Genomic DNA, 55,685 nt, shown 5'->3' with positions numbered 1-55,685 from the left:
AGATCATGGACCGACCGGCCGGTTTCCAGGGCCTCCTTGGCGATGGCGGCCGACGCCTCGTAGCCGATGATGGGGTTCAGGGCCGTCACGATGCCGATGCTGCCCAGCACGAGCTCCATGCACCGCTCCCGGTTGGCGGTGATGCCCCGGATGCACTTGCTCTCCAGCACCCGGCAGCCCCGCTGGAGCATCTCGAGCATGACGAACAGGTCGAAGGCGATGACCGGCTCCATGACGTTGAGCTGGAGCTGACCGGCCTCCGAGGCCAGGGTCACGGTCACGTCCATGCCGATGACCTTGAAGGCGATCTGGTTGACCACCTCGGGGATAACCGGATTGACCTTGCCCGGCATGATCGAAGAGCCCGGCTGCATCTTCGGGAGGTTGATCTCGTTGAACCCGGCCCGGGGGCCGGAGGAGAGCAGGCGCAGGTCGTTGCAGATCTTGGAGAGCTTGACCGCGATCCGCCGGAGCACACCGGAGAGCTGCACGTAGGCCCCGGTGTCCCAGGTGGCCTCGATCAGGTCGGCGGAGCTTTTCATGGGGAGGCTCGTGAGCTGGGCGAGATAATCGACGGCCAGGGCCCGGTAGCCGGACGGCGCGTTGATGCCCGTGCCGATGGCGGTCGCCCCCAGGTTCACCTCGTAGAACAGCTCCTTGACCGTCTTGAGGCGCTCCACATCCTCGGCGATGGTGGTGGCGAAGGCCCCGAACTCCTGGCCCAGGGTCATGGGGACCGCGTCCTGAAGCTGGGTGCGCCCCATCTTGAGAACATCGCTGAACTCCCCGGCCTTCTCCCGAAACGCCCCGGACAGGGAGGTCATGGCGTCCGTCAGCTTCGGGATGATGAGCAGCAGGGCCGTCCGGAAGGCCGTGGGATAGGCGTCGTTGGTGGACTGGGAACAGTTGATGTGGTTGTTGGGGTGGATGATGTCATACCGCCCCTTCTCGTGGCCCAGGATCTCCAGTGCCTTGTTGGCGATCACCTCGTTGGCGTTCATGTTGGTGGAGGTGCCGGCGCCGCCCTGGACGGCGTCCACCACGAACTGGCCGTCCAGCTCTCCGGCGATCACCGCGTCGCAGGCCTTGAGGATCGCATCGCCGATCTCCCCGGGCAGGACCCCCAGGTCCATGTTGGCCATGGCAGCGGCCTTTTTCACATATCCCAGGGCCTTCATCATCTTGGGCTCGATGGAGATCGGAATGTCCGTAATCCTGAAATTCTCGACGGCCCTGAGGGTCTGGACCCCGTAGTAAACGTCGTTGGGGATCTCCATCTCCCCCAAAAAATCATGTTCGATGCGCGTCTGTTTTTCTGCCATCCCGCCCTCCTTTGCAATAGAAATCCCGCGGGCTCAGGTCCGCCCGGCCAAGTCGCCGTCGGCGTCGTAGATTTCCCGCCTGTTTTCGAAATAGTCGACAAGATAGAGCAGGGACGCCTTTTCCAGGAGGTCCTCCTTCAAGGCGGCCAGTTTCGATCGGTCGAGGCCGAAGAGTCGAAAATAAACCTTGATGAATTTCTCATCGGTTGTCGGTTTGTGGGAGATCAGGACGTTGACGAGCTGCCCCTCATATTTCCCGAAAATCTCGACGAGATCCTGAATCACCCCGGGCCGGTTTTTCACCTTGAGGGCGAACTGGATTCCCCGGTTCGGCAGCCCGGTGAGGGAAATCAGCATCCTGAAAAGATCGCTTTTGGTGATGACCCCCAGGATCACCCCGTTCTCATCGACGACCGGCGCCCCGGAAATCTTGTGCTTCATGAGGATCTCCGCGGCCTCCTCGACGGTCATGACGGGGGCCAGGCTGATCACCTTCCGTGTCATGATGCTGCGCACCGTGATCTTGGAAAGCAGGTAGATGAGTTCATACATCTCGAGGGCCGTGGCATCGGATGCGGACGCCCGTTTGATGTCCCTGTCGGTGACGACGCCGGAGAGCTTCTCCTTATCGACCACCGGCAGCAGGTGAATATCGTTGGTTTTCATCAATTTGACGGCATCCGCCATGGAAGCGTCGATGTCGACGGTGATCAACCGCCGGCTCATCCAGTTTTTCACGAGCATGGTGCATCCTCCCTCGCTGATTTTTCCTTTTAACATAACAAATTTCGGCAAAAATGAACAAAAGAAAAAGTGATGCGTACCGACGGATGACGTCCCACTTGACTGAACGAGCCAATATGCTATTGGGGAAAAAGAGCATTTTCATCGTGCATGCGTATTCATCACCCCTGAGGTACGGTTCCATGACCCTGAAAACCTGCGTCACCCCCGGCGGAGGCTTTGCCGTCGGCATTCACGAGCCGGGCTTCCACGTCAGCAATTTCCGGGAGACCGACCCTGTAGCCGCCCTGGGCGCCTGCGACGACGGCACCGACGTCCGAAACATAGCCAATTTCCCGCCCGGAGACGTCACAGAACCTCACGCGGACGCCATCTTCGAGATCGCCAACCCGTTCCCGTTCCGGGGCGCCACCTTCATCATCAAACGGAGCGCCGACCGGCTGGCCGAAGACCCATGGGCCATATCGCTCCCGGAGAGGCCCGCCGTCTCCCTGTCCGAAGCCGTCCGGACATGGCTGGGCGAGGACATCTCCCCCGCGAGGCTCGACACTCTGTTCGGGATCCTGCCAAGCCCCGTGCTCCTGGCCCTTGCCGCAAACGGCACGGACCCCGGCGACCTGGTCCGGATCGCCCGGCACTGCTGTGAATTCGAAACGGACCCGGAGACAGGCCGGCCCACGGGCCTGCGCTATGAGCGGGACCCACAGGGAAAACCGTCGGCCAGGATCCTGGACCCTACCCTGCACGAGGTTCTGGCCAACAACATCCATCTGCCCGAGGACTATCGGGAGGTGATGGTCCTGCGTCCGGGGGCTCAGGGATCCAGCGAGATCGTCGGCGAGGTCCGGGCCGACGGCGGCAGAACCCACATCTTTGAGTATCTCCGCCGGAACAGCTACATCCCCTGGGGCCACTATGCCGCCAACATGGCCAACGACGCGGCTCGATACCGGGCCTGCGATCTCTCGCAAAAAGACATCGTCGGCATGCGGCACCTCTACTACCAGCGAACTTACGCCCGGGTGGCCGAAGAACTCGGCATCGCCGTGCCCGCCGGCCGAAAAACCATGTCGGTGGAGGATCTGGAGCGGTTGCGACGAGAGATTCTGGACGCCCTTTCCTCGCCGGAAAACCGCGAACGCCTGGACTTCACCGCCACCCTGTGGGGATGGAACTTCGGGTTCGACCTCTCGCCCAGCGGCTACCGGCTCCACGCCTCCCATCAGCAGGTCCACCAGCAGTACGCCATGATTCCGGGCGCCTTCTCCCGGGTGGAGACGACCGCTTCGGCGGGTGCGGGCGATGCCGGGGGCCGGCTTCCGGATACCTTCGCCTTCGGGGACCTGATCGCGGACTTCACCGCCCGCTTCAAGCACCGCCATCACATCGATTTTTTCTCGGCCTACCTCCGCGCCATCCAGAACAACCGAAGGCTGGACGGGCGGACAGACCGGCCGGAGAGCCTCATCGTCCACCAGGACGAGGCGGTGCTGCTTTTTGCGCCCAAAGCCCAGACATCCCCGTGGGAGCTCCAGTTGATGACCCGGCGGCCGGTGGGGCACATCCTGGAGGCCGACCCCGGGACGCGGGCCTCCCTCGACCGGGCCATGTGGATTGCCGTCACCGTGCTGGAACGGATGGGCGCGCGCATGATCACGACCTTCGAAGGGTCCAGGCGCTTCGACTCGGCCGATACCGATCAGCGGCTGCTCTATTGCTTTCTGCCCAAGCTCCCCTATTCCCCCGGCTCCTTCACCGAGGCGCAGCTCCGTTGGATCAACGGCCATTACCCCGAGGATTTCGCCGAGGCCTGCCGGCGCCGGGGGGCGGGCCTGGGCACCGGCGGATAGAGCGGCCTGGAATGGGCGCCGTTCCGGTCAGCGCGTCCCCCCTGGTTCGGGCGGAAACGGCTTTCAAATCCGGCGGGTTGCACGCTTTTCGTGTAGTGAAAAATGCTTGACACGGTATCCCGGGGTATAGTAAATGGTCAGACCATTAAGGCTTCACGGTTCCGCAAAAAGTCCGATATCCGCGTTATGCTTCATTCCCCGTCATTGCGGCGCACTTTAAGTACGCCTCATTCCTCGGGATTCGCAGGTCTTGACCTCGAACTTTTTGCGAGTTCATCAAAGGGTTGGGTGCACGCTTTCGGATTTCCAGGCTGGATGGCTCTCCCCCTCACCCCGCATCGCGGGCCCCGGCTGGCGGCAGTGATCCGGGAGACGGCGGGAAGCCCGGAGATCCCCCGCGGCCCCGGCGCGTCGCGCCCGATGACGGAGAAAAGGCCCGGGACCCACGGCCCCAGCGCTCAGGACAACCCAGGAAACCAGCGGGAATCATGGCACATCTAGAACTTCAGGATATCACCGTAAAGTTCGGCGGGTTGAAGGCGCTGTCGGAGTTGAGCTTCGATATCCGGTCCGGGGAGATCGTCGGTCTCATCGGCCCCAACGGCGCCGGAAAAACCACGGTTTTCAACGTATTGACGGGCGTATACAAGCCGGCCCGGGGAGACTTCCGGTTCGAGGGGGAAAGCCTCCTGGGCCGAAGCCCCCATGAAATCTTTTCCAGGGGCGTCGCCAGGACCTTTCAGAACATCCGCCTTTTCTCCAAGATGACGGCGGTGGAAAACGCCATGGTCGCCCGGCACTGCCGCTCCAAAAAGGGGGTGGTCGGCGCTGTTTTCAAAACCCGGTCCCAGCGGACGGAGGAGCGGGCCATCGAGGCGCGCGCCAAGGAGGCCCTGACATTCATGGGCGTGGACGCGTTCGCGGACACGGTTGCCGAAAACCTGCCTTACGGCCTGCAGCGCCGCCTGGAGATCGCGCGTGCCCTGGCATCGGACCCCAGGGTGCTGCTCCTGGACGAACCCGCCGCCGGCATGAACCCGTCCGAAAGCTCCGAATTGATGAAAGACATTGGAAGGATATCCGACCTGGGCATCGATGTGCTTCTGGTCGAGCATGATATGAAGGTTGTGATGGGGGTCTGCACCCGGATCGTCTGCGTTGATCGGGGCGTGAAGATCGCCGAGGGAAAGCCTGAAGAGATCCAGCGAAACCCCAAGGTGATTGAAGCTTATCTGGGTCAACCGGCCAAAGCATGACGGTTCCGTAAAAAGGCCGATATCTGCGTTACGCGTATCCCTTGTCACTGCGTCGTACTATAAGTACGCCTCATTCCTCGGGATTCGCAAGCCTTGATCTCGGCCTTTTTACGGAACCGTCAAAGCGTGAACGTCAAACATTCTCACTAAGGAGGGCAATGCAAATGAAGAAAAGATTCTTGAAGGCAGTGGTACTGGGATGTGTCCTGGTCCCGTTCATCCTGGGCGGCGCCGCTGCAAAAACCCTGAAGATCGGCTCCCTGAGCCCCCTGACCGGCCCCTATGCCTCGGACGGCACGGACATCAAGAACGGCGCGCTCACGGCCATCGAGGTCTTCGCGAAGGAAGGCGGCATCCCCGGCTACGACAAGATCGAGCTCTTTCCCCAGGATACGGCCTGTGACCCCAAGCAGGCGGTGGCCGCGGCCAACAAGCTGATCAATCTGGAGGTCGTGGGCGTGATCGGCGCCTACTGCTCCTCCTCCACCATCCCCGCCTCGGAAGCCCTCGCGGAGGAGAACATCCCCATGCTGACCCCCGCCTCGACCAACGAGATGGTGACCGACCGGGGCCTTCCTTACATGTTCCGCCTCTGCGGACGGGATGACGACCAGGCCCCCGCCTCGGCCAAATTCATGAAGGAATCCCTGGGCGCAAAGACCATTTTCATCATCGACGACAAGACCACCTACAGCCAGGGGCTGGCTGACGGCGTCGAAAAAGCCTGCAAACAGGTCGGCATCGAGGTGCTGGGCCACGACCACGTCAACCAGGGCGACAAGGATTTTTCGGCGGTGCTGACCAAGGCCAAAGCCATCAACGCCGACATCCTCTACATGTCCCTTCAGGGATACTCCCCCGGCGCGCTCATGGCGATCCAGGCCAAGCGCCTGGGCGTCACCTCCCAGATCGTGACTCAGGACGCCATGTATCAGCCGAAATTCATGGAGGTGGCCAAGGAAGCCGCCGAAGGCATCTATCTGACCTATGGTTTCACGGATCCCAACACCCCGGAATACAAGGCCTTCGAACAGATGTACGTCCCCAAATACGGCCCCATCGCCGCCTACGCCACCTATAGCTATGACGCGACCACTGTGCTGCTCAAGGCCATCAAGGCCGCCGGCAACACCGACCCCGCCAAGCTCAAGGCCGAGATCATGAAAATGGATTTCCAGGGCGCATCCAAGCACATCAAGTTCAAGGAGAACGGCGACTCCGGATCCACCTACATCGCCTTTAAAATCGAGAACGGCAAGTTCGTGCCTTACTGGGACCCCGCAATAGGGCTGATCAAGTAAACGGCGCTTCCATGCGGCCGCCCTGTGCTTAACCGGCGGGGCGGCCGCCGGTCTCCTGTTCACCCCGAATCGCGTCTGAAAAGCGGGCCTATGGATTACTTCATTCAGCAACTGATCAACGGTCTCACCCTGGGGGGATTGTACGCCCTGATCGCTCTCGGGTACACCATGGTTTACGGCGTGATCCAGCTGATCAATTTCGCCCACGGCGAGTTCTTCGCCGCGGGCGGGTATGTCGGCGTCATCCTTCTCAGCTACTTCACCGGCCGGGGGTTTCTGGAAACCCACCCCATCCTCTGCCTCATTGCCGCTTTCGCCCTCACCATGGGCTACTGCGCCTTTCTCGCCATCGGCGTCGAGAAGGTGGCCTACAAGCCCCTCCGCCGTCAGCCGAGGCTCGCGGTGCTCCTTTCGGCCCTCGGCATGTCCATCTTTTTAAGCAACGCGCTGATGCTCACCCAGGGCGTCTACGACAAGGCCTACCCCAGCGAACTGTTCCAGGGCGGCTTCACCCTGGGCACGATTACCATCAGCTACCTCCGGGTCATGATCCTCTCCATGACGGTGGTGCTGCTGATCGGTCTCAATCTTCTGGTATTCCGGACCAAAATCGGCATCGCCATGCGGGCCACGGCCCAGGACAAGGTCATGTCCTCCCTGGTCTCCATCAGCAGCAACCGGATCATCTCCCTGACCTTCGCCATCGGCGCGGGGCTGGCGGCCGCGGCGGGGATCATGGTGGGCCTCTATTACGGTTCCGTCCGCTACGACATGGGGTTTCTTCCGGGAATCAAGGCCTTTGCCGCCGCGGTGCTGGGGGGCATTGGCAACATCACGGGCGCCATGCTGGGCGGACTCGTCATCGGGATGGTGGAAATCTTCGGGGCGGGCTATATCTCCGGCCAGTACAAGGACGTCTTCGCCTTCATCATCCTGATTGCCGTGCTCTACTACAAGCCAACGGGGATCATGGGCGAGAATATCGATGATACACGAGTTTAAAAAAATCTGGAAAAACTATACCATCGGCCTGCTGTGGCTGCTGGGGCTGCTGTGGCCGCTGCTGGGCATTCATCCGGACGGGACCCTCTCCTTCAGTACGACGCTTACCGCCTGGCTGTATATCGCCGCGGCGTCCGTCGCCTGCCTGCTCGTCTATATTCTGAAAAAGGGCAACGCGCTGAGACCCATAGGCGGGGTGTTCCCTGAGGCCTTCAAGCAGGCCTCCCGGCTGCTCGCGGCCGTCCCCGTCCCGGTCTGGCTCGCCGCGCTCCTGGGTTTGGCCTTCCTCTATCCCTTCTTCACGGGCCGATATGCCCAGGATGTGGCCACCAATGTCATGATCTACATCTGCCTGGGGCTCGGGCTCAACGTGGTGGTGGGGCTTGCAGGCATGCTCGATCTCGGCTACATCGCCTTTTACGGCGTGGGCGCATACACCTACGCCCTCCTCAACCTCCACTACGGCATGTCGTTCTGGGTCTGCCTCCCCATTGCCGCGGCCCTGGCCTGCATCGCCGGGTGCATCATCGGCTACCCGACCCTGAGGATGCGGGGCGACTACCTGGCCATCGTGACCCTGGGCTTCGGCGAGATCGTCCGGATCATCCTCAACAACTGGATGACCCTCACCAACGGACCCAACGGCCTTATGGGCATCCATCCGCCCGAGATCTACCTTCCGGACTTCGAATCCGGGTTCAGCTTCGTGCTCTTTCCCATCAAGAAGCTCCACTACCTTTACTACATCGCCCTCATCCTGGCCGTCCTCACCATCGTCGCCGTCAGGCGCCTCAACCATTCGCGGATCGGAAGGGCCTGGGAATCGATCCGCGAGGACGAGACCGCGGCAGAACTCATGGGGGTCAACACCTTTCGGCTCAAACTGCTGGCCTACGCCATGGGCGCCCTCTTCGCCGGACTTGCCGGGGCCTTTTTCTGCGCCCGCATGCGGTTCGTCAGCCCGGAAAGCTTCACATTCATCGAGTCCGCCATGGTCCTCAGCATGGTCGTCCTGGGAGGGATGGGGTCCATTCCCGGCATCATCCTGGGCGCGGCGGCCCTGATCGTCCTGCCCGAGGTCTTCCGTGAGTTTGAAACCTACCGCATGCTGGCCTTCGGCCTGGCCATGGTGGTGATGATGCTCTTCCGGCCCTCCGGCTTGATCCCGGCCAAACGGATGGGGACGCGATCCGAAGAGAGGGAGGGATAAGCCCCGTGGAACCGATTCTGGAGCTGAAAAACGTCCATACGAGCTACGGCCGGATTCAGGCCCTCAAGGGGATCTCCATCCAGGTCTTCCCCGGGGAGATCGTCGCCATGATCGGCGCCAACGGCGCCGGCAAATCGACCACCCTCATGGCGACCAGCGGCGTCCTGCCCATCGACAGCGGAGAGATCTTTTACAAGGGACGGGCCATCCACGGCACGCCCCCGGAAAAGCTGCCGCCCATGGGCCTCTGCCAGGTGCCCGAGGGCAGGCGGATCTTCCCGCGCCTCACGGTCGACGAGAACCTGGCGCTCGGGGCCTTTTACCGACGAGACCGGACGGAAATCGAAGCCGATTTTGAAACGGTCTACGGCCTGTTCCCCATCCTCAAGGACCGGCGCAGGCAGCACGGCGGAACCCTCTCGGGCGGAGAGCAGCAGATGCTGGCCATCGGGAGGGCGCTGATGAGCCGGCCCCAGGTGCTCCTCTTAGACGAACCCTCCCTGGGGCTGGCGCCCCTCATCGTCCAGAAGATCTTCGACATCATCAACGACATCAACACGACCCGGGGCACCACGATTCTCCTGGTGGAGCAGAACGCCAACCTGGCCCTTCAGACCGCCCGGCGGGGCTACGTGCTGGAAACCGGACGGATCATCATGGAAGACCGGGCCGATGCCCTGATGCACAACCCCGAGATCCGGAAGGCCTATCTGGGGGAATAGAAGAAAGGGGGACGGCATGGAAGACAAGCGATTCAAAGCGATTTGGGTGGAAGAGGTCGAACCGAACCGGTTTGCACGGACCATTACCGACCGCGCTATAAGCGATCTGCCCGAGGGCGAGGTGCTGGTGCGGGTCAGGTATTCGTCCCTCAACTACAAGGACGCCCTTTCCGCCGCCGGAAACCGGGGGGTCACCCGCAGATATCCCCATACGCCGGGGATCGATGCGGCCGGCATCGTCGAAGAGAGCGGCGCCGGGGCCATCAGGGCCGGCGACGAGGTCATCGTCACCAGCTACGACCTCGGCATGAACACCTCCGGCGGCTTCGGTCAGTATATCCGGGTGCCGGCCGCCTGGGTGGTCCCGCTGCCGTCCGGCCTCAGCCTGAGAGAAAGCATGATTTATGGAACCGCCGGGTTCACGGCAGGCCTCTCCCTTCTTCACCTCACCCATACCACCCCGAAGGACCGGGGGGAAATCCTGGTGACCGGCGCCACGGGCGGCGTCGGGAGCCTGGCGGTGGCGATGCTGGCCGGGCTGGGCTACACGGTTGTGGCCGCCACCGGGAAAACCGACGAGGCAAGCTTCCTGAAAGGGATCGGCGCCCGGGAGGTCCTCTCCAGGGAGGCGGTGCTGGACACCAGCGGAAAACCCCTGCTCAAGGGGAGGTGGGCCGGGGTGGTCGATACGGTCGGCGGGGAGATCCTGGCCACGGCCATCAAGTCGACGAACCTGAACGGCACCGTGACCTGCTGCGGAAACGTCGCCTCTCCGGACCTGCCCATCACCGTGTTCCCGTTTATCCTGAGGGGCGTGAAGCTGATCGGGATCGACTCCCAGAACTGCCCCATGGACACCCGCGTCCGGGTGTGGGAGCGGCTGGCGGGGGAGTGGAAACCGGGCGGTCTCGACGGGCTGGCCAGGGAAATCTCCCTTGCCGACCTGGATGCCGACATCGAGTGCATCCTTCAGGGCCGGCAGAAAGGCCGGGTCATCATCAATCTGGACGCCTGACGCCGCCCAGCCGGAAGGCATAGAAAAAGCGGCCGCGGGCCGGACAGCGGTCGCTTTGCTTTCAAAACGGCATCGAACGGGGGTGCGGTCAAAAGGCTACATCAGGACACGTCTTTCTTGTCCTCGATTTTCTCTTTTTCATCCTTCCCGGATTCAGATGTGGCGGATTTAAAATTGCGGATGGCCTTCCCCATCCCGGCGCCGATCTCGGGCAGCTTGCCCGCACCGAATATGATCAGGATAATCACCAGGATAACAATTAGTTCCGGCATGCCAATTCCAAACATAGATCACTCCTCCTATTCAAAAGGCCCCACCTGTTTCAGCTCCTCCAGAAGCCGCCTAAATTCCTTCGACCGCAGAAAGGTGTCGATCGTCCCGCGGTATTCAATCCACCGTTTCCAGATGTCAAACCATTGCCGGTTTCTCCAGTAGCACATCTTGTCGCCTCTTCCCTGGAGCCGTTCGATGTAGTCGACGTATTCCTCGGCACAGCTTTCACAGAAAAGATAGGGCACCCTCGGATCACGCTCCCGGTGCAGGGACGCCTCATCGAGTTCATGATGGCACTTTTCACAGGTGAGAATCCCCTTGGCTTCCTGAAGCACGCTTCTGACGGCCTGAAGCTTGCGCAGCCTGTCGGCGGCCATCTTTTTTTCCCGGGTCTCCTGCACCCTGTTCTTCAGAGAGATGATATCCGCCATGTCGACCTCAACCGCTGGTATGGACTTCAGGACAAGGATATTGGCTGCATTCCCGTGTGCAGGGCCTTGACCCGGGCGTCTTCCCCGCCAAAATCAGCATCCGTTGGTCTCAAGCCATCATGGCCGAAACGGCCATGTTTTCCTTAATATATAAAACATACCACCGCGATGGGTCAGTGTCAAATAATCTATTCTTGTCAAAATTCCGCCTGAATGGTAATGATTGTGGGTTTTACGGAAAGATCGCGGGTCAGACCTCTCGATCCGAGACAACCGTTACAGAAAGGCGACAACACGCATGGAAGAGACATTCCGGCCGGGAGGGCTCCCGGTGCTCATCGGCAGCCTCCCTCTGGACGATCACGAGGAGGCGGCCCGGCTGGTCTTCAGCCACACCCCTGACATTCCCCTGTGGGTCCAGCTCCCGACCTACCCGGAGGAAGGAATGATCGCCCAGTTCATGCCGGGGCTTCCGGGGCTTTCGACGGTGGGCGGAAGGCGGTGCATCGATACCTCTGCGGAGGATTTTTCGGCGTCCCTGGCCGAATTTTACGAGGACTACCTGGCTGTGGCGGAAGGCGGCGCCGACCTCGACGGGACCCGGTTCGCCTTCGCGCCGGACACGGCCCGGGGCTTTTACGTCTTTCTTTCGCATGTGGCGGCCCTGGGTACGCCGCCGGCCGCTTTGAAAGGCCAGGTGACGGGCCCCGTCACCTTCACCACCGCCGTCAAGGACCAGGCCGGCCGGGCCGTGTTCTACGACGAACAGCTCCGGGACGCGGCCGTCAAGCTGCTGGCCCTGAACGCCCGGTGGCAGGTCCGGCGGATGGCCCGCTTCGGCCGCCCCGTCATCCTGTTCATCGATGAGCCGGCCCTGGCGGGGTTCGGGTCGTCGGAATTCATCAGCATTTCCAAGGCCGACGTGACCGGCGCCGTAGGCGAGGTGGCCGACGCCGTCCATGCCGAGGGCGGCATGGCCGGCATACACATCTGCGCCAACACCGAATGGGACCTGATCATGGATACGGCGGTGGACATCGTCAATTTCGACGCCTACAGCTATTTCGACCGCTTCATTCTCTATGAAAAGGCGGTCCGTCGGTTCATCGAGGAGGGGCGGATCATCGCCTGGGGGATCGTCCCCACCAGCGACGCCGTCGCCTCCGAAACCGTAGATTCCCTGGTATCGCGATGGGAAGCCCAGGCCAGGCAGGTCCAGGCACTGGGGTTCGATCGGAGCCGCATCCTCGCGCAGACGCTCATCACACCGAGCTGCGGCACCGGTTCCCTGAGCCGGGATCATGCCGTCCGCGTCCTCGAGCTGACCCGGGCGGTTTCCAGAAGACTGAGAGGAGAGTGAGGGGATTGATGACAGAGACCGGACCACAGTTCAGCGGCGCCAACCGCTACATTTTGGATGACGAACTGGCGAGCATCGTCAACATCTCCATGGCCTTAGAGATGCCCCTCCTGCTGAAGGGGGAGCCGGGCACGGGCAAAACCATGCTCGCCCACGCCATCGCGGAGAGCCTCGACATGCCGCTCATCGTTCTGAACGTCAAATCGAGCATGAAGCTGGTGAGCGCGCTTTACCAGTACGACACCCTCACGCGGCTCAACGACAGCCGCTTCGGCGACTCCCGCCGGGACGTCAGCAACATCGAGGAATATATTTCCATGGGCAAGATCGGCCAGGCCTTCACGGCCGAGCGGCGGACGGTCCTCCTCATCGACGAGATCGACAAGGCCGACACCGATTTCCAGGACGACATGCTGGACGTCCTGGACCAGATGGCCTTCGACATCATCGAAATCGACAAAACCGTCCAGACCCGCCACCGGCCCGTTATCATCATCACCTCCAACGCCAAGAAGGACCTCTCCGACCCGTTCCTGGGCCGGTGCAATTTTCACCACATCGCCTTCCCGGACCCCAAAATGATGCGCAAGATCATCGCGGTCCATTTCCCCGGCATCGAGGAAAACCTCATGGAAGGCGCCATCACCGCTTTTTACGGCCTGAGGGAGCTGGACGCCGTGGAGAAGAAGCCGGCCACCCGGGAACTCATCAACTGGATCCGGGCCCTCCGGGCCGACCCGGATTTCACGCCGAAAAAGCTCCAGAAGGGGGAGGTCCCCTACCTGGGCGTGCTCTTCAAGAAGAGCGGGGACTACCAGCGGGCGCTCAATTTCACGAGCCGCCGGAAGCTTTTCTAAGGCGCCCATGTTCGTCGACTTCTTCTACCTGCTCAAAAGCTCGGGGGTCCCCGTCAGCCCCACGGCCTTCCTGACGCTTCACAAGGCCCTCGCCGGCGGAATGATCCACTCCCTGAACGAGTTCTACACGGCCGCCCGGGCGATCCTGGTCAAGAGCGAGCGGTATTTCGACATCTTCGACCAGGTCTTCGCCCACCACTTTGCGGGCGCCGATCTCCCCGACGCCGGCGGCTTCGAGCTCGACGACATGGCCCGCCTCCTCCTCGAGCAGTGGCTGAAAAACCCACGGGAGCTGGCCAGGGCCCTGGGCGAGGAGGAATCCACCCTCGCCGGGATGTCGCCCGACGAGCTGATCCAGTATTTCAAAGAGCGCCTCAAGGAGCAGACCGAAGCCCACCACGGCGGAAGCAAATGGATCGGGACCGGCGGCACCTCCCCGGTGGGCCATTCCGGATACCACCCCGGCGGGATGCGGGTGGGCGGGGTCTCCCGAAACCGGTCCGCCGTCAAGGTGGCCATGGACCGCCGCTACCGGGACTACTCCCTGGAGGGCCCCCTGACCCAGGCCATGATGGGCGAGGCCCTGAAGCGGCTCCGGAACCTGGTGCCCGCCGGCCCCAAAGACCAGGTCAACGTGGACGAGACCATCTACCAGACCATGAAGAACGCGGGCGAGATCGAGATCGTCTTCGAGCAGAGCCTGAAGGACCGCCTCAAGATCATTCTCGCCATCGACAACGGCGGGTGGTCCATGGACCCTTACATCCCGGTGGTCCAGACGCTTTTCAATTATGCCCGGGCCCAGTTCAAGGAGCTGACAACCTATTTTTTCCACAACACGATCTACGACAATGTCTGGGCGGATGCGGCCCGCTACAAAAAGGCCCAGCGGGTTTCGGAGTTCGCGCGGTTCGACCCGGAAACCCGCCTCATCGTCGTGGGGGATGCGAGCATGGCCCCCTACGAGCTCATGACGGCGGACGGATCGATCCACCTGGAGGAGCGGAGCGGCAGGCCCAGCATCGAACAGCTCCGGTTCCTGACGGAGACCTTCCCCCGGTCGGCGTGGCTCAATCCCGTGCCGGAGCGGATGTGGGGATACACCCGCACCATCACCATGATCGGGCAGATCTTCCCAATGTTCGAACTGTCCATTGACGGCCTGGAGAAGGCCGTGGCGCATTTATCGGGAAAATGAAGAATATGATTGTGATCACCGGCGGCGCGGGATTCATCGGAAGCGCCATTGCCTGTCAGCTCAACCGCCGGGGGATCGACGACCTGTTGATCGTCGACCACCTGGGGGAATCGGAAAAATGGAAGAACCTGGTACCCCTGAGGTATCTCGACTACCTCGACCGGGGCGATTTCATCGAGAGGCTCGAAAAAAACGCCTTCGGTGGCGACATCCGGGCCATCTTCCACCTGGGGGCCTGCTCCGCCACCACCGAGCGGAACGCCGATTTTCTCATGGAAAACAACTACCGGTACACCGCCCGGATCGCCCGGTGGCAGGTCGGCCGGCGCGACTGCCGCTTCATCTACGCCTCCAGCGCGGCCACTTACGGCGCCGGGGAACACGGCTACAGGGACGACGCAGCGGCCCTCCACCATCTGCGGCCCCTCAACATGTACGGGTATTCGAAGCACCTCTTCGACCTCCTGGCCCGCCGGGAGGGCTGGCTGGACCACATGGCGGGCCTCAAGTACTTCAACGTCTACGGCCCCAACGAATACCACAAGGGGGAGATGCGGAGCGTCGTCAACAAGGCCTATCCCGGCGTCCGGGACGAGGGCAGAATCCGGCTCTTCAAATCCCACCGGAGCGACTACGGAGACGGCGAACAGCTTCGCGACTTCATCTATGTGGCCGACGCCGTCGCCATGACCCTCTTCTTTCTCGATCACCCCGAGGTCAACGGCCTCTTCAATATCGGCACGGGAACGGCCCGGTCCTGGAACGACGTGGCCCGGGCCCTCTTTTCGGCAGCGGGAAAGCCCTTGAATATCGAGTATGTCCCCATGCCCGAAGCCCTCAGGGGAAAATACCAGTATTACACCTGCGCCGACACGTCCCGGCTTCGGGATGCCGGCTGCGCCCATGTCTGCATGCCCCTCGAGGAGGCCATCCGGGAATACGTCCGGAAATATCTTGCGGCCGGCGGCCACCTGGAGCCGGACGCCGACAGGGGCATAAGCCCGTAAACACCCTCACGCCAATGGTCATCCCATGAACATCTCAAAGGAGGTCGTATGAGCCGTCTAATGAGAAATACCCTGGGGTTTTCGATGGGCATCCTGATGCTGTTCAGCCTGCTCGCCCAGACCGCGGGGGCCGCATCCCCGGCCGCAATGAAGGCCGTCAAGGACGCCCGGAACAGCGCCGACGCCGCGTCGGAAGATCCCCTGAAAGACCTGAGCGACACGGAAATCGACGCCCTTCTCGGCCGGCTGATCGAAGCCAAGATCCAAAAGACCGTCGATCAAAAAGCGCCTCCCGTTCCGGAGACGGCCGAAGCGCCGGCCCCGAAACGCCGCGTTCTTGTCAAGATCTTCCGTCAGGCGGAAGGCGTCATGTCCTCCCTCAATACCCGTCTCGACGCCTTCCTGAGCGGCACCCTGGCGTCGCCGGACGAATTGCCGCGGCTGGCCCACCGCCTCACCGGGGGCCGGGGTGTTTCGGCCATTTTGATGATGAGCATGGGGGTCCTCCTCCTGATATTCTCGGGCGCGGTTGCCGAATGGCTCTTCCACCGCTGGACGGCCGGCATGCGGCAGACCCTGGCGAACGCCCCGCCTTCGGGCCATGTCCGAAAGGCATGGCGGATCATGCTTAACCTTTCTCTCGAAATCGCAGGCGCCCTGATCTTTATCCTGTCGACCTTCCTGGTATATATCCTGTTCTATGAAAAGACGGGCACTACCCGTTTGTTCACCGTCGTCTACCTTCTCGGCGCCTATTACGTGCGGCTGATCATCCTCATCCTGGTCTTCATCCTTTCCCCGAAAAATCCCATCCTCCGGTTTTTTCCCGTGAGCGACGCGGGCGCCCGGTACCTCTTCCGATGGACGGTCTTCATCGCCGTCACGGCCATCTTCCTGGGCGTCACCAGCAGCCTGTTCGAACTGGTCGATCCAGGCGCCCATGTCCATCTCATTCTTTACAACCTGGCGGGGCTGTCGGTGGTCGTCCTGGCGGCCGTCATGGTGATCCGGCGCCGCGAACCGATCGCCGCCGCCATTCGGGAAAATTACTTTTCTGCGGAGGAGGAACCGAGCGCGCTCCAGGAAAGGCTTGTGAAGCACTGGTACATCCCGGTCCTTTTCTTTCTGGTCTGCATCGCCCTCTTCTGGGAGATCGGCATGCTGAGCGGCGCCGAAAACCTGGTCAACCGGCTGATCCTGAGCTTCCTCAGCGTCCCGGTTTTCCTGCTCCTCAATTACGGGTGTCAGAGGCTCTTCCGCATCGCCTTCGTTCGGGTCGCCAGCACCATCGACCTCAGCGAGCCCCCGGGGGAGACGGAAGAGGGCGAGCCCCGAAAAGACCTGCCGGCCGTTGATTTTCCGTCCGAGGAGTCCCTGGCCATCGGGCGATACATTCCCCTGATCCGGAAGGGGTTCCACGTGCTTCTGGTCGCCCTGTTCCTGTTCCTCATGCTTCGTCTGTGGGGAATCGACTGGCCCTTCGGCCGGGAGGTGACAAGATCGCTGTTCAGCAGTCTGCTGATCCTTCTTCTGGGATATGGTACCTGGGAGTTCGCCAAGGCCTGGATCGACCGGAAGATCAAGGAGGAGATGCCGGCGGGTCACGATGAAATGGATGACGAGGGGGGCGCGGGAGGCTCCCGGAGCGGGACGCTCCTGCTGCTGCTCCGGAAATTCATCCTCATGGTGCTCGTCGTTTTTGTCGGGCTCACCATCCTGTCGTCCCTGGGGGTCAACATCGGGCCACTTATCGCCGGCGCCGGCATCTTCGGCCTGGCCATCGGATTCGGCGCCCAGACCCTGGTCAAGGACATCATTTCGGGCATCTTCTTCCTGATGGACGACGCCTTCCGCATCGGCGATTACGTCGAATCGGGCAGTATGAAGGGCACGGTGGAACAGATCTCCCTGAGGTCCATGCGGCTCCGGCACCCCCGGGGCATGATCAACACCATCCCCTTCGGCGACCTCAGTTCGGTCACCAATTTCAGCCGCGACTACATCATCACCAAGCTCAACTTCCAGGTCCGGTACGACACGGACGTGGACCAGGTGCGCAAGATCATCAAGAAAATCGACGAGGAGATTCGGAAGGATCCGGAAATCGGCAAGTCCCTGCTGAGCAAGATCAAGTCCCAGGGCGTGAAGTCCCTGGACGATTCCGCCATGGTCATGCGCGTGAAATTCAAGAGCATCCCGGGGGAACAGTTCATCATCCAAAGAGAGGTCTACCGGCTCCTCCAGGAAAAATTCCGGAAGGCCGGCATCGAATTCGCCCACCGAAACGTCACCGTCTATTTCCCGCCGGAGATGACCCAGGGAGGCGGTACGCCCGCTTCCGGGGGAAAATCGACGGCGCCCGGCGGGGTGGACCCGTATCTGGCCCAGGCCGCATCCGCAGCCGCCATGAAGGTGCTTCAGGACGAGGAGGAAGAACTGGCAAAATTAGCGGAGGAGGCGTCGAAAAAGAAAAAGTGATCCGCCCGGCGGGCTGCCTATTTGGCGACCAGCCCCGCAGGCCACATGGTGATCGGGGAAAAGAATGTGATCACCAGGAGATCCGCGATCAGAACCGCCAGAAACGGCAGCACCCGGCGGCTGACGGCCGTAAGGGAATCCCCCGAGATCGACCCGGAGACGATGAGGCAGATGCCCATGGGCGGCGTCAGCATGCCGATGGCCAGGTTGGTGACCACGATGGCCCCGAGTTGGATGATGTCGATCCCCATGGCGGGCAGCATCGACGTGATCATGGGTACGAGCAGGATCAGCGCCGCCGTGGTTTCCACGAAGGTACCGGCGACGAGCAGCACCGCGTTGACCAGGAGGAGCAGGAGCACCGGATCGGCCGTCACGGAGAGCAGGACCCCCGAAAGCCTTGCCGGAATGTCTTCGATGGCGGCGATCCAGCTGAAAACCGACGCCGTGGCGATGATGAACATCACGATGGACGCGGTGACGGAGCCGTCCCGGAAGATGGGAAAGAGGTCCTTCAGGGTGATCTTCCGGTAAACGGCCATGCCCACGAACAGGGCGTAGACCACGGCCACGGCGGCGGATTCCGTCGCGGTGAAGATGCCGAAGAGGATCCCCCCCAGGATGATCAAAGGCGCCCCCAGGGCCAGGAGTGCCCGCCGGAACGTCCGCCGGATCTCGGCCAAAGAGAACCGGCACGTGGCGCCGTAGCCCCGACGGCGTGAAATCACCGTGGAGACGGCGATCAGGGAAACGCCGATCAGCACCCCCGGCAGGATGCCCGCCGCAAATAGCTGGCTGATGGAGGCGCCGGTGAGGAACCCGAAGATGATCATGGGGATCGACGGCGGAATGATGACGCCGATGGCGCCGCCCGAGGCCTGGACCGCCGCCGCGAAATCGGATTCGTATCCGGATTTTTTCATGGCCGGGATCATGACCGCGCCCACGGCTGCCGCGTCGGCCGCCGCCGACCCCGAGATCCCCGCGAAAAACATGGCCGAAACCACGGTCACCGCAGCAAGCCCCCCGGGAAGCCACCCCACCAGGGCGTTGGCGAAATCGATGATCCGCCGGCTGATGCCCCCCGCCTCCATGATCACCCCCGCATACATGAAGAGCGGCACCGCCATGAGGTGGAAGGAATCCGTACCGCCGAACATGCGCTGGACCACCATCATCAAAGAAAAATTGCCCTGGAAGACGATGGCGACGATGGACGCCACCCCGATGGCCACGGCAATGGGCGCATTGAGGGCGAAGAGGAACACCAGCGACAGGAGGAGGAGTTCCGCGCTCATCCGGGGCCGCGTCCTTTCACATCCCGGGCAAGACGCACCAGGGCGTGGACCATGAGGATCGCGCCGCTCAGGGGAACGACGGCGAAGAGGATCCATTTGGGCAGGGAGAGGGCCGGGGAAATCTGGAGGCGGACAAAATAGGCGAACCGGCACCCATACCAGATCATGACGCCGAAAAGGAGCATGGATGCCGCGTGGACGATGACGGCGGCCGCTTTCCGCAACCGGGGCGGCATGCGGGCGTACAGAACGTCAACCCCCGGATGCATGCCCCGGCGATAGGCCGAGGATGCGCCCAGAAATGTCAGCCACACCAGAAGGTAGCGGGACAGCTCCTCCGACCAGTAAATGGAATGGTTTAAAACGTATCGCGAAAACACCTGGGCCGACACGATGGCGGCCATGCCAAAACCCATGACAAAGAGGGACCCCTCGACCCAGCGGTTCAGGCGCCGGCTGATCGTGTCGAGGACGTTCATGGCGGAATCATTTCGAATCAACGCCCCGTCACCGGGTGGCCTCAATCATCCTGGTCAAGAGGGATTTCACCTTGGGGTCCTGGTAGAGGTCCATCTCTTTCAGGCGATCCGTCCTTTCCCGGAAAGACGATATGTCCGGATTCTCCTCTACCTGCATCCCCTTCTCCTTGAGCATCCTGAGGCGTTCGGCATCCCCGGCGCGGTTGTCCGCCCGCTGGAAGACTGCGGCGTCCTTCATGGCGGTCTGCAGCAACGCCTGCATCTCAGGCTTCAGGGTATTCCACCAGGTGAGGGACGCCACGTCGATATGGGGCGAGTAGACATGGCGGGTCAGGGTCATATATTTCTGGATCTCGTAGAACCTGTAGACCTCCAGAACCCACAGGGGATTTTCCTGACCGTCGATGACCCGCTGCTCCAGTTCGGTATAGATGGGCCAGGGCATGGGGGTGGGATTGGCACCCATGGACTGCCAGATGGCGTTGTGGATGGCGGAGTCCATGACGCGGATCTTGAGCCCGTCCACATCGGAGGCGGCCTTGACCGGACGCTTGCTGTTGGTGAGATTTCGGAAGCCGTTCTCGGAGAAGCAAAGCCCCTTGAACCCGGAGGTCTCGAGGCCTGCCAGGATCTCCGCGCCCAGGGGACCGTCCAGGATCACATCGGCCAGGGCGTCGTCTCCAAACAGAAAAGGATAATCGATGACCCGGACGATGGGATCGAAGGTGTCGAAAACGCCGCTGGTGATCACGCCCATCTCCACCGTGCCCATCTGGATCTGCTGCAGGATCTCCGTCTCGTTCCCCAGGGCAGCGCTGTGGAAGATCTTGACCGTGACCTCGCCGGCCGTCCGCGCTTCAACCAGTTCCTTGAATTTTTCCGCGACGATGTTCTGGGCGGATCCTGGTTTGGTCACCACCCCCAGTTTGACGGTCATGGCGGCCATGGCCGGCATGGCCAGGAGCACCGCTGCGGTCATCGCAGCCCACACACCCCACCGTTTCATATTTTTCCTCCCTGTTCGCCGGCTTGATATGCCGTATTGGGGCTGTTCGTCCGGGTTCCGACCTTTCAGACCAGCTTCTTGGCGGCCGCAACGGCCGCATCATAATCCGGCTCACTGGCGATCTCGCCCACGGTCTGGACATAGCGGACCACGCCTTCCCGGTCCACGACAAAAACGGCCCTGGCCAGAAGCCGGATCCCCTTGATCAGGACGCCGTAGGCTTCGCCGAATTCCGCCGTCCAGTGGTCGGAGAGGGTCACGACACGGTCCACCCCGGCGGCCCCGCACCAGCGGCTCTGGGCAAAGGGGAGGTCCATGCTGACGGTGAGAATGGCCACGTCTTCTCCCAATGCCGCCGCCTCCTTGTTGAAACGGCGGGTCTCCATGTCGCAGACGGGGGTATCCAGGGAGGGCACCGAAGAGATCACGCAGACCTTCCCCCGGTAGGCGGAAAGCCTGACGGGGGACAGATTCGTGGCGGTCAGTTCGACGTCCGGGGCGGTGTCGCCCACCTGAATCTCCTTCCCCATCAGGGTTACGGGATTTCCCTTCATGGTCACGATACCGGTACGCTCTTTCATGTCACGCCTCTCTTTCTTTGGGGTTGGGTGCTTCTGCCAGCAGTTTTTTGACGAGGGCCGCCAGGGGGGGAGACAGGGGCTTCCAGCCCCCCTGAAGCGCGCCTTCCTCTCGCCAGGTGAACGTGGCTTCGTCGAAGCGTTCTTCGACGGGGTATCTTACCCGGTCGCCTTCGGGGGTCGCCGGATAGTGCTCGACCCAGACCATCCGCTCGGGATCGATGTTGAATTCCCGCACCACGTGGGTGGCGATGTGGCTGGCACAGCTTTTGACGGTCATCTGGTTCGGGGTCCACGACAGCTCGCGGGGGAGGTCCGACACGACGACAATGATGGGTTTCAGGTGGGCAAGCCCCTGCCGCTTTCCCTTGTCCAGATCAAAAATCTTCATCCGGCACTGGCCGCTGCCGAGCTTCAGCTTGCCCCCCCATCCTTCCCAGGAATACGTATCGTCGTAGATGAGCATCGTCTCTCCTAGAAAATATGAAGATATGAAAACCCTGTTGTTTATCCTGATCATCGACGGGACCCCGGCGGCGCACCGCGAAAAGCGCCGGCCTCGGGCCCTCTCGGGGAGGACGGGCATCGGGCGGAGCCGCCATGTCAAGCCCGTTTGAAAACCTTCATATAGCAACAAGAATCATAATGAGCCGCCGCTTGCCTGTCAAATTCAAATCCTCCCGCAGCCGGCCGGAGGCGCTATTCAAACAAGCCCGCGGGCGCTTCGCAGACATCGGGGAGCCCCTGTTTCATCTCCACGAAATGGGCGGCCGCCAATGCCGCCGTACACCCGTCCGCAGCCGCAATGACAATCTGCCGGGCATATTTCTCCCGGAGGTCTCCGATCACGAAGATGCCGGGAATCTGGGTTTCGCATTTGTCATCGGTGACCACATACCCGTCGGCATTTTTTTTGATGCCCGCAGGCACGATCCCGCCTTCGGGGTCGAACCCGATGAAGATAAACGCCCCGTCCAGATCCAGGGAACGCGCTTCCCCGGTCCGGATGTCTTTCAGGTCCGCGCCGCAGACGCCGGATGCATCGGCGTTGATCTTCGTCAGGACCGTATTCCAGAGGACCTCGATATTGCAATCGGCCTCGATCCGCTTCTGAAGGATCATGCTCGCCCGGAAGGCATCGCGCCGGTGGGCGATGTAAACTTTTTTGGCGATCTTGGCAAGATACAGGGCCTCTTCCGCCGCGGTGTCGCCGCCGCCCACGACAATGACGGTCTTGTTTCTGAAGAAAAAACCATCACAGACGGCGCAGTAGGAAACCCCTTTGCCGTAGTATTCGTCCTCACCGGGGATGCCCAGTTTGCGAGGCCTGCCCCCCGTTGCAAGGATCACGGAACGGGTTTGATAGACCTTCCCGGAGCCCAGTCGGACCAAATGGTGCTCAGGGCCGGGTTCGACCGCCGTCACCTCATCGGAGACCATTTCAAGCTCGCAGGCCTTTGCATGCTCGACGAATTTCATGGACAGCTCCGCCCCGCTGACCTGGATGAACCCCGGGTAGTTCTCCACCTCATCCGACATCGCCACCTGTCCGCCGGCTAAGCCCTTCTCGACAAGGACCGTCTTCAAGGCCGCGCGCATGGCGTAAATCCCGGCGGAGAGCCCCCCCGGACCACCGCCCACAATCACCAGATCATACTTGCCATTTTCCGACATGATATTCCTCTCCGTCCGACAACTCTTGGAAGACCATCAAGATGGACGACTCCATAGAAGGTCTGATCGCTCCGTTGCCGTGATTCATTTGTCAAAAGGTCCGCTGTAGATATCGCCCGTTCGATTCACCCTGACGGCGGTCATCGAAACCGCGGGGTTGGGGATCACCGCGATGCGATCTATATGAAACATTTTCTTCAGAATTTCAATATTCTTGTTTCCAAGCCCCCTCATCCGGGAAATATTCCGGGGATGCACCTGGATGACGACCGGCGAAGACCCTGCGGCTTCGTTCTCCAGAAGCTTCGACGCGCAGGAAAGGAATTGGCGCGAATAGACAAGGTGCCCGAACGCCGGGTGATAGGGGCCGGCCACCACCGTTCCTGCGTCATTGAGGGACTCGGAGGCCTGAAGCCCCATCCGGATCACCGGGATGCCCTTCCGGACAAAAAAGGCATGCAGGCGGGCGACGAGGGCTACCGCATCCTCGAGGGAGAGGGGGGCATACCGGCCCTGTCGGTGCCAGGCCGCGAGGAGGCTGTTTTTCAGCACGAGAGTGGGATAGATTCGGACAAAATCGGGGGAAAGATCCGCGATCTCCCGGGCTGTCCCACAGGTTTTTTCCGGGGTGTCCCCCGGGAGGCCGGCCATCATCTGGAGTCCGACGGAGAGCCCCCGGGATTTGAGCCGAAGAACCGCCGCCCGGGTATCCGCCGCCGTGTGGCCCCGCCGCGCTTCCGCCAGGACCCCGTCATCCATGGATTGGGCCCCGAGCTCCACGACGGCGACAGGGAACTCCGACAGCAGGTCGAGGCGGTCCGGGGTGATGGTGTCCGGCCGGGTCGAAAACCGGATGCCGTCCACGGCGCCCGAGCGGACGAAGCGGTCCGCCCCCGCGAGGAGACGCAGGATCTCCGCGGGTTCCAATCCCAGAAAATTGCCGCCGTAGAAGGAGACCTGAACCTCGCCGCGGCCCGGCCCCTTGAACTTCAGGAAGGCGTCGATCCGGGCACGAACCGCCTCCGATGGATATGGGCCGCCCCCTTGGCGGGTGATGTCCTCCTGGCTGCAGAAGACGCACCGGTGGGGACATCCTGCGTGTGGAATGAAAACAGGAATAATAAAAGGCTTTTGGATCCCGGCTGTCTTTGTGGCGGATGAGGTCAATGGAGCGGTTGATGATTCTCCAGCAATGTCAATGCCCGGCGCGCAGCATCCTGCTCGGCCGTCTTTTTGCTTTTGCCGGTCCCCTCGGCGTCCAGATCACACACGACGATTTTCACGACAAAGGTCTTGTCGTGGTCCGGACCGCTCTCTGCGATGACATGATAGGTCGGCATGCCCTTGTGGGCCGTCTGGACGATCTCCTGAAGGCGGCTCTTGTAGTCCACGGGCGACACGGGGGTGGCGGTGCCGGAAACCCGCTCGGCAAACCGGTCCCGGACGAAGCGCTGGGCCGCCTCGAACCCGCCGTCCAGGTAAATGGCCGCAATGACCGCCTCGAAGGCATCCGCCAGGATGGACCTCTTCTCCCGGCCGTGGCTCTGGATCTCCCCCCGGCCCAGCCGGAGGAACTCCCCGAGATCGATCTCCTTGGCCACGCTTGCCAGCTCCGATTCGTTGACAAGGTTGGCCCGCATTCGGGAAAGATCCCCTTCCGGCAATTCCAGATACCGTTCCATGAGCATATGCCCGACCACCAGGTTAAGCACCGCGTCCCCCAGGAATTCGAGCCGCTCGTTGTCTTTCATGGACGACGGCGCCGCATGGGTCTCCGGCTGTTCATTGACAAAGGAGCTGTGGCGGCAGGCCTCTTCAAGCAGATGCCTGTTTTTGAACCGGTAGGAGAGTTTTGACTCCAGCTTCGACAATTTCATCGTTTTCCAACCAACAGTCCGGGAGTGCAGACCTTCAGATAATGATGCAGGCAGGGCATGAGGAGCGCGTCGTTCCGGTCTTCCATCGGCCATCGGCGGCAATGCCAGGATCATTATCTGGAACTCTATCGTTCCGAAATTCCGCCGGCCGCGCCGCAGCGTTCGGCCAGCTTCTCGTAAACAAACTCGGGAACCGAAAACGTGCCGTCTCCGATTCCCAGCTCGATGCCGGGCTTGATGTCGCCGTGATAGTCGGTGCCTCCGGTCATGACGAGCCCGAAACGCTCCGCGGTGCTCCGGTAAAGGGCGGTCTGCTCCGGGGTGTGCTCCGGATAATAGACCTCGATGCCGCCCAGCCCCATGGCCGTCAATCCCCGGATCAGATCATCGAAGGACGGGCTGCCCGCGGGGCGCAGCAGGCCCGGATGGGCCAGCACGGCGACGCCGCCGGCATGGCGGATCAGATGGATCGCCCTTTCACAACTGATGCGATATTTGTCGACGTAGGCGGGCTTTCCGGCCCCGATGAACCGATCGAAGGCCTCGTCAAAGGTTTCCACGTACCCTTTGTTCATCATGCATCTGGCGATATGAGGCCGCCCGATCTGGCCGTCCCCCGCCTCTGCTGCGAGCTCCGCCATGGAGATGTCCATCCCCAGCTCCCGGAGCCGGGATATCATGCCGGGGTTTCTCTCCCTTCGGGCGGTTTGAAGCACGGCCAGGGCGTCCTCCAGCAGCGGGTCATCCAATCGTATCCCGTAGCCCAACACATGAAAACTGCCGCGGCAGGGGTAACCCGGCGGGGGTGCCGCGCTGATCTCAATCCCCGTGAAAAAGCGCATCGACGGCGGGACGCCGGCCGCCGCCACATCCCTTGCGCCGGCCACGGTGTCGTGATCGGTGATGGCGATCGCCTTCAACCCCAGCGCGACGGCCCGTCGGAGGATTTGAAGCGGGGGGAGGGTTCCATCCGAGGCGGTGGAGTGAACGTGAAGGTCTACCTTTGCATCGCGATTACAGTCCAAGGGACTTTTCCTTCGCCTCCTCCTTGGTCTTGCACGCAATGCACAGGGCGGTCACCGGTCTCGCCTGGAGGCGTTCAATGGCGATATCCTCTCCGCAGCTCTCACAGATCCCGAAGGAGCCGTCTTCAATCCGATCGAGGGCGTTCTTGATTTTCTTGATCAGTTTGTTTTCCCTGTCCCGAATGCGAAGCATGAAATTTCGATCCGACTCCAGGGACGCACGATCCGTCGGATCCGGAAAATTTTCCTTCTGATGCGTCATACCGGTCACGGTATTGTCTGCACGGTTCAACAGCTCCTGTAACCGCTGGGTTAAAAATGCCCTGAAATAATCAATATGTTCCTGTTTCATAGTGCGCCCCGCATCATGTTGTTGGGTCTTGGTTCTCTAATTGATTTTTTTTTAAATGAGGAGCATAAACATGAATGAAGTTATAGTAAAGCATAAAATTCACAGCGTTTCGAGACAGGGGGCCGGAAAAGGCCTGCCGGATGCGTACCGGCAGGCCCGCCCTGCGGACGGTAGAGCGGGCGTTCTGCGCCAAAAAGGCGGGCCGACGCGCTCCCCGCGAGGGGAATGCGTCGGCCCGGTCGTGCCTTCAGGCGGGATGAAACTCGCCTGCGAAACCTGCGGGGGGAATCAACTGCGCGCTTCGGTCAGGATCTGGTATCCCTTGAGGATTTCAAGCGCGCGCATCACCTGGTTGTCGCTCTGGAGACCCTTGACATCTATCGGCCCGTAGCGGGTATCCGACTTCCGGTCATCCGCGGGATCTTTTTCCTTTTTCTGTTTGTCGCCGGGTTCGGGCGCGGCCGGGGGGAACGGCTCAGCGCCCAGATGATTCTTGAGGTCCCGCTCCTTCAGCATCTGCTCGCTTTCGCCCCCCGCCTCTTCTTCGATCACCTGCGGCTTGACCTCGATGTCGGGTACGATGCCCTGGGCCTGGATGGATCGCCCGCTGGGGGTGTAGTACCGGGCGATGGTGAATTTAAGGCCGTACCCGTCCCGGAGGGATTCCACCGTTTGGACGGATCCCTTGCCAAAGGAGGTGGTCCCCAGAATCACCGCCCGGTGATGATCTTGAAGCGCACCGGCGACGATTTCGGAAGCACTGGCGCTGCCGCCGTTGATGAGGACGACGATGGGATACGCACGCTTCAGGCGGTTGGGTTTGGCATCGAATATCTTGGTATGTTTTTCGAGGCGGCCCTTGATTGAGACGATGTTTCCGGCGTCAAGAAAGACATCCGATACGTCGACGGCCTGATTGAGAAGCCCGCCGGGATTGTCGCGCAGATCCAGGACCAGCCCTTTCATGGGGGTTTTTCCCTGCTCCATGGCTTTCAGGGCGGCATTGAGGTCATCGGTGGTGTTTTCCTGGAAATTGGTGATGCGAATATAGCCGTATCCCGGCTGAAGGGCCATGTAACGGACGCTTTCGATTGGGATGATATCCCGGACCAGGGTGAAATCCATGGGATCGGTTTCACCTTCCCGAAAAACGGTGATCTCCACCGACTCGCCCTTGGGGCCGCGCATTTTTTTCACCGCCTCCCAGAGCATCATGTCCTTGGTCGATTCGCCGTCCACCTTGATGATGATGTCGCCGGCCTTGATCCCGGCTTTGTATGCCGGGGTCCCCTCAATGGGGGAGATCACCGTGAGGAACCCCTTCTGCATGGTGATCACGATGCCGATGCCGCCGAACTCCCCCCGCGTATCGATCTGCAGCTCCTCGAACGCCTCGGGCGGAAGCAACTGGGAATGCGGATCCAGGCTGCCGACCATTCCCTGGATGGCCTTTTGAATCAGATCCTTGCTGTCCACGGGATCAACATAATTCTTCTCGATCAGGTCGATGACATCTGAAAATATTTTGAGCCCCTTGTAGGTCTCTTCATCGCCGGCCGACAGCTCCTGGAGGTTTCCCGAAGCGAGCCATAAGACCATCAGGATGAAGATGGCAAGGCATCGTCTGACACACCGTTCTTTGTTTCGAGGCATTGATGAACTCCTTAAAAAAAAATGATTATCCTTTTTTCAACCATATCATGGGATCTACCGGTTTTCCATGATGACGAACCTCGAAATGGAGGCCGGGGCCGCCCATGGCACCGCTGTCGCCGACCGTTCCGATCACCTCGTCCTCGTGGACGCTGTCCCCCTTTTGCTTGAACAGCTCTTCCGCATGAGCGTAGAGGGTGTAGTAATGATCCTCGTGGTCGATGATGAGCATATTGCCGTACCCCTTGAACCAGCTCGAAAAAATGACGCGTCCCCGATAGACCGAGCGGATGGGCTCCCCTCTGTCTGACTGGATGTCAATTCCGCTCTGGAAATTCATGACGCCGGATGCCTGGTTTCGATGTCGACCGAAAGAATTTGTGATTTTACCCTTAACCGGCAGGTTAAGCAAGCCCTTTAAACGGCGGAATCCGCCATCAGCATTGGCTCTTTCCCCTGGCGCCGCTTCTTCCCGGGGTTCAATCCGAAAAGACTGAATCTCGCGATCCAGCGCAGCGGCCCGCTCCCTGAGGGAGGCCAGCGTCGCTTCCCTCACGGCCTTCTGATCCCGGATCCCGGCAAGCAGCGCCTCCCTTCGGCGTCTTTTGTCTTCCATGTCATCGATCTGCAGTCGATGGGCCTCCTCCGCAGCCGTCCGCTCCTGTCTCTGACGGGCCAGTTGCGCGCTCAATTCCGCGAGTTCCTCCCTGCGCCGGCGGTACTCCTCAAGGATGATCCGGTCGCTGTCGAGGACCCGCTCCAAGGCCTTTCTCCGCCCCAGAAAATCCGCAAGAGAGTCGGCGCTGGCGATCAGGTTCATCCGTCCCAGATTGTAAAGCTTGTACAGACCGACCATCCGCTTTGCGGCGTGGGCCTTTCGCTCCCGGACCGCCACCTGGACAACCTCGAACCGCGACAGAACGGCCGACATCTCCCCTTCGATGACCCGAAGCGCTTCTTCCGATGATGCGATCCTTTTCCGCGCCCGATCGATGGACAGGTCGATCTCGTCGAGGCTGTCCAGGGCCTGATGCTCCTTTTCGGCGAGTTTCCGGATGTCTTCCTGTTTCTTTTTCATTTCCCGCCGGGTTTCGCCATAGGTTTCCTTCAGGCGCTCAAGCGCCTGAGGCGGCTTGCCATCCTCGCGGGAAGCGCCGGCGCTTGCCGCGGCCAGGACAAGCACAAGCCCCGCGGCAAATGCGGCGGCCTTCCCGGCGGCGGTCAAGACCTTAAGAACTTTCTGAGAGAAATATAGCATCCCAACCATCCCACGAACATGCTTCCCGAAAGTATGGTCAAAATGATTTCAACCGGAAGAAACCGCATTTCAAAAAAAGCCGACGCCATGGTGGCGCTCATGTTGGCGGTCAGAAGGCGGTACAGCTCGAACAGCACGCCGATGCCCAGGACGCCGCCGATGGCCCCCAGAAGCAGACTTTGCACGTAAAGGGGGTATCGGATGAAATTCTCCGAGGCGCCGACAAGCCGCATGATGTCGATCTCTTCCCGTCGAGAATAGAGAACGAGCCGGATGGTGTTGGCCACGAAAAAGATCACGGCCATGAAGAAGAGCCCCCCCATACCGAAAATGGTCAGCCGGAACAGATTCAGAATGTTTACAATACGGCCCAGCCAGGCCTGGCCGTATTCGACCTCCGCCACACCGTCGAGGGCGCCGATGCGTAAGGCGATGGTTTCGATATGGTCCCAGCGCCAGGACCGCACCCCCATCAGAACCTCGAAAGCATCCGGCAGGGGATTGTCCGTGATGCCGTCCAGGAGGGAGGCCTGTTTTCCCAACTGAGCCCTGAACCGCTCGAGGGCTTTGTCCCTCGGGATGAATTCAACCCCCCGCACATCCGGAACAGCCGCCATCCTTTCGCCCAGGCGGGAAATCTTCGCCGCCGAGACATCCGGCTGCAGATAGACCATGATCCTGGCATCCTCGATCCACCGGTTGACCAGTGCGCCGGCATTGACGAAGAAAAGGCTGAAGGCGCTGAAGATGAGGACGGAAAAAACAATCGCCATCAAGGTGACGGCATTGAGGAAAAAATTCCCTTTCATGTCCTTGATGACTTTTTTGGCAAAATAGATCATGACCGCTGCCTCGGAATGACGGTTGAGACATCGAGATATCCGCCGTTGAGAAGGACCACCCGACCGCCCGTGCTGCGGATCAGCTCCGTATCATGGGTGGCGATGACGACCGTCGCGCCCCGCCGATGGTAGATCTTCAGCAGGTTCATGATCACCATGGCCGATTCGGTGTCCAGGCTGCCGGTCGGTTCATCCGCGACAATGATCTTGGGATTCCCGGCGATGGCCCTGGCCACGGCCACCCGCTGCTGCTCGCCTCCGGAGAGGCTGGGCGGGAACGCCCGGCTGCGGTCCTCCATTTCAACCGTTCTGAGGAGGCTGCTGACCAATTTCCGGATGGACCGTCGATCGACGCCTACCGCCTCGACCACCAGCGCGACATTGTCGTAAACGTTTCTGGTCGGAATCAGCTTGTAATCCTGGAAGATGATGCCGAATTTCCGGCGGAGAAACGGAACCCGTTTCCGCGAAATGCGGGACAGGTTCAGCCCGTCGACAATGATCTGGCCTTCCGAGACGGTTTCCCCCAGGTAGAGAAGTTTCAGCAGGGTTGTCTTCCCTGCGCCGCTCGGCCCGCTGAGGAAGAGGAACTCGTTGTCGGCGATATCAAGGGAAATGTCCACCAGCGCGTTTTTGGCGCCATACCGCTTGGAAACCCTGTACATCTGGATGATGGCGCTTTGCGACCCGTAAGCAGTCACGGCGGATGCTCTCCAATGCTTTTGAATTGACCCTCGGGGGGTAAGCTGGTATGAGGAGTGCGAGCCGGGGAGTGCTGTTTCCAGTTTTCCTCACTCCAAGCCTCCACTGTATCCCATTGATAGGCTTCTTCCATAATCAGTGGAGGCTTTTTTTATCTGATGAGAAGGCTAAAATCAAGATATTATTCCACGATCGGGTAGAAGGACTGCGTCCGGCCCGTTCCATCCCCCCACAAAAGGCGGTCTGTTCATGAAACAGGAGTTGATCGAAATTCTGTGCCGAAAATCCTTCAAATACAGTGAAAAGCCTGTTTTCAAGCTGGTCTCGGGCCGCATGAGCCGTTTTTATGTCAATTGCAAACCCACGACCCTGGACCCCCGGGGGATGTTCCTGGCCGGGCACCTCGTCTTCAATGCGGTCAGGGATGCGGATATCGCGGGCATCGGGGGGCTCACCTTCGGGGCGGACCCCATCGCCGTTGCCGCGGCATTCGCCTCCGAACTCAACAAACATCCCATCCGGGCCTTTTCCATTCGAAAGGAACAGAAGGACCACGGCATCATTCGGTGGATTGAGGGGGACATGGCTGCGGGGGACCGGGTGGCCATCATCGATGACGTCGCCACCACCGGCGGGTCCACCATCAAGGCCATCGAGCGGGCGCGCTCCGAGGGCATGGAGGTTGTCAAGGCCGTCGTCCTCGTCGACCGGCAGGAGGGCGGCCTCGAAAATATACAAAAATATGTTCCGGATACCACGGCGATCATCACCCGGGACGAACTCATCCGCCAGTGGCGAGCCTTCTGAAAACGCCTCTCCCGGGGCGCTGAACCCCGGCGGGCATCGCCGCTTCCGCGCGGGTTCCTTGAACCGGGGGGTCCGACGAAAACACCCCGGCCCGGAAATCGGCCGCGTCCGGGCGGGATGGGCTTCGATCAGGGAAGGATGTAAGTCGCACAGGCGTCGTCCGATTCCCATGCGCTGACCCGGGTGACCTTGATCCCCGGATCGACAATTCTTTTCAGCAGTTCCTGGGCGATGTAGACGGCGATTCTTTCGGACGAGGGCTGCTCGACGCTTTTGAAAAATTCCAGTTCGTTGAGGAATTTGTGGTCGATGTCATCGATGATGGCGGCCACATGCCGTTTGACATCCCCGAAATCCATGAGGACGCCGGCCTCGTTCAGGCGCTCCCCTCCGACGCAGACCTCCACCTTCCAGTTATGGCCGTGAAGGTTTTCACACTTCTGCCCCACCATTTTCAACTGGTGGGCGGCGGCAAAACGGGTCAGGATCTTCAGCTCAAACATAACAGTCTCCGCATTCGGGTTTCTATCTCACCGCCCCGGCCGTTGTGGATTTCAGCATATTTCTGAGTTTGTTTGAGAATTTGCCTTCTTCAAGCTTGGCAAACTCCTTCAGCAGCGCCTCCTGCTTCCTGTTCAGGCTGGTCGGCGTCTTGATGTCCACCTGGATGACCTGATCGCCCCGCCGACCGTTCTTGAGGGAGGGGATACCCTCGCCGTGAAACCGGAACAATTCCCCGGGCTGGGTTCCCTTGGGAATCACCAGGGTCTTGTCGCCCTGGAGCGTGGGCACCTGGATCTTGTCCCCCAGGGCAGCCTGAATGAACGAAATGGGCACCTGGCAGATCACATCGATATTGTGGCGCTCGAAGAATTCGTGGGGGGTGACATGAACGAATACATAGAGATCACCCGGCGGCCCGCCGTTTTCCCCGGGCTCGCCCTCGCCGCTCAGGCGAAGCCGCGACCCGTTGTCCACGCCTGCCGGTATCTTCACGGCCACCTTCTTGCTGACCCGCACCTTTCCCGCGCCCCGGCAGTTGTTGCAGGGGCTGCCGATCATCTGTCCGTTCCCCCGGCAGTAGGGGCAGGTGGTCCGGACCGTGAAAAATCCCTGGGACCGGGATATCTGGCCGGAACCGCCGCAATGGGAGCAGGATTCAGGCTTCGTCCCCGGCTCGCAGCCATTGCCGCCGCAGCTCGGGCAGTTGGCCAGCTTCTCCACGTTGATCTGGGTTTCCGCGCCGAAGGCGGCCTCCATGAAGGAGAGCTTCATGTCATACCGGAGATCGGCGCCGCGGCGCGTCCGGCTCCCCGACCGGCGGCTCGACCCAAACCCGAAAAAATCCTCGAATATGTCCCCGAAACTGGAGAAGATGTCATCAAAACCGCCAAAACCGGAGAAGCCCTGCCCTTCAAGGCCCTGGTGGCCGTATTGATCATATATGCCCCGTTTCTGAGGATCGCGGAGGACATCGTATGATTCGGCCGCCTCCTTGAACTTCTCCTCCGCGGCCTTGTCGTCCGGGTTCCGATCCGGATGGTACTGCATGGCGAGCTTGCGATACCGGCTCTTGATTTCGCTCTCGCTCGCGTCGCGGCTTACGCCCAAAACCTCGTAATAATCCCTTTTTGTCGTCATCTAACGTCCTGATTTCCCGACTCATGATAAATGTGTAACCGCAAACGCCACACTCGCTGAACTATGGAAAAAATTAATGCCAAATTCAGGAATGTCAACGCGTGGCGCCCCGTCCGGCGAGCCCGCGGCGTGGGGAGGATCCCCGTTTAACTATAGAAGAGACGATCTCCGCTTGTCCCCTCCCCGGCTCAACGCCCCGATGGCGAATCCCAGCATCACCAGAACACCGCCGCCGATAAAAAAAGCGGCGTTTTCCTTCCACGCCGACGCCTCCATGCGGTTTTTCAGCCGCTCCGCCGCGATTTTCTGCTCCTCGATGCGGGAAACGGCGTTTTCGTAGTCAGACTTGAGCTTCAGGTAGTCCTTGGACTCCGCCTTGAGGACCTCGTAGGCGTGGGATATTTCCTCCAACGCCCGCCGATTTTCACCGGTCAGGAGATCGAGCTTCTGGTTTTCCTCCTTCAGCGTCTCGTTCTCCGTCTTCAGGACATCCACCTGGGTCTTCAACTCGTCATGGGCAATCTGAAGCGTCTTGACCTGATCTCCCCGGGTCCTGGTTTTCGCGAGAAAGCGGGAAAGCACCCACCCTTCCTTTCCACTCGTCAGGATGACACGGCTCCACCCCGCCCTCTCCTCCTGCACGTCCATCATCTGCCCGGACTCGGCTTCCGCAATGACCTTGAAATCGATGCCGGGACCCGTCCGAACCGTAATCCGGATCTTGTCGCTGACATACATCCTCTCGGCCAGCGCGGCCGTGGAAAAAACCAAAAGCAACATTCCGATCGAAAGCACTTTTTTCATCAGTGAACCGTCTCCATGGGATCTGTCGGTTAATCTTCGGCGCCTGTCGGGAAGGTCTGTATACATACGTCAAAAAAAAATGTTCCGTCAATAATCTCTTTGAAAAGATGGGTCGTTATGGTAATTTAACGGTCGTCAGGCTTGATAACCCCTGCAATCAGAGGCAAGATCGATGATCGTATTTGACCTGCAATGCGCCAACGGCCATCTCTTCGAAGGATGGTTCCAAGACAGTCGGGCTTTTGAGGCGCAGATGGAAAACGGGCTGGTCGTCTGCCCGGTCTGCGGAAACACGACCGCTTCGAAAATCCCTTCCGCATTTGCCATCAAATCCTCCCATACCGCGCCGGAGCCGCCGCCTTCCCGGGAGGACCTGGCGAAGATCGGCCGGCGGCTCACGGAGTTTGTGGACAAGAACTTCGAGGATGTGGGGTGCGACTTCGCCAAGGAGGCCCTCAAAATCCATTACGGCGCCGTCGAACCCCGGAATATCCGGGGCAACAGCACCGCCGATGAAGAGAAACTCCTCAAGGACGAAGGCGTCCAGTTCTTCAAATTTCCCCCCGAAACATCCTCTGGCGTGGATTCCTGACCGGCTATGCCACGCCTTTCAGAAAGGCTTCGAGGCTTTCCCTGTCGTTGACATTATAGACCTCGCACGGATAGGCCTTCGGCAGTATTTTTTTCGCGAGTCCGGCCAGCACCTTCCCCGGACCGACCTCCACAAGGACATCGACCTTTTCGGCCATGAGCTTGCGCATGGAATCGTACCAGCGGACCGGGCTGCACAACTGCTCGGCCATGAGGCTCCGGATCCGGACGGGGTCATCCATGCGGTCCGCCGTGACATTGTGAATCACCCCGCAGGCCGGCGGATGAAAGGCGATCGTGCCCAGAAATTCGCGGAACTCCGCCTCGGCGCCTTGAATCAGCCGGCTGTGCCACGCGCCGCTGACCTTGAGCGGAACGGCCTTGGCCCGCTCGGCCGCGGCCAGCTCCGACACCTTTTTCACCGGCTCGGGAGAACCGGTGATGACGATCTGGGTTTCCGCGTTGTGGTTGGCGACCGAAACGACGCCGTCCGCCACTTGGGCGACCAGGCCCCGCACGGTTTCGATGGGAAGGCCGATGATGGCGGCCATGGCCCCCTGGTGCCGGGTCGCCTCCCGGTGCATCAGTTCGCCCCGCTTGAAAACCATCCGGAGCGTGTCCGCCTCGGAGACGACCCCCGCAGCACACAGGGCGCTGTACTCTCCAAGGCTGTGTCCGGCGGCGACATGGGGCGTGACCCCCTCCCGCTGCAGCACGGCGAGAAACGCCAGGTTCACCGTGGTCACCGCGGGCTGGAGATGGACCGTCTCCGTGAGCGCGGCCATGGGGCCCTCGAAGCAGAGCCTGGATATGGGCAGCCCCGTGATCTCCTCGGCCGCCTGAAAGCGGTCCCTCACGACGTCATACGCCTCGAATACGTCCTTTCCCATGCCCACGGACTGGGACCCCTGGCCGGGAAACAGAAATGCGATTTTCTTCATATTTCATCCTCATCCAGCCTGAAAAGTTTACGGGCGGCGTCCAGATAGACCGACTTCTCCCCCAGGCACCCGTTGCGCTTCAAAAACAGGGTCGGATCGTGGAGGATCTTGTTGACCAGGGCATTGGTCATCCGCCGGACCGCCTGTCCGTCCTCGGCAGGGAGATGGCCCAGAGACTGGCTCAGGGTCTTCCGGACCTCGGCGTCCGCGATCCCGTACAATTTTTCCCGAAGCGCCACGATGGTCGGCACGATGTCCAGCTGCCCGTACCACTGCCGGAACCGCACGACCATCTCGTCGATGATCCCCTCGGCCCGCCGGGCCTCCCGATGGCGGTCTTCGACGTTCTCCTCGATGACCCCCGCAAGGTCGTCGATATCGTAGACATAGACATTGGAAAGGCGGTTGATTTCCGGATCGATATCCCGGGGAACGGCGATGTCGATGAAAAAGAGCGGTCGGTTCTTTCTCGGCCGGAGCGCCTGCTTCACCTGGTCCCGCTGCAGGATGAAACCGGGGGAGCCGGTGGAACTGATGATGATATCCACGTCATGGAGGGCGTCGGGGACCTCCTCGAAACGGATGGCCTTTCCGTGAAACCGTTCCGCCAGGGCCACCCCCCTCTCGAAGGTCCGGTTGGCGACATGGATTTCCCCGACGCGGTGGCGGATCAGATGCTCCACCGCAAGTTCCGCCATCTCGCCTGCGCCCACCAGTAGCACCTTTTTGTCCTCGAGGGTGCCAAAGATCTTGCGCCCGAGCTCAATGGCCGCATAGCTGATGGAGACCGCGTGGTCGCCGATGCCGGTCTCGGTCCTCACCCGTTTGGCCACGAAGAAGGTCTTGTGGAGGAGCCGGTTCAGGATCACCCCGGAGGTCTTTTTGTCGACCGCGGCCCGGTAGGCCTCCTTGATCTGGCCCAGAATCTGGGGCTCCCCGACCACCATGGAATCGAGGCTCGCCGCCACCCGGAAGATATGGCGGACCGCCTCGTCTCCGTGATGAACGTACAGGGCGGATTCGAAATCCGCCACCGGGAGCTGCTTGGATTCGCTGAGATAGGTTTTGGCCGCCGCCACCGCCGCGGGCGCATCCGGCGTGGTCAGCAGGATCTCCACGCGGTTGCAGGTCGACAGCAGGAACACCTCCCGGATGACCGGCGATTCCTGAAAATTCCGCAGGGCCTGGTCGGCTTCGGCGGTGGAAAAGCCCAAGCATTCCCGAAGCTCCACCCCGGCGGTCTTGTGATTGAGCCCCAGAAGCACGATATCCAGACGGGGCCTCCTCTTGCCGCACTCCAGATAGCACAGCCCTGAATCCGCTTCCGCGGACGTCGGCGTCAATTCTCCGAAATCCGCCCGCCCCGAGGGGTCTTTATCCTCCATGGCCGGCCTCCCCCCATCACAGGACTCCTGTTGTACGACGCTTACCATTGTGTAAACTCTCCATGATGCCCCTTTAAAAAAATGTTGACGCCCAGAAATGTAAACAGGAGGACCGCAAACCCGATGATGGACATGATCGCCGATTTCCGCCCCCGCCATCCGACGGTCAGCCGCTCGTGAAGGAGGGCCGCGTAAAAAAGCCACATGATGCCCGACCAGACCTCCTTGGGGTCCCCGCTCCAGAACCTTCCCCAGACGGTCTTGGCATACAGGAACCCGCCGATCAGCCCAATGGTGAGCAGGGTGAATCCGGAAACAATACACGCATATCCCGTGCTGTCAAGAAGATCCAGCGACGGGAGGCGGCGGTAGAAGAACCCCCGCTTCTTGTGCTTGATGGCGTGCTCCTGCACGAGGTAGAGGATCCCCACCCCGCAGGCCATGGCAAAGGCGGCCTCGCCGACCAGAATGATGACCACGTGGAAAATCAGCCAGACACTCCTGAAGTGGGCCTGGACCTGCGCCGGCTCGACGGGCAGCCGGGAGGAGACGATCATCACGAACGCCGCGAGCGGCGCGGCAAACACCCCCATCACCTTCAGGTGAAACCGGTACTGGAATCCCAGAAAAAATCCCGTGACCGCCCAGCCGGCCAGGAGAAGGGTCTGGTGGAGGTTGTGGGCCGGAAGGGACCCGAAGCGGACAAAGGCATATCCGATCAGCAGGGTATGGCAGGCAAAGCCCATGCCCAGGAGCACGAATCCGAGTTTCTGCCAGGGCTCCTTCTGCAGGAACAGATAGCCGAAATACCCCAGGGTGCTCAGGACGTAAAACACCATGGTCGCCGTAACGAGCATATTCATCGTATCCATCATGGCCGTCAAACCGCTTTCATCAGGGAGTCAAAGGTATAGCCTTCGCCCAGGGCGTCCAGGAGCAGCCGGTCGACCTCCGCGAACCGGCCTTCCTTGATCAGGGAAATCAGCCCGCCGTCGATTACCCGCCGGAACTGGATCTTGTGGGTTTCCGGATCGCGGCCCTCTCCCAGGAGTTTCTTCCGGACGGCCCCCATCAGCCTGAGGCCGACCGCATATTCCTCCCCCAGGAGCGTCTCCAGTTCCTTGCGGAGCTTCCGGGCCAGCGCGGGGCTCCTGCCCGATGTCGACACCGTGATCGTGAGGTCCCCCCGCGACACCACCGCCGGGAGGGTGAAATCACACGCCTCGGGCCGGTCGGCGATATTGCAGAGAACGCCCCTTCTCCGGGCATCCGCCCCAACCCGCGCATTGACCGCGGGGTTGTCGGTGGCGGCGATCACCAGAAAGACCGCCCCGGAAACGGATGCCGTTTCCTCGGGCGCCCCGCCCTCCTGCAGCGACGCAAACGGACCCGGAGCCAGGTCGACGCTGCAGTAGCCGCGTGCCCGCCAGCAGACCGCCCCGCTGTCGATGTCCGGCCGCAGGGCATCGGTCACCTCTGGGCTCACCACCGTCACCCGCGCCCCGCAGCGGACCAGCAGGAGCGCCTTTCGGGCGCCGACGGCGCCGCCGCCCACCACCACGCACAGGCGGTCCTGCACATTGAGATTTATGGGATAGACGGGCATCGGGGTTTGCCTTTCACCAGACCACCGCCATCAGGTCTTCCGCCAGCAGGAGGGGCCCTGAAAAGGTTTTTCGGCATTGCCCCCGGATGTCCGCCGCGTCGCACGGGGGATAGAAATGGGTCAGCATCAGGCGCTTTGCCGAGGCACGCCGGGCGATCTCTCCGGCAAGGGAGGGGGTCAGGTGTTTTTCCACCTTCATGGCATCCGGCAGGGCCGCTTCGCAGATCAGAAGATCCGCCAGATGCGAGAGCCGGACCAGGTTCTCGCTGTAATCGGTATCCCCGGAGTAGACGGCCGACCTGCCGCCGGCCGACGTAACCCTGAAGGCGATGCTCTCCGGGTTGTGCGCCGCCGGAGCCGTGTCCACACGGAAGGATTCAAACACCCGGCCGTCCGGGCCGGCCGTATCGAATTCGATGACCCGGAAAAGCGCCTCCGGGAGATCCATCCAGCTTCCGTAAACCCGGAAAAGCCCGTCGAGAAAAGCAATCGTTCCCCTTCCGCCTGCAAGGGTCAGCGGCGTTTTCCGCCGCGAGATGTCGGGGTATTTGGTTGCAAAGAGAAAGGGTACCAGCTCGCCGGAATGGTCGGGGTGAAAATGGCTCAGAAATATATGGGTGATCTCGAAAATCTCCGTGCCGTTTTCCAGCAGCCGGCGCATGGTGCCGGGACCCAGATCGAAGAGCATCCTGGCGTCGCCGGTCTCCATGTATACCGAGCAGGCACTCCGCCGGAGAGACGGCACGCAGGTCCCCGACCCCAGAACGACGACCCGCAGGTCACCGGATGGACGCGTCATTCATCCCTCTCGGCACCCACGGTGTTTTTCCGGCAGTTCTGGGCCACCGGATGTTTCTGCTCGATCCGGTCAATAATCCAGTGCAGCATCTGCCGTTCGTCACGGATATCGACCATCTCGGGAATGCAGCTGACCGGAATTTCGGCCCGGGCCATGCTCTTGTGGCCGCCCGCCGACCCCAGTTGACAGAAGCTCTTCTTGGCCACCGTGCCCGCATTCTTCCGGATGCCGTCGTTTCGGAAGATCAGGATCAGCGTCCCGTCGCACACCCCTGAAACGATGCTCCAGGTGACGGGGTTCACCCGCATGAAAAAATCGGCGACCAATACGCAGACATCGGGATTGACGACCTCCCCGAGATGGACGAACACCCGCCCCCGGTGGACCCGCATGGTTTCGATGGCGATTTTGAAATATTTCAGGAAATCGAGCCGGAGATCCGCCTGCTCGATCTTCCTGGCCAGCGTGGTATTGGCGTATCGAAACAGAAACTGGAAGGCCCGGATGTCTTCTATCAGGGTCTGCCGCTCAAAATTCCGGGTGTCGGTCTTGATGGCGTGGAACAGCCCGGTAGCGAGTTTCACCGAGGGCTTGATCCTCGCGGCGCGCAGGTATTCCGTCAGGATGGTGGAGTTGGAGCCGTACTCCGGGCGGATATCCGCGAACTGGACGTTCATGTCCGTCCTGGGATGATGATCGATGACCACATCCGGGTTGAACCTCAGAAAGGCGTCATTGTGGCTGGGCTGTGAATCCACGATCACGATCCGATTGAACCGGGTTTCGCCCTTGAGGTTGTCCACATGAAGCAGGTTCACGCCGAGAAGACGAACCATGGCCAAATTGTCGGGCCGTTTGATGACGTTGATGTTCGAGATGGCAACGCCGGCGACCTTCCGCCACAGGAGCCGTTTGACGGCCATGGCGCTGGCGATGGCATCGGGGTCGGCATTGATCAGGACAAGCACCTGGTCGTTGCCTGAAAACTGTTTGTAGAAACGTCGAAGCCTTTCGACGGCGGATAGCTTCATAACTTCGGTCACACCTGCGCAATGCGGATCAAGGAACGGTAGTTTCCACCCAGAATACTATGACGCATTGACGCATATTACAAACATTTTTTCCCCTCGCCGGCCAGAATCTTTTCCGGCCGCTCCGGGTCGAGGAGGCGTCTGAATACCGGACGGATGCATGGTTCCATGGCGTCCCCCGCCAACGTCTCCCCCGCCTCCGGAGGCCTGTCGCTGAAGGCTCACCATGATGGAAAAACGGCCCATCCGGGCCGGCCGTGGAAATCTTTCGGGAATAAATTCATGACTTGACACGGCGGATCATCCTCTGCTATAGGCCAAACGAAAAAATACAGGAAAAGAATCATGTCACGCCATCGCTCCAACAGGGCGATTCACAGCGTCATTCATCGACTGGAGGGGTACAACGAAGAAGAAGCTTTTCGACTATAAAAAAAATCGAGACTGGGCTGAAAATATGCAGATCGTCATGCAGCTCGGACTCACCATGGCTGGTTCTATCATATTCTGTTTCTTTGTCGGCTGGCTCATCGACAAGTGGCTGGGAACCCGTGGGATCTTTGTGACCATTTTCATCATCCTGGGCGTCATCGGGGGTGGAAATGTGGTCTATCGCCAGATAATGGAATTGATCGGGCAGGAAAAAGACGGAGATACGGATAACCGGGAATGAATTCCATTCGACAAACCCAGAAGAAGTACTGCTCCAGAGCACTGATAACCGCCATCATCATTGGATTTGTCCTCATCCTCGCAGCACAGAAGCCCATCGCCAAGGGCCTCATCATCGGCACATTCGCCAGCATCCTCAATTTCATTCTGATCGGCGAGACCCTGCCCGGCCGAATACGCCAATCCTCAAAAAAGAAAACATTCATTTTTTCCTTGGGATCCATCTTTCTGCGCTTTGCATTGATGGCCGTGCCCTTGGTCGTCGCCATCCGATCCGAGGACTACAATCTGTTTGCCGTTGCCGCCGGCCTTTTCATGGTCCAGGTGATGATTTTAGTCGATCATATTTCATCCTTAACTTTTTCAACCAGACAGGGGTAATCAGAGGAAGCGCGATATGGAAGAATTGGGCAGGATATACCAGTTGATCGTTCCGTTTTACGGACATGAGATGCGATTCAATCTCGATGTCATGGTGATGACGTGGATTGTCATCGCCATACTACTCTCTTTCGGCTTTATGGCGACCCGGAGAAAAAGCCGTCTGCCGGGCCTGATGCAGGTGGTCGGAGAGCTTTTTGTGGCTCAGCTCTACGGGCTCACGGAGGATGCGGTAGGCAAGGATAAGGTCAATGCCTACGCCCCCCTGATCTCCGCCCTGTTCATGTTCCTGCTGATTTCCAACTGGCTGGGCATCATCCCCCACCTCCACGAGCCGTCGAAGGACCTCAACACCACCCTGAGCTTGGGCCTCATGGGGTTTGTCATCTCCCACTATGCAGGAATCAAGCAAAAAGGGATCAAGACCTATATCAAAGAGTACTTCCAGCCGATCTTTTTCATGATGCCCCTCAACGTCATCGGCGAACTGGCCAAGGTCGTCTCCATCTCCTTCCGTCTCTTCGGAAACATCATGGGCGGCTCCATCATCATCATGGTGGTCTCGTATCTGACCTACAGCGTTCTGCTTCCACCGCTTCTCAACGTCTTTTTCGGGATTTTCGTGGGAACCATCCAGGCATTCGTTTTTACGATGCTTACCGTCGTTTACATCTCAGTACAGGTTAAATAGCCATGGCTTACGACATTGCAACTTGGGTTCAGGTATCGGCGTTTCTCGGAAGCGGTTTGTCCATGGGGTTCGGGGCGATCGGAGCCGCCATCGGGGAAGGGTATGCGGCCGGTCGGGCGAATGAGGCGCTCTCCAGAAATCCCGGCGCCACCGTAAACATTTTCAAGAACATGCTGGTCGGGCAGGCCGTAGCGGAATCCGCAGCCATCTTCGCGCTGGTGGTTGCCATGATCCTGCTCTTCACCCCGCATCGCGCAGACCCGCTTACGATCTACATTCTGATTTCGTCGGGTCTGTGCATGGGGATCGGCGCCATCGGCTCCGGCATCGGGGCCGGATACCCGGCGGGCGAGGCCTGCTTCGGCATTTCCCGGCAGCCGGCCATGTCGGAACAACTCACCACCACCATGCTGGTCGGCTCGGCCGTCACCCAGACATCGGCCATCTACGCGCTGGTCACCTCCCTGATCATGCTCTATGCCGACTTTTACTCCCGTCCCTTTTCTCCGACCTGGGCGGCCGTCCTCGGGGCGGGCCTTTCCGCCGGGATCGGCGCCATCGGCTCCGGGATCGGCGAGGGATTCGTGGCCAAGGCGGGCTGCGAGGGGGTCGCCCGGCAGCCGCTCAGCAGGGGTCCCGTCACCAACGGGATGCTCCTGGGGATGGCCGTTGCGGAAACCACCTCCATCTACGGCCTCCTGATCGCCGTCATCCTGCTCTTCAAGAGCTTTGAACCGACGGCCTCCATGGCGACCTGCATGGCCCTGGTTTCATCGGGCCTTTGCATGGGCATCGGCGCTATCGGGCCGGCCATCGGCGAGGGCGCTACCGGCGAGGGGGCGGTCCGCTGGATGGCCCGAGCGCCGGAACAATTGGCAATCCTGACACGCACCATGCTGGTGGGGCAGGCGGTCTCGGAATCGACCGGCATTTATTCCCTGGTCATTTCGTTGATTCTCATTTTCGTAATATGAATTTAGCGTATCATCATGATTTAGTGTATCAAGGGCTCATTTAATCCAACAATCAAGAGGAGTGAGTTAAAATGGCTATTGAAGGTGCAGAAATCATCAAGGCGTCGGCATTTCTGGGTGCGGGCATATGCATGGGGTTGGGCGCCATCGGCCCCGGTGTGGGTGAAGGATATGCGGCCGGCAGGGCGTGCGAGGCGATCGGCAAGAACCCGAAGGAAGCCGGCCTGTTGACGCGGACCATGCTCGTCGGCCAGGCGGTCACCGAATCCACGGGTATCTATTCGCTTGTTATTTCGCTGTTACTTCTTTTTGTCGTGTAGCCTTACTATCATCATAAATGGAAGATAATAATGCAAATCGTCAGCAATATCGCTTTAATCAGCATCAATGAAACTCTGTTCGTCCAGTTGATCTCGTTTCTGATCTTCATGTTCATCATCAACCGCGTCATGTTCAAGCCGCTGAATGCGACCATGGCCGAACGGGATGAATATATCCAGAGCATCATCCAGGGCATCACCGACACAGAGAAAGCGGTGGAGGAGATCCTGGCCGACCTGACAAAACGGGAGAAAGCTGTCAAAAGAGAGGCATTCGATCTAAGTGCGAAGTTAGAGCAGGAGGGCTCCGATAAGGCCGTAAAAGTCCATTCGGCTTCCATGTCTGCCATTGCTGAACTGAGACTTAAAGCGGAAAAACAGGTCGAAGCGCAGCTCAATGAAGCCAAAAAACATCTTGAGGCCGAATCCGAAGAACTGGCAGTCCGCATCATGGAAAAGGTATTGAACCGGAGGCTATCCTCATGAAAAAGAAGTGGAAATCCCTGAGCCTGGCGCTTTTCATCCTTGCCGGCGCGGCCGCATGCCTCCATCTTTCCGGAGGCCGGGCGTTCGCCGAAGACGGAGCGGGCGACTGGCGCAAGACCTATGATATGGTGATGATGTATGTCAATTTCGGGATTCTGGTCTTTGTGCTGGTCAAATATGGCAAAAATCCGCTGATGAGTTACCTGAGGACGCGACAGGATGCGATTGCGGCGGAGATCAGCGACCTTGAAAATGAAAAGGCCCTGGTTTTGGAGAAGATCAACGAGGCCCGCAAGACCATGGCGGCCGGCGATGCCCGATTTGCCGAAGTGAAGGAAACGATCGTCCGCATGGGTGAAAAAAGGCGGCAGGAGTTGATCGAAGAAGCCGAAAAGGAGAGCCGCTTCATGATGACCATGGCCGAGCAGAAGGTCGGCGGTTATATCCTCATGGCCAAAAGGGCCTTCAAAGAGCAGCTCATCGATGCATCGGTCAATCTGGCCTTGAAACGGTTGCCGGAAAAAATCACCGAAGAGGACAACCAGCGCTTGTTCGATCAGTATCTCTCCACGGTTGGCCACGCCATGAAATAGACCCTTTACAACATCATACCGCAAGATCCCGTCCCAAACAAGAACCCGACCATTGATCTGGCCGGGTTCTTGTTTTTTCAGCTCGCAATGTGAATGGTCCGCAGCAGCAGCAAGGCCGTCCGGGCCTGGTGACCCTGAAACCGGAATCCCGAGAATTTTCTTCGCACCCGGTTTTGCTTTTCCGCCGCCAAAGTGATATGAGGCCCTGCGAAGCAGTGCAATGAACCCATGGAGCAGACCTTGAAAAAAGTGACATTCGTTGTCGGCGGCTGCCGGAGCGGGAAAAGCGGCCATGCCCAGAAAGTGGCCGAGGCGGCCTCATCAACCCGGAGGGTCTACATCGCCACCTGCATCCCCCATGATGAGGAAATGGAAGAACGGGTCGCCCGGCATCGGAACGACCGGGACGGGAACTGGCGGACGGTGGAAGCCCCCATCGAGCTTCCCGATGCCGTGACGGCCGCCGCAGAAAACGGCAATGTCGTGCTGGTGGACTGTCTGACCCTCTGGACCACCAACCTCCTGCTTTCCCCCGAGGCATCCCCCCACATCAACCGGTACACGGAGCGCCTCATCGACGCTCTCGACCGCTCCGGCTGCCCGGTCATCCTGGTATCCAACGAGGTCGGCGCAGGCATTGTTCCGGAAAACCGCCTCGCCAGGCTTTTCCGGGATGTGATGGGGACGGTCAACCAGCGGATCGCGGCCGTTGCGGACGAGGTCATCTGGACGGTGGCGGGGATTCCGGTGACCATCAAGGGAGAAAAGCGCCCCTCAGCCTGAACACGGCCAATGTTTGACGACCGGCCCCTCACGATCCAGAAAGGACCCCCTGAACGGAAGATGAAAAACCTCGTATCCGCCATCCAGTTTATCACGCGGATCCCGGTCGGCGCGCCGGGAACCTTTGAACCCTCGGGCATGATCCAGTACTTCCCCGTGGTGGGGCTCCTCATCGGCGCCCTCCTGGCCGCCTTTGACCATGTCGTCTCCCGGCTCTGGTCGGGCCACATGACCGCGATCCTGGACGGCATCTTCCTGGTATGGATCACCGGCGCCTTCCACCTCGACGGGCTGGGCGACACCGCCGACGGGCTGTACGGCAACCGGCCCCGGGAAAAGGCCCTCCTGATCATGAAAGACAGCCGCATCGGCGCCATGGCGCTCGTCACCGTGGTCTCGGCCCTGGCGGTGAAGTGGGGCGCCATCGCCGACCTGGACCGCCACCGCGCCCTTCTCCTGTTCATCATCCCCGCCTATGCCCGGGCAAGCATGCTCTTCGGCTTCCGCTTTCTGTCCTACGGCCGGCCCGAAGGCGGCACCGGCCATGCCTTTTTTGAGACCCGGATCCGGCTGTCGGATTTCTGGGCGCTCTGCATCCCCCTCGCCCTTTCGGCGTTTGCGGGGCTCCAAGGCATCCTGGTGACCCTCGCCTTCGTCCTGGTGGTGGCCGGGGTCCTCCACTTCTACAGGCGGCGCATGGGATGCATCACGGGGGACATGCTGGGCGCCATGACTGAAATCACGGAGGCGGCCCTGTTCGCGGCGGCCGCGGCAGGGGGCGCGGCATGATCACCGGCCACGGCGGAAACGTCCATCAACTGGCGAGGGACCTGGGATGCCTCCCTTCGGATATCATCGACATGAGCAGCAACGTCAACCCCTTCGGCCCGCCCCCGGGGCTGATGGCGCTCCTCCGGGCGAACCTCCATACCGTCACGGCCCTCCCGGAGGTGGACGCGGGTTCGGCCGTCCGGTCATTTGCCGCCCGCTACGGGCTTCGTCCGGACCAGGTGGTCCCCGGCAACGGGACCACCCAGCTCATCCATACCCTTCCTGCGGCGCTCGAAACCCGGCGGGCCTTGATCCTGGGCCCCACCTATTCCGACTATGCCGACGCCTGCCGGATGCACGACGTTCCCTTCACCTACGTCCTGTCCGATGCCCCCCGGCGATTTGCCCCCGACACGGCAAGGCTTTCCGACGCCTGCGGACGGGCCGACACGGTCTTCATCTGCAATCCCAACAATCCCACGGCCCGCCTGATCCCCGGCCCCGACCTCGCGGACCTGTGCCGGCGGCATCCCTCCACCCGCTTCGTCATCGACGAATCCTACCTGCCGTTTGTCACCGGCGGGGATGCCCACACCCTGGTCTGCGCGGACCTGCCCAACGTCATGGTGCTTCACTCCATGTCGAAGATCTTCCGCGTTCCGGGCCTGAGGATCGGCTTCCTGGCGGCCCCCGAGGCCATCGTCCGGAAAATGAAACGCTATTTTCTGCCCTGGAGCGTGAACAGCCTGGCCCATCAGGCCGTCGTCTATCTGATGGAGCGGCGGGAGGTCATCGACCCGTTTGTGGCGGAAAGCCGGCGCGTTCTCGATCAGGAACGAAAAGAGATGGCGGCCCGGCTTGAAGCCTCTCCGGACATCGAGGTCTTTCCCGGCTGCACCTCGTTCATCCTGGCTCGACTGACGGGAGCCCACATAGCCGGAGCCGTCTGCGCGGCCCTCGCCAGGGAAAGAATCCTCATCCGGAACTGCGGGAACTTTGCGGGGCTTTCGGAAAAATTCATCCGCATCTCCCTCAAGACGCCGGAAATCAACCGGATGCTCGCCGAAAAACTGGCCCGCCTGCTCTGAAACGGGGAACGGCCGTCGTCAGGTCGCGGAGGAGGCCGGCACGCACCGTGCCCCGGGCCTCATGTTCGTCAGAAAGACGCCGCAGCCGACGAGGACGGCGCCCACCAGCAGGGAGAGGGTCACCGGCTCGCCCAGGATGAAAAAGGCCAGCACGATGGCGCTGACCGGCACGAAATTGATGAAGAGTCCCGCCTTGGTGGGGCCGATGGCCTGGATGCCCTCATAGTACCAGATGAAGCCGATCACCGTGCCGAAGAGCCCCAGATAGACGACGCTGAGCCAGACGAGGGCCGTGTATTCCCCCATCCGGGGGATCATCCCTTCAAGGTATGCCGGCACGAACAAGGCCACGGCACCCACGGCCGATGCATAGGTCACCGAGATCAAGGGGGTAATGCCGGAGAGGACCGTCTTCCCGATCAGGGAAAAGGCGACCCAGCTCAAAACGCAGCAGAAGATGTAGAACTCCCCCAACCCCGCGCCCTCGCTCAGGACGGCCCCGAGATTCCCCCGGGAGATGACGATCACCGCGCCGGTGACCGATATCAGGATGCCGGCCATCTTGACAACGGTCAACCGCTCCCTGAAAAACAGCCCCGAACAGACGGAGATGAAAATCGGGTTCAGGGCGATGATGAGGGCCGCGCGGCCGGCGCTGATCAGCTCGAGCCCCTTGAAAAAAAAGATGTTGTAGGAGAAGATGCCGGTCATTCCCAGCAGAAACAGGGGAAGAATCTGCCGCCGACCCACGGATGGCAGCCGACCCTCCATCTTCCAGGTCAGCAGAAGGAGGAAACCCGAGGCCACGGCAAACCGGAGGAATGCCGCGGCGCAGGGGGTGATATGACCGGCCAGCATCCGGCCGGCCACGAAGGTGCCTCCCCAGAAGAGCGCGGTCATGAAGAGCTTCAAATAGACGCTAAGCATGGATGGGGGTTCCAGGGTGAGCCCCCGCCGGTATCCGGCGGGGAGGATTGTGATGGGTTATGGGACGTTGTATGCGGCAGCCCTTTATTCGGTGAGTTCACGACCGCAGTGCTTGCAGATTTTGGCCCGCTTCTTGACGATCTCGGCGCAGAAAGGGCATTCCCGCGTGAAATGGCGTTCATGAATTCTGTCGACGGCTTCCGCCGCCCGCTTTCGCAGGATATCGTTGCCGAATTTCTTGTTCTTGAGCGGTTCTACGGCATCGCTGCGGCCCAGCTCGCCCAGGATCTCGGCGGCCTTCACCCGAACCCGCATCGGTTCATCGGCATCCATGAGGATCCTCAAGGCCGTCTCTCCGCCGCTCTCACCGGCACATGCCTCAAGGGTCGACAAACCCTTCCCGATCCTGGCCTCAATCTCCTTTTGTCTGGCCAGGGCCTCTTCCTCGATGATCTGACCATGGCCGCCCTGGGGGCCGTACACGGACATGCACTCGAAGTTCTCGGTTCCCGGATAGCAGATGCACCGGTAGGACGCCGTGCGGCCGTAATTCTCCCGGATGTTGTCCCATCCCTGGGCATAAAGCCGGCACGCGTCGTTGAAACAGACGAACATATACGGCGTTCCCCATCCCAGGCCGTCGTCAATCACCATATCCGGGGCCTCCCATATGCTCATCTCCTGTTGACAATATTTGCAAAGAGGTCTTTTCTGAAGGATCACCCGCTCAAAGACCTCTTCCTTGGTTTCAAACGCCATTTAATGACTCCTCTGATGTATGTCGGTCCGTTATTGATTCCCGAAGCCGTTGTGGTCCCCGCAATCCGGGCACTGCCAGGTAATGCCGTTGCAGGACATGCCCCAGACATTCTCGCCCATGCACGCCTGGCAGATGGCAAATCCACAGCGGCACTGCCATTTGAAAAGCGGCCCGCCCCCGCAGCAGTGGCATGGGCCATCGCGAAAGCGCCGGCGGCGCTCTTTAAACGATGATCTTTTTTCTGAAGAGGTTTTCATGCTCCACCTTAATACAGCGGTTCATGACAACATCGATTCCCGCATCCATGAGCATCCCCGCCGCCCCCGGATGCTCAATGCCCAGTTGCATCCAGAAAACCCTGGGCCGCAGGCGGATCACCCCGGGGACATGGGCCATGATCTGATCGCTCGATCGAAACGCATCCACGATATCCACCGGTTCATCGATCTCCTCAAGACCGTTGTAAGCCTTTTCTCCCAGGATCTCCTTCTGGGCCGGCCGGATCGGCAGAATCCGGTAGCCTTCGTCCTGAAGATACCGGGCCACGCGATAGGAGTCCCGGTCCGGTTTCGGGCTCAGCCCCAAAACGGCGATGGTTCTGGCCTCCTGAAGCACGGACAGGATCTTTCTCTGATCGGTAAGGATTTCGCCTTTTTTCAATTTTTCATGCCCCCTGTACTTGTCGTACCCGGCGGTTGATGATACAGATACACCCATGCTGCGGAGATGATTACCTGAAATATTTCGAAATCTAATTCAGGAGGCGGGGCATGTCAACTCAAACCCATTCACCACAACCGCAAAGGGCCGCCATGACCGATCCATCCACACTCCATCTCATCGACGGCAGTGCCTATGTCTACCGGGCGTACCATGCCATCCGCGCAGGCCTTTCCAACTCGCGGGGTCTCCCCACCAACGCCGCTTTCGGATTCACCAACATGCTGAAAAAAATGCTGGCGGAAAAAGCGCCCGCCTTCCTGGCCGTCCTCTTCGATATGAAAGGGCCGACATTCCGGCATGATATCTACGAGGCCTACAAGGCCAACCGGCCGCCCATGCCGGAAGACCTTTCGGTGCAGATCCCCTACATCAAGGCCATCGTCCGCGGCTTCAACATTCCGCTTTTCGAGATCGAGGGGTTCGAGGCGGACGATCTCATCGGCACCCTGGCCCGGCAGGCGGAGGCCCGGGGGGTTGCCGTCGTCATCGTCACGGGAGACAAGGATTTCCTTCAGATCGTCTCCGAGAGGACCAGTATCTGGGACCCGATGAAGGACACGCTTACCGACCTTTCCGCGGTTCGGGAAAAATTCGGCATCGAACCCGCCCAGCTTGTCGACGTGATGGGGCTTTCCGGGGACACCTCGGACAATATCCCCGGCGTTCCGGGCATCGGCCCCAAGACGGCGCTGGACCTGATCAAAAACTTCGGCTCCATGGACGGCCTCTATCAGGCCGTCGACACCATCACCATGAAGAAGCGGCATGAGAACCTGGTCCGATACAGGGACCAGGCCTATCTCAGCCGGGATCTCGTCACCATCCGGACCGACGCGCCCATCCGCTTCGAACCCGATGCCTTCAAGCGGGTCGAGCCCGACGCCGGGGCGCTGGCTTCGCTCTTCAAGGATCTGGAGTTTCAGGAACTCCACCGGATCTATGCCGCGGCGGCGCCCCGGGACACACCCTCAACATCCTACACCGGGATCCTCGACGAGAAGGCCCTGAACGACCTCGTCCGGCGCCTTGCCGGCTGCCCGGCCTTCGCCCTGGACACCGAGACCACGGCCATTGACCCCATGCGGGCGGAGCTTGTCGGGATCTCCGTCGCAATGAAGGAAAACGAGGCCTTTTACATCCCCGTGGGGCACCGATACCTGGGGGCGCCGCCCCAGCTTCCCCGGGATACGGTCATAGAAACGCTCCGACCGGTGCTGGAGAACCCGGACATCCAGAAGATCGGGCAGAACATCAAATACGACTGGATGGTGCTGGACCGCTGCGGTATCCGCCTTTCGGGGGTTTCCTTCGACACCATGGTGGCCTCCTACCTGATCGATCCCTCCAAGAGGGCCCACAACCTGGACCGCATCGCCCTCGATTTTCTGGGCCGCAGGACCATCACCTACGAAGAGGTCGCGGGCAAGGGGAAATCCCAGGTCGGGTTCGGCATGGTCCTCATCGAAAAGGCCGTTCCCTACGCATGCGAAGACGCCGACATAACCCTGGCTGCTTACGGGGTGCTGAAGCGGAAGCTCGAGGACCTGGGCCTTCTCCGGCTCATGGAAACCGTGGAGACGCCCCTCATCCCCGTCCTGAAAGACATGGAGATGCGGGGGATCTGCGTCGACCGGGACAGGCTGACCGCTCTTTCCAAGAGATTTCAGGGACAGATCGAGATACTTGAAGACGGAATATACGCCATGGCCGGAGAGCGGTTCAACATCCACTCCCCCCAGCAGATGGGCGATATTCTCTTCGAAAAGCTCAAACTGCCGGTGCAGAAAAAGACCAAGAAGAAAACCGGGTATTCCACGGACGTGGAGGTCCTCACTTCCCTGGCCGAGCACCACGAACTGCCGGCCCTGATCCTGAGGCACCGCACCCTGGCCAAGCTGAAATCGACCTACGCCGATGCCCTGGTGGAGATGATCCACCCGGAAACAGGCAGGATCCACACCTCCTACAACCAGACGGTCACCGCCACCGGGCGCCTCAGCAGCTCCGATCCCAACCTACAGAACATCCCCATCCGGTCCGAGGAGGGCATCGAGATCCGCAGGGCCTTCATCCCCCGGAAGGGCTGGACCCTGATGGCCGCCGACTATTCGCAGATCGAGCTGCGCCTGCTGGCCCATTATTCCGGCGACGAGATCCTCATCCAGGCCTTTGTCGAGGAAGAGGACATCCACAGCCGGACGGCCGCCGAGGTCTTCCAGGTCTTCCCCCAGATGATCACCCCCGAACTGCGGCGGCAGGCCAAAACCATCAATTTCGGCATCATTTACGGCATGGGCGCCTTCAGCCTGTCGAAGGAGCTGGGCATCAGCCGGAAAATGGCACAGACATACATCAACAACTATTTCGCCAGGTACAAGGGCGTCCGGAACTTTATCCATGAGGCCATCGAAACCGCCGAACGGACGGGCATGACCAGCACGCTCCTGGGCCGGATCCGCCAGCTCCCCGAGATCCGCAGCACGAATCAGAACGTTCGGGGGGTTGCCGAGAGAACCGCGGTCAACACGCCGATCCAGGGAACGGCCGCGGATCTGATCAAGCTGGCCATGATCCGCGTCGACCGGGCGTTAAAAGAAAAGAAACTCCGGTCCGCCATGCTGCTCACCGTCCATGACGAACTGGTTTTCGAGGCGCCCCCCGACGAAATCGAAACGGTCCGGCGCCTGGTCACGGAAATCATGGAGACCGTCTGGCCCGAGTTGAAGGTGCCCCTGAAGGTCAACATCGGCACCGGAGAAAACTGGGCCGAGGCCCACTGAGGTCTGTGAGGCGGCCGGAGGCCTTTCCGGGCGCCTGCCCGCTGAAAAACATTGACAGCCCCAATCTTCAAAATTATATTGTGGTATCAGGACAGACTGAGTTCATCAGGTCATAGGCTCTTGAACCGATGGCTGCAAATCAAACCAGACGCCCTCGACCCCTTCTCCCGCCGCGACTCCAGAACCGCCATCCCCCTTCCGCCCGGCCACCATCGGATCAACAGGCTGAAGACCGTTCTTTTCGTGGTTTCAAGCAAGGCAACAGGGAGGTCACCCATGAGCGCCATCACCTACAGAGCCTTTTCGCGGACCAGCAAGAAAACCGCCATTCGTTTCACGGAAAGCAGGACGGCGGAGTGTCATAAAGGGAAACTCCTCGAGAAAAGCAGCGGGGGCATGTCCTTTATTACGGAACACGAACTGAAACCCGGAACCGGCATCCTGATCACCATGGCGGAAACGACCGCAAGCCCGAACGGCGCCAGACCCACCCCAGATTACCTTGGAGAGGTCCGCTGGTGTCTGAAGGAGAGGAAGACAAAGACCCCCACCTACAGGATCGGGGTGAGGCTGTTTTCAAGAAAATGCGTATTCTGCGGCAAGGAGATCCACCGCAGCGACACGGACACCGTCGACGTTTGCGAGGAGTGCCGGGACCGCCTCTGCGCCATGTCCAAAGGGAAAATCGAAACTTGCGTCGAAAACTATCTGCTGGGCAATGTGATTTGAGGCGGAAGACGGAAGGTTAGAAAGGCACGCGCAATCGGGCGACGTGGAGGGGCGCCGGCACAGCGCCCCTCCGTTTGCCGCAGGGGCGGCTTCAGCGGGGCGCTTTGGGCGGACTGACCATGGCCTCGCCGTCGAGAACCACCGTACCGTCCTGGTTGGTGCAGGTTGTTTTGAGGGTGAGCTTGTTCTTGTCTTCCATCTTTGCCGTCACTTCAGCCCTGGCCGTGATGGTGTCCCCGATCCTCACCGGTGCCAGGAAACGAAGCTCCTGCTTGAGATAAATCGTCCCGGGTCCGGGCAGAAGCGTCCCCAGGATCGTGGATATGAACCCGGCCGTAAGCATGCCGTGGGCGATACGGGTTTTGAAGAACGTCTTCTCGGCGTGAGCGGCGTTGATGTGGGCGGGATTGAAATCCCCGGTAATGCCGGCATAAAGGTAGATGTCCGTTTCCGAAACGGTCTTGGAAAATTCTGCTGCATCGCCTGTTTGAATCTCCGCCATCGTCTTTCCAGTCATGCTCTTCTCCTTTTTTGTGTTACCGAAACCATATCATCGCCACCAACGTCATGGCGTGCCATGAAGGTAAATCCACCCTAAAACCAGGACCGGTGGCTCCAGATATCCTTTTCCAGGCTGTTCTTATCTTCCTGCAGCGACAGGTACATGGAGGCATTCTGAATGGCGAGGCCACCCTGGTGCGCCAGGGCCTCGACCAGGAGGATCATGTCCTCGCTGAATTCCCGCGCCTCCCCGCTGCACAGGCGCATCACGCCGATAATCTCGTCTCCCGATTGAATGGGAACCACGAGCATCGAGACGATCCCCTCTTTCTTCACGGCATCCCGGTATTCCACCCGTTCGTCGGCGGAGGCGTCCGGGATCACCACGGTCTCCCCCTCGAGGGCCTGGCTGACGCTTTTTTCCTTGTGGACCGGGCCCTTGTTGATGAACTCTTCACTCAAGCCGTAGCTGGCCACCATGTCGAGGGTATCCGTATCCCTGTTCAGGAGGCGGATGTTGACGCCTTTCATATTGAAAGCCTCCGCGATATCCGCCGTCATGATGTGGAGGATTTTCTTGATGTCCAGGTTCGTAGAATTGATGCTGTCGGCCAGATCATGGAACAGTTTAGTATTCCGGGTGATCCGATGGAGCAGGCGGGAATTCTGGATGGCGACGCCGCCCTGATCGGCCAGCGCGCCCAGGAATTCGATGTCCTCCTTGGAAAAATGCCTGACGTCGGCGGTATAGAGGCTGAGCACCCCGATCATCCTTCCCTCGACCATCACGGGAACGACCAGAATCGAGGCGATGCCCTCATCGATCTTGGCCTGCCGGTTGAGGATGCGTTCATCGCTCGCGACGTCCTCGAACGCGATGCACCCATTTGTCATCATCTCGTCGCTCATCTTCTGCACCCGATACGGGTCTGAATGGAGATAGCTGTCGGACAAGCCTTTCTGGCACACCGACACAAAAACTCCCTTCGCCTTGTCTTCCAGGAACAGGCTGGCCGCCTTGGCGTCCATGGCCTCGATGGCGCTTCCCACAATCAGGTCCAGCAGATCGTCCCGCTTCAAGGTGGAGCCGATGGCCTTGCTGATCTTGCAGAAGGTTTTGAAGTAATCTTTGTTGACGCTCATTCCATTCCTCCTTCTTCCCGTCGATGCATATTGAATTCGTTGTTGAAGGGATCTCCTTCAGATATTTTTGTTTGGCGTGCTTTTTTTTAAGGATGTCCCAATTCTTCTTTCAGCTCTAACCGGTTCCGCCTTCACGACGCCAGCGGTTTTTCGTCTTTTCTCGTCGGCGGACCGTCGGCTTGACGCCAGCCTTGAGACAGTCTTGCCCGTCGAGGGTGTTCTGGTTTTCTTCACCGGCGGGGAGGCTGCCTGTTTCCGCGGAGCCGCCGCCTTCCGGTCACCCTCCCGCGCCTTCAGCCACCCCGCAATCTTGGGGGCGAACTCCGCCTGATACCTGGAACTGACATAGATGCCGATATGGCCCGTATTGAGGCAGAGGTCCTCGGTGTCCTCGCTGCCCACCGCCGCGGTCAGGCGCTCGCATGCCGCGGGCGGCACCAGGTGGTCGAACTTGCCGTAGATGTTGAGCAGGGGCATGGTGATCTTCTTGAGGTCGACCCGGCGGCCGCCCAGTTCCATCTTGTTCTGGATCAGGAGGTTCTTCTTGTAGAGGTCCTCGATGAACTGCCGGAAGGTTGCCCCGGGAATATCCGGGCTGTCGAAGATCCACTTCTCCATGCGGACGAAGTTCTCCACGAACTCCTTGTTGTCCATGTGCTCGAAGAAACCGACGTATTTGTCAAGGATGAGCCGCGCGGGGTTGAGGAGCAGGAAGGCCAGGTTCATCACGTCCCCCGGCATGTTGCCGTAAGCGTCGCCCATCTCCAGCGCCCGGGTGTTCTTCATCCAGATATGGAGGAGGCCGGTGTCCGTATCGAAGTGGGTGGGCGTCACGGTGGTGACGAGGTTCTTGATCTTTTCGGGGTGGAGGGCCGAATACATCACGGAAAAGGCGCCGCCCATGCAGATGCCCATGAGGTTGATCCGGGGCAGGTTGTGCTTTTGCCGGATGAAATCGACGATGTTGTCCATGTAGCCGTTGACATGG

60 protein-coding genes (1 of these 60 running past the window's edge) are annotated in these 55,685 nt (G+C 60.4%); 27 read left to right on the top strand and 33 right to left on the bottom strand.

The features are described 5' to 3' along the window. Both aspA and ACEW8N_RS00750 read right to left on the bottom strand, forming a co-directional pair. Window positions 1-1,322: the 5' portion of an aspartate ammonia-lyase gene (aspA, locus tag ACEW8N_RS00755; RefSeq protein WP_373497874.1), read on the bottom strand. 91 nt of this gene lie to the left of the window's left edge; only the first 1,322 of its 1,413 coding nucleotides appear in the window; its start codon is at window positions 1,320-1,322; its stop codon lies beyond the left edge, outside the window. Window positions 1,323-1,355: 33 nt separating this feature from the next. Next, on the bottom strand, window positions 1,356-2,066 hold the full coding sequence (locus ACEW8N_RS00750; protein ID WP_373497873.1) for a CBS domain-containing protein: 711 nt from the start codon (window positions 2,064-2,066) through the stop codon (window positions 1,356-1,358). Between the two features lie 182 nt (window positions 2,067-2,248). Here ACEW8N_RS00750 and ACEW8N_RS00745 point away from each other — a divergent pair, with 182 nt between their 5' ends. The 7 genes from ACEW8N_RS00745 to ACEW8N_RS00715 all read left to right on the top strand — a co-directional run bounded on the left by ACEW8N_RS00745 (window position 2,249) and on the right by ACEW8N_RS00715 (window position 10,422). Then, window positions 2,249-3,916: a hypothetical protein gene (locus tag ACEW8N_RS00745; RefSeq protein WP_373497872.1), complete on the top strand. Its 1,668-nt coding sequence runs from the start codon at window positions 2,249-2,251 to the stop codon at window positions 3,914-3,916. A 488-nt stretch (window positions 3,917-4,404) separates the two neighbouring features. After that, a complete protein-coding gene (locus tag ACEW8N_RS00740; protein WP_373497871.1) occupies window positions 4,405-5,172 on the top strand; it encodes an ABC transporter ATP-binding protein in 768 nt (255 codons plus the stop codon). 164 nt (window positions 5,173-5,336) lie between these two features. Then, on the top strand, window positions 5,337-6,473 hold the full coding sequence (locus tag ACEW8N_RS00735; protein ID WP_373497870.1) for a branched-chain amino acid ABC transporter substrate-binding protein: 1,137 nt from the start codon (window positions 5,337-5,339) through the stop codon (window positions 6,471-6,473). A 90-nt stretch (window positions 6,474-6,563) separates the two neighbouring features. Beyond that, a complete protein-coding gene (locus ACEW8N_RS00730; RefSeq protein ID WP_373497869.1) occupies window positions 6,564-7,475 on the top strand; it encodes a branched-chain amino acid ABC transporter permease in 912 nt (303 codons plus the stop codon). Then, the gene (livM, locus tag ACEW8N_RS00725; RefSeq protein ID WP_373497868.1) at window positions 7,459-8,685 is read left to right on the top strand and encodes a high-affinity branched-chain amino acid ABC transporter permease LivM; all 1,227 of its coding nucleotides are present in this window, start codon (window positions 7,459-7,461) and stop codon (window positions 8,683-8,685) included. The genes ACEW8N_RS00730 and livM overlap by 17 nt, the downstream gene beginning before the upstream one ends. Before the next feature lie 14 nt (window positions 8,686-8,699). After that, a complete protein-coding gene (locus tag ACEW8N_RS00720; protein ID WP_373497897.1) occupies window positions 8,700-9,407 on the top strand; it encodes an ABC transporter ATP-binding protein in 708 nt (235 codons plus the stop codon). Window positions 9,408-9,423: 16 nt separating this feature from the next. Continuing rightward, complete coding sequence (locus tag ACEW8N_RS00715) at window positions 9,424-10,422, top strand: YhdH/YhfP family quinone oxidoreductase (RefSeq protein ID WP_373497867.1); 999 nt, start codon at window positions 9,424-9,426, stop codon at window positions 10,420-10,422. Between the two features lie 101 nt (window positions 10,423-10,523). On the opposite strand, the gene tatA is transcribed toward ACEW8N_RS00715, so the two are convergent. Both tatA and ACEW8N_RS00705 read right to left on the bottom strand, forming a co-directional pair. Beyond that, window positions 10,524-10,709, bottom strand: coding sequence for a twin-arginine translocase TatA/TatE family subunit (gene tatA / locus ACEW8N_RS00710; protein WP_373497866.1), 186 nt, complete (start codon window positions 10,707-10,709; stop codon window positions 10,524-10,526). 12 nt (window positions 10,710-10,721) lie between these two features. Next, entirely contained in the window at window positions 10,722-11,126 is a 405-nt protein-coding gene (locus ACEW8N_RS00705) for a hypothetical protein (RefSeq protein ID WP_373497865.1), read from the bottom strand. A gap of 298 nt (window positions 11,127-11,424) precedes the next feature. On the opposite strand from ACEW8N_RS00705, the gene ACEW8N_RS00700 reads away from it, so the two are divergent. Genes ACEW8N_RS00700 through ACEW8N_RS00680 form a run of 5 tightly spaced genes read left to right on the top strand, consistent with a single transcriptional unit; the run spans window position 11,425 to window position 18,026 of the window. Further along, a complete protein-coding gene (locus ACEW8N_RS00700; protein ID WP_373497864.1) occupies window positions 11,425-12,486 on the top strand; it encodes a hypothetical protein in 1,062 nt (353 codons plus the stop codon). Window positions 12,487-12,494: 8 nt separating this feature from the next. Beyond that, on the top strand, window positions 12,495-13,343 hold the full coding sequence (locus ACEW8N_RS00695) for an AAA family ATPase (protein ID WP_373497863.1): 849 nt from the start codon (window positions 12,495-12,497) through the stop codon (window positions 13,341-13,343). Between the two features lie 7 nt (window positions 13,344-13,350). Beyond that, entirely contained in the window at window positions 13,351-14,541 is a 1,191-nt protein-coding gene (locus tag ACEW8N_RS00690; RefSeq protein WP_373497862.1) for a VWA domain-containing protein, read from the top strand. Between the two features lie 5 nt (window positions 14,542-14,546). After that, entirely contained in the window at window positions 14,547-15,548 is a 1,002-nt protein-coding gene (gene rfaD, locus ACEW8N_RS00685) for an ADP-glyceromanno-heptose 6-epimerase (protein ID WP_373497861.1), read from the top strand. Between the two features lie 48 nt (window positions 15,549-15,596). Then, a complete protein-coding gene (locus ACEW8N_RS00680; RefSeq protein ID WP_373497860.1) occupies window positions 15,597-18,026 on the top strand; it encodes a mechanosensitive ion channel family protein in 2,430 nt (809 codons plus the stop codon). 17 nt (window positions 18,027-18,043) lie between these two features. Here ACEW8N_RS00680 and ACEW8N_RS00675 read toward each other — a convergent pair whose 3' ends face one another. The 5 genes from ACEW8N_RS00675 to ACEW8N_RS00655 form a co-directional block, all read right to left on the bottom strand. Further along, window positions 18,044-19,324, bottom strand: coding sequence for a TRAP transporter large permease (locus ACEW8N_RS00675; protein WP_373497859.1), 1,281 nt, complete (start codon window positions 19,322-19,324; stop codon window positions 18,044-18,046). Continuing rightward, window positions 19,321-19,824: a TRAP transporter small permease gene (locus ACEW8N_RS00670; RefSeq protein ID WP_373497858.1), complete on the bottom strand. Its 504-nt coding sequence runs from the start codon at window positions 19,822-19,824 to the stop codon at window positions 19,321-19,323. Before ACEW8N_RS00670 ends, ACEW8N_RS00675 begins: the two co-directional genes overlap by 4 nt. Window positions 19,825-19,831: 7 nt before the next feature. Then, window positions 19,832-20,809, bottom strand: a complete 978-nt coding sequence (locus ACEW8N_RS00665; protein WP_373497857.1) for a TRAP transporter substrate-binding protein — start codon at window positions 20,807-20,809, stop codon at window positions 19,832-19,834. 65 nt (window positions 20,810-20,874) lie between these two features. Then, the gene (tpx, locus tag ACEW8N_RS00660) at window positions 20,875-21,390 is read right to left on the bottom strand and encodes a thiol peroxidase (RefSeq protein ID WP_373497856.1); all 516 of its coding nucleotides are present in this window, start codon (window positions 21,388-21,390) and stop codon (window positions 20,875-20,877) included. 1 nt (window position 21,391) lies between these two features. Then, window positions 21,392-21,853 (bottom strand): hypothetical protein, encoded by a 462-nt coding sequence (locus ACEW8N_RS00655; RefSeq protein WP_373497855.1) that lies wholly within the window; start codon window positions 21,851-21,853, stop codon window positions 21,392-21,394. Window positions 21,854-21,878: 25 nt separating this feature from the next. On the opposite strand from ACEW8N_RS00655, the gene ACEW8N_RS00650 reads away from it, so the two are divergent. After that, on the top strand, window positions 21,879-22,004 hold the full coding sequence (locus ACEW8N_RS00650) for a hypothetical protein (protein ID WP_373497854.1): 126 nt from the start codon (window positions 21,879-21,881) through the stop codon (window positions 22,002-22,004). Between the two features lie 82 nt (window positions 22,005-22,086). Here the strand turns inward: ACEW8N_RS00650 and trxB are convergent, their stop codons facing one another. The 9 genes from trxB to ACEW8N_RS00605 all read right to left on the bottom strand — a co-directional run bounded on the left by trxB (window position 22,087) and on the right by ACEW8N_RS00605 (window position 30,769). Next, window positions 22,087-23,061: a thioredoxin-disulfide reductase gene (gene trxB / locus ACEW8N_RS00645; RefSeq protein WP_373497853.1), complete on the bottom strand. Its 975-nt coding sequence runs from the start codon at window positions 23,059-23,061 to the stop codon at window positions 22,087-22,089. A gap of 84 nt (window positions 23,062-23,145) precedes the next feature. Then, the gene (locus ACEW8N_RS00640; RefSeq protein WP_373497852.1) at window positions 23,146-24,228 is read right to left on the bottom strand and encodes an elongator complex protein 3; all 1,083 of its coding nucleotides are present in this window, start codon (window positions 24,226-24,228) and stop codon (window positions 23,146-23,148) included. Further along, window positions 24,225-24,938: a ribonuclease III gene (gene rnc, locus ACEW8N_RS00635; RefSeq protein WP_373497851.1), complete on the bottom strand. Its 714-nt coding sequence runs from the start codon at window positions 24,936-24,938 to the stop codon at window positions 24,225-24,227. Before rnc ends, ACEW8N_RS00640 begins: the two co-directional genes overlap by 4 nt. Window positions 24,939-25,063: 125 nt before the next feature. After that, window positions 25,064-25,963, bottom strand: a complete 900-nt coding sequence (locus tag ACEW8N_RS00630; RefSeq protein ID WP_373497850.1) for a PHP domain-containing protein — start codon at window positions 25,961-25,963, stop codon at window positions 25,064-25,066. Beyond that, window positions 25,953-26,315, bottom strand: coding sequence for an RNA polymerase-binding protein DksA (dksA, locus tag ACEW8N_RS00625; protein ID WP_373497849.1), 363 nt, complete (start codon window positions 26,313-26,315; stop codon window positions 25,953-25,955). Before dksA ends, ACEW8N_RS00630 begins: the two co-directional genes overlap by 11 nt. Before the next feature lie 288 nt (window positions 26,316-26,603). Continuing rightward, complete coding sequence (locus ACEW8N_RS00620; RefSeq protein ID WP_373497848.1) at window positions 26,604-27,968, bottom strand: S41 family peptidase; 1,365 nt, start codon at window positions 27,966-27,968, stop codon at window positions 26,604-26,606. 25 nt (window positions 27,969-27,993) lie between these two features. Continuing rightward, complete coding sequence (locus ACEW8N_RS00615; RefSeq protein ID WP_373497847.1) at window positions 27,994-29,226, bottom strand: murein hydrolase activator EnvC; 1,233 nt, start codon at window positions 29,224-29,226, stop codon at window positions 27,994-27,996. Beyond that, window positions 29,190-30,068, bottom strand: a complete 879-nt coding sequence (locus ACEW8N_RS00610) for a cell division protein FtsX (protein ID WP_373497846.1) — start codon at window positions 30,066-30,068, stop codon at window positions 29,190-29,192. The genes ACEW8N_RS00615 and ACEW8N_RS00610 overlap by 37 nt, the downstream gene beginning before the upstream one ends. Beyond that, a complete protein-coding gene (locus tag ACEW8N_RS00605; RefSeq protein WP_373497845.1) occupies window positions 30,065-30,769 on the bottom strand; it encodes a cell division ATP-binding protein FtsE in 705 nt (234 codons plus the stop codon). The genes ACEW8N_RS00610 and ACEW8N_RS00605 overlap by 4 nt, the downstream gene beginning before the upstream one ends. 250 nt (window positions 30,770-31,019) lie before the next feature. On the opposite strand from ACEW8N_RS00605, the gene pyrE reads away from it, so the two are divergent. Further along, window positions 31,020-31,577 (top strand): orotate phosphoribosyltransferase, encoded by a 558-nt coding sequence (gene pyrE / locus ACEW8N_RS00600; protein WP_373497844.1) that lies wholly within the window; start codon window positions 31,020-31,022, stop codon window positions 31,575-31,577. A gap of 128 nt (window positions 31,578-31,705) precedes the next feature. On the opposite strand, the gene queD is transcribed toward pyrE, so the two are convergent. The 3 genes from queD to ACEW8N_RS00585 all read right to left on the bottom strand — a co-directional run bounded on the left by queD (window position 31,706) and on the right by ACEW8N_RS00585 (window position 34,022). Next, entirely contained in the window at window positions 31,706-32,080 is a 375-nt protein-coding gene (gene queD / locus ACEW8N_RS00595) for a 6-carboxytetrahydropterin synthase QueD (RefSeq protein WP_373497843.1), read from the bottom strand. A gap of 22 nt (window positions 32,081-32,102) precedes the next feature. Further along, window positions 32,103-33,218: a molecular chaperone DnaJ gene (gene dnaJ, locus ACEW8N_RS00590; protein WP_373497842.1), complete on the bottom strand. Its 1,116-nt coding sequence runs from the start codon at window positions 33,216-33,218 to the stop codon at window positions 32,103-32,105. A gap of 150 nt (window positions 33,219-33,368) precedes the next feature. After that, window positions 33,369-34,022: a TIGR04211 family SH3 domain-containing protein gene (locus tag ACEW8N_RS00585; RefSeq protein ID WP_373497841.1), complete on the bottom strand. Its 654-nt coding sequence runs from the start codon at window positions 34,020-34,022 to the stop codon at window positions 33,369-33,371. A 172-nt stretch (window positions 34,023-34,194) separates the two neighbouring features. Here ACEW8N_RS00585 and ACEW8N_RS00580 point away from each other — a divergent pair, with 172 nt between their 5' ends. Then, on the top strand, window positions 34,195-34,614 hold the full coding sequence (locus tag ACEW8N_RS00580) for a DUF1178 family protein (RefSeq protein ID WP_373497840.1): 420 nt from the start codon (window positions 34,195-34,197) through the stop codon (window positions 34,612-34,614). A gap of 4 nt (window positions 34,615-34,618) precedes the next feature. Here the strand turns inward: ACEW8N_RS00580 and fabD are convergent, their stop codons facing one another. Genes fabD through ACEW8N_RS00550 form a run of 6 tightly spaced genes read right to left on the bottom strand, consistent with a single transcriptional unit; the run spans window position 34,619 to window position 40,375 of the window. Beyond that, a complete protein-coding gene (fabD, locus tag ACEW8N_RS00575; protein WP_373497839.1) occupies window positions 34,619-35,554 on the bottom strand; it encodes an ACP S-malonyltransferase in 936 nt (311 codons plus the stop codon). Then, a complete protein-coding gene (hemA, locus tag ACEW8N_RS00570) occupies window positions 35,551-36,939 on the bottom strand; it encodes a glutamyl-tRNA reductase (protein ID WP_373497838.1) in 1,389 nt (462 codons plus the stop codon). Before hemA ends, fabD begins: the two co-directional genes overlap by 4 nt. Window positions 36,940-36,980: 41 nt before the next feature. Continuing rightward, window positions 36,981-37,802 (bottom strand): c-type cytochrome biogenesis protein CcsB, encoded by an 822-nt coding sequence (gene ccsB, locus ACEW8N_RS00565; protein WP_373497837.1) that lies wholly within the window; start codon window positions 37,800-37,802, stop codon window positions 36,981-36,983. A 17-nt stretch (window positions 37,803-37,819) separates the two neighbouring features. Further along, window positions 37,820-38,545, bottom strand: coding sequence for a bifunctional precorrin-2 dehydrogenase/sirohydrochlorin ferrochelatase (locus tag ACEW8N_RS00560; RefSeq protein ID WP_373497836.1), 726 nt, complete (start codon window positions 38,543-38,545; stop codon window positions 37,820-37,822). A 13-nt stretch (window positions 38,546-38,558) separates the two neighbouring features. Further along, window positions 38,559-39,344, bottom strand: coding sequence for an MBL fold metallo-hydrolase (locus tag ACEW8N_RS00555; protein ID WP_373497835.1), 786 nt, complete (start codon window positions 39,342-39,344; stop codon window positions 38,559-38,561). Next, on the bottom strand, window positions 39,341-40,375 hold the full coding sequence (locus tag ACEW8N_RS00550; protein ID WP_373497834.1) for a bifunctional oligoribonuclease/PAP phosphatase NrnA: 1,035 nt from the start codon (window positions 40,373-40,375) through the stop codon (window positions 39,341-39,343). The genes ACEW8N_RS00555 and ACEW8N_RS00550 overlap by 4 nt, the downstream gene beginning before the upstream one ends. Before the next feature lie 457 nt (window positions 40,376-40,832). Here ACEW8N_RS00550 and ACEW8N_RS00545 point away from each other — a divergent pair, with 457 nt between their 5' ends. The 10 genes from ACEW8N_RS00545 to cobD all read left to right on the top strand — a co-directional run bounded on the left by ACEW8N_RS00545 (window position 40,833) and on the right by cobD (window position 47,134). Continuing rightward, entirely contained in the window at window positions 40,833-41,048 is a 216-nt protein-coding gene (locus tag ACEW8N_RS00545; RefSeq protein WP_373497833.1) for an AtpZ/AtpI family protein, read from the top strand. Further along, window positions 41,045-41,428, top strand: a complete 384-nt coding sequence (locus tag ACEW8N_RS00540; RefSeq protein WP_373497832.1) for an ATP synthase subunit I — start codon at window positions 41,045-41,047, stop codon at window positions 41,426-41,428. The genes ACEW8N_RS00545 and ACEW8N_RS00540 overlap by 4 nt, the downstream gene beginning before the upstream one ends. A 16-nt stretch (window positions 41,429-41,444) precedes the next feature. After that, entirely contained in the window at window positions 41,445-42,119 is a 675-nt protein-coding gene (gene atpB, locus ACEW8N_RS00535; protein WP_373497831.1) for a F0F1 ATP synthase subunit A, read from the top strand. Window positions 42,120-42,121: 2 nt separating this feature from the next. Then, a complete protein-coding gene (gene atpE / locus ACEW8N_RS00530; RefSeq protein ID WP_373497830.1) occupies window positions 42,122-43,093 on the top strand; it encodes an ATP synthase F0 subunit C in 972 nt (323 codons plus the stop codon). Between the two features lie 71 nt (window positions 43,094-43,164). Then, on the top strand, window positions 43,165-43,413 hold the full coding sequence (gene atpE / locus ACEW8N_RS00525) for an ATP synthase F0 subunit C (RefSeq protein WP_373497829.1): 249 nt from the start codon (window positions 43,165-43,167) through the stop codon (window positions 43,411-43,413). Window positions 43,414-43,443: 30 nt separating this feature from the next. Further along, window positions 43,444-43,899, top strand: coding sequence for a hypothetical protein (locus tag ACEW8N_RS00520; RefSeq protein ID WP_373497828.1), 456 nt, complete (start codon window positions 43,444-43,446; stop codon window positions 43,897-43,899). Next, window positions 43,896-44,492: a hypothetical protein gene (locus tag ACEW8N_RS00515; RefSeq protein WP_373497827.1), complete on the top strand. Its 597-nt coding sequence runs from the start codon at window positions 43,896-43,898 to the stop codon at window positions 44,490-44,492. Before ACEW8N_RS00520 ends, ACEW8N_RS00515 begins: the two co-directional genes overlap by 4 nt. 249 nt (window positions 44,493-44,741) lie before the next feature. Next, a complete protein-coding gene (gene cobU, locus ACEW8N_RS00510; protein ID WP_373497896.1) occupies window positions 44,742-45,275 on the top strand; it encodes a bifunctional adenosylcobinamide kinase/adenosylcobinamide-phosphate guanylyltransferase in 534 nt (177 codons plus the stop codon). 60 nt (window positions 45,276-45,335) lie between these two features. After that, window positions 45,336-46,064, top strand: coding sequence for an adenosylcobinamide-GDP ribazoletransferase (gene cobS / locus ACEW8N_RS00505; protein WP_373497826.1), 729 nt, complete (start codon window positions 45,336-45,338; stop codon window positions 46,062-46,064). Beyond that, window positions 46,061-47,134 (top strand): threonine-phosphate decarboxylase CobD, encoded by a 1,074-nt coding sequence (gene cobD, locus ACEW8N_RS00500; protein ID WP_373497825.1) that lies wholly within the window; start codon window positions 46,061-46,063, stop codon window positions 47,132-47,134. The genes cobS and cobD overlap by 4 nt, the downstream gene beginning before the upstream one ends. 18 nt (window positions 47,135-47,152) lie before the next feature. Here cobD and ACEW8N_RS00495 read toward each other — a convergent pair whose 3' ends face one another. The 3 genes from ACEW8N_RS00495 to ACEW8N_RS00485 form a co-directional block, all read right to left on the bottom strand. Next, window positions 47,153-48,061 carry a DMT family transporter gene (locus ACEW8N_RS00495; protein ID WP_373497824.1) on the bottom strand — a complete coding sequence of 303 codons (909 nt, stop codon included), beginning with the start codon at window positions 48,059-48,061 and terminating at the stop codon, window positions 47,153-47,155. A gap of 84 nt (window positions 48,062-48,145) precedes the next feature. Further along, entirely contained in the window at window positions 48,146-48,820 is a 675-nt protein-coding gene (locus ACEW8N_RS00490) for a zinc ribbon domain-containing protein (RefSeq protein ID WP_373497823.1), read from the bottom strand. 223 nt (window positions 48,821-49,043) lie between these two features. Beyond that, window positions 49,044-49,481, bottom strand: a complete 438-nt coding sequence (locus ACEW8N_RS00485) for a CoA-binding protein (RefSeq protein ID WP_373497822.1) — start codon at window positions 49,479-49,481, stop codon at window positions 49,044-49,046. Between the two features lie 110 nt (window positions 49,482-49,591). On the opposite strand from ACEW8N_RS00485, the gene polA reads away from it, so the two are divergent. Continuing rightward, window positions 49,592-52,324: a DNA polymerase I gene (polA, locus tag ACEW8N_RS00480; RefSeq protein ID WP_373497821.1), complete on the top strand. Its 2,733-nt coding sequence runs from the start codon at window positions 49,592-49,594 to the stop codon at window positions 52,322-52,324. A 276-nt stretch (window positions 52,325-52,600) separates the two neighbouring features. Next, window positions 52,601-53,053 carry a hypothetical protein gene (locus ACEW8N_RS00475; protein ID WP_373497820.1) on the top strand — a complete coding sequence of 151 codons (453 nt, stop codon included), beginning with the start codon at window positions 52,601-52,603 and terminating at the stop codon, window positions 53,051-53,053. Window positions 53,054-53,144: 91 nt separating this feature from the next. Here the strand turns inward: ACEW8N_RS00475 and ACEW8N_RS00470 are convergent, their stop codons facing one another. From ACEW8N_RS00470 to ACEW8N_RS00460, 3 genes are all read right to left on the bottom strand, one after another. After that, a complete protein-coding gene (locus ACEW8N_RS00470; protein WP_373497819.1) occupies window positions 53,145-53,570 on the bottom strand; it encodes a MaoC family dehydratase in 426 nt (141 codons plus the stop codon). A 77-nt stretch (window positions 53,571-53,647) separates the two neighbouring features. Continuing rightward, window positions 53,648-54,697, bottom strand: a complete 1,050-nt coding sequence (locus ACEW8N_RS00465) for a GAF domain-containing protein (RefSeq protein ID WP_373497818.1) — start codon at window positions 54,695-54,697, stop codon at window positions 53,648-53,650. A gap of 57 nt (window positions 54,698-54,754) precedes the next feature. Then, window positions 54,755-55,685 (bottom strand): alpha/beta fold hydrolase (locus ACEW8N_RS00460; RefSeq protein WP_373497817.1); only part of this gene is annotated, 931 nt, incomplete at its 5' end.

The organism is Desulfococcus sp. (genome assembly GCF_041737845.1).
Lineage (GTDB): Bacteria > Desulfobacterota > Desulfobacteria > Desulfobacterales > Desulfococcaceae > Desulfococcus.
The sequence above is the reverse complement of the archived record's forward strand: the minus strand, read 5'-3'. Positions and strand labels throughout refer to the sequence as shown.

Bases quoted from the DNA above. Each gene is read 5' to 3' on its own strand.
- ACEW8N_RS00750 (WP_373497873.1), bottom strand. From the start codon at position 2,066: ATGCTCGTGAAAAACTGGATGAGCCGGCGGTTGATCACCGTCGACATC.
- ACEW8N_RS00745 (WP_373497872.1), top strand. From the start codon at position 2,249: ATGACCCTGAAAACCTGCGTCACCCCCGGCGGAGGCTTTGCCGTCGGC.
- ACEW8N_RS00740 (WP_373497871.1), top strand. From the start codon at position 4,405: ATGGCACATCTAGAACTTCAGGATATCACCGTAAAGTTCGGCGGGTTG.
- ACEW8N_RS00735 (WP_373497870.1), top strand. From the start codon at position 5,337: ATGAAGAAAAGATTCTTGAAGGCAGTGGTACTGGGATGTGTCCTGGTC.
- ACEW8N_RS00730 (WP_373497869.1), top strand. From the start codon at position 6,564: ATGGATTACTTCATTCAGCAACTGATCAACGGTCTCACCCTGGGGGGA.
- livM (WP_373497868.1), top strand. From the start codon at position 7,459: ATGATACACGAGTTTAAAAAAATCTGGAAAAACTATACCATCGGCCTG.
- ACEW8N_RS00715 (WP_373497867.1), top strand. From the start codon at position 9,424: ATGGAAGACAAGCGATTCAAAGCGATTTGGGTGGAAGAGGTCGAACCG.
- tatA (WP_373497866.1), bottom strand. From the start codon at position 10,709: ATGTTTGGAATTGGCATGCCGGAACTAATTGTTATCCTGGTGATTATC.
- ACEW8N_RS00705 (WP_373497865.1), bottom strand. From the start codon at position 11,126: ATGGCGGATATCATCTCTCTGAAGAACAGGGTGCAGGAGACCCGGGAA.
- ACEW8N_RS00700 (WP_373497864.1), top strand. From the start codon at position 11,425: ATGGAAGAGACATTCCGGCCGGGAGGGCTCCCGGTGCTCATCGGCAGC.
- ACEW8N_RS00695 (WP_373497863.1), top strand. From the start codon at position 12,495: ATGACAGAGACCGGACCACAGTTCAGCGGCGCCAACCGCTACATTTTG.
- ACEW8N_RS00690 (WP_373497862.1), top strand. From the start codon at position 13,351: ATGTTCGTCGACTTCTTCTACCTGCTCAAAAGCTCGGGGGTCCCCGTC.
- rfaD (WP_373497861.1), top strand. From the start codon at position 14,547: ATGATTGTGATCACCGGCGGCGCGGGATTCATCGGAAGCGCCATTGCC.
- ACEW8N_RS00680 (WP_373497860.1), top strand. From the start codon at position 15,597: ATGAGCCGTCTAATGAGAAATACCCTGGGGTTTTCGATGGGCATCCTG.
- ACEW8N_RS00675 (WP_373497859.1), bottom strand. From the start codon at position 19,324: ATGAGCGCGGAACTCCTCCTCCTGTCGCTGGTGTTCCTCTTCGCCCTC.
- ACEW8N_RS00665 (WP_373497857.1), bottom strand. From the start codon at position 20,809: ATGAAACGGTGGGGTGTGTGGGCTGCGATGACCGCAGCGGTGCTCCTG.
- tpx (WP_373497856.1), bottom strand. From the start codon at position 21,390: ATGAAAGAGCGTACCGGTATCGTGACCATGAAGGGAAATCCCGTAACC.
- ACEW8N_RS00655 (WP_373497855.1), bottom strand. From the start codon at position 21,853: ATGCTCATCTACGACGATACGTATTCCTGGGAAGGATGGGGGGGCAAG.
- ACEW8N_RS00650 (WP_373497854.1), top strand. From the start codon at position 21,879: ATGAAAACCCTGTTGTTTATCCTGATCATCGACGGGACCCCGGCGGCG.
- trxB (WP_373497853.1), bottom strand. From the start codon at position 23,061: ATGTCGGAAAATGGCAAGTATGATCTGGTGATTGTGGGCGGTGGTCCG.
- rnc (WP_373497851.1), bottom strand. From the start codon at position 24,938: ATGAAATTGTCGAAGCTGGAGTCAAAACTCTCCTACCGGTTCAAAAAC.
- dksA (WP_373497849.1), bottom strand. From the start codon at position 26,315: ATGAAACAGGAACATATTGATTATTTCAGGGCATTTTTAACCCAGCGG.
- ACEW8N_RS00620 (WP_373497848.1), bottom strand. From the start codon at position 27,968: ATGCCTCGAAACAAAGAACGGTGTGTCAGACGATGCCTTGCCATCTTC.
- ACEW8N_RS00615 (WP_373497847.1), bottom strand. From the start codon at position 29,226: ATGCTATATTTCTCTCAGAAAGTTCTTAAGGTCTTGACCGCCGCCGGG.
- ACEW8N_RS00610 (WP_373497846.1), bottom strand. From the start codon at position 30,068: ATGATCTATTTTGCCAAAAAAGTCATCAAGGACATGAAAGGGAATTTT.
- pyrE (WP_373497844.1), top strand. From the start codon at position 31,020: ATGAAACAGGAGTTGATCGAAATTCTGTGCCGAAAATCCTTCAAATAC.
- queD (WP_373497843.1), bottom strand. From the start codon at position 32,080: ATGTTTGAGCTGAAGATCCTGACCCGTTTTGCCGCCGCCCACCAGTTG.
- dnaJ (WP_373497842.1), bottom strand. From the start codon at position 33,218: ATGACGACAAAAAGGGATTATTACGAGGTTTTGGGCGTAAGCCGCGAC.
- ACEW8N_RS00585 (WP_373497841.1), bottom strand. From the start codon at position 34,022: ATGAAAAAAGTGCTTTCGATCGGAATGTTGCTTTTGGTTTTTTCCACG.
- ACEW8N_RS00580 (WP_373497840.1), top strand. From the start codon at position 34,195: ATGATCGTATTTGACCTGCAATGCGCCAACGGCCATCTCTTCGAAGGA.
- fabD (WP_373497839.1), bottom strand. From the start codon at position 35,554: ATGAAGAAAATCGCATTTCTGTTTCCCGGCCAGGGGTCCCAGTCCGTG.
- hemA (WP_373497838.1), bottom strand. From the start codon at position 36,939: ATGGAGGATAAAGACCCCTCGGGGCGGGCGGATTTCGGAGAATTGACG.
- ccsB (WP_373497837.1), bottom strand. From the start codon at position 37,802: ATGAATATGCTCGTTACGGCGACCATGGTGTTTTACGTCCTGAGCACC.
- ACEW8N_RS00560 (WP_373497836.1), bottom strand. From the start codon at position 38,545: ATGCCCGTCTATCCCATAAATCTCAATGTGCAGGACCGCCTGTGCGTG.
- ACEW8N_RS00555 (WP_373497835.1), bottom strand. From the start codon at position 39,344: ATGACGCGTCCATCCGGTGACCTGCGGGTCGTCGTTCTGGGGTCGGGG.
- ACEW8N_RS00550 (WP_373497834.1), bottom strand. From the start codon at position 40,375: ATGAAGCTATCCGCCGTCGAAAGGCTTCGACGTTTCTACAAACAGTTT.
- ACEW8N_RS00545 (WP_373497833.1), top strand. From the start codon at position 40,833: ATGCAGATCGTCATGCAGCTCGGACTCACCATGGCTGGTTCTATCATA.
- ACEW8N_RS00540 (WP_373497832.1), top strand. From the start codon at position 41,045: ATGAATTCCATTCGACAAACCCAGAAGAAGTACTGCTCCAGAGCACTG.
- atpB (WP_373497831.1), top strand. From the start codon at position 41,445: ATGGAAGAATTGGGCAGGATATACCAGTTGATCGTTCCGTTTTACGGA.
- atpE (WP_373497830.1), top strand. From the start codon at position 42,122: ATGGCTTACGACATTGCAACTTGGGTTCAGGTATCGGCGTTTCTCGGA.
- atpE (WP_373497829.1), top strand. From the start codon at position 43,165: ATGGCTATTGAAGGTGCAGAAATCATCAAGGCGTCGGCATTTCTGGGT.
- ACEW8N_RS00520 (WP_373497828.1), top strand. From the start codon at position 43,444: ATGCAAATCGTCAGCAATATCGCTTTAATCAGCATCAATGAAACTCTG.
- ACEW8N_RS00515 (WP_373497827.1), top strand. From the start codon at position 43,896: ATGAAAAAGAAGTGGAAATCCCTGAGCCTGGCGCTTTTCATCCTTGCC.
- cobS (WP_373497826.1), top strand. From the start codon at position 45,336: ATGAAAAACCTCGTATCCGCCATCCAGTTTATCACGCGGATCCCGGTC.
- cobD (WP_373497825.1), top strand. From the start codon at position 46,061: ATGATCACCGGCCACGGCGGAAACGTCCATCAACTGGCGAGGGACCTG.
- ACEW8N_RS00495 (WP_373497824.1), bottom strand. From the start codon at position 48,061: ATGCTTAGCGTCTATTTGAAGCTCTTCATGACCGCGCTCTTCTGGGGA.
- ACEW8N_RS00490 (WP_373497823.1), bottom strand. From the start codon at position 48,820: ATGGCGTTTGAAACCAAGGAAGAGGTCTTTGAGCGGGTGATCCTTCAG.
- polA (WP_373497821.1), top strand. From the start codon at position 49,592: ATGTCAACTCAAACCCATTCACCACAACCGCAAAGGGCCGCCATGACC.
- ACEW8N_RS00475 (WP_373497820.1), top strand. From the start codon at position 52,601: ATGAGCGCCATCACCTACAGAGCCTTTTCGCGGACCAGCAAGAAAACC.
- ACEW8N_RS00470 (WP_373497819.1), bottom strand. From the start codon at position 53,570: ATGACTGGAAAGACGATGGCGGAGATTCAAACAGGCGATGCAGCAGAA.
- ACEW8N_RS00465 (WP_373497818.1), bottom strand. From the start codon at position 54,697: ATGAGCGTCAACAAAGATTACTTCAAAACCTTCTGCAAGATCAGCAAG.